This is a genomic window from Candidatus Amarolinea dominans (assembly GCF_016704685.1).
Classification (GTDB): domain Bacteria; phylum Chloroflexota; class Anaerolineae; order SSC4; family Amarolineaceae; genus Amarolinea; species Amarolinea dominans.
Genome location: NZ_JADIZS010000015.1, coordinates 56,825 through 113,390 on the forward strand (window position 1 = coordinate 56,825; position 56,566 = coordinate 113,390).

Consider the following 56,566-nt stretch of genomic DNA (forward strand, 5'->3'; position numbering starts at 1 on the left):
GCCACCAATGATCGCAAACAGCGACCATAGCCTGAAATCAGGGGTCGATCTCAAATAGATCGTTCCCATCACGACCGCCATCCAAGCGGCTAGGATGAAGGGTGAGACTAACGTCAGACGGCTTATCCTTCCTTCAACGTGAACTTCGTGTCCGTCCCAGGTAATTTGTCCGATGGTGCCGAGGGCCGACAACCCAAAAGGCAATCTAAAACGACACAATTGCTTTTCCTCAAGCCGAAAGACACACCAACGCGCCTTATGGTTCTGCCCCTGTGCTAAATGGTTTTGTTGACCTAGTTCAGGTTCGGTGAAACGAATCCACGGCCACCATTTGTGGTATTGGTCAATCTCCAGGCGCCACCATCTGCGCAAATCCCGAGCTTCCATGAGGATTATTAGGACAAGCGGGGCGAATAGAAAAGTGAGAAGGATAAGATCATTCATGGTGTGGTCCTTTTCGGCATTGCGTGCAGTTGTGACCTCTCCAGTCACCTTATTTACGCGGCAGAGGCCTGGATGCCCTGCGTCATGAGGCACTCGGGTCTAACGGCCCGCGTAAGCTGCGGCTGCGCTCGACATAGTCTGCAATCCGGCAAGCTCTTGCCGGCGCAGCCGTCAGCTTGACACAATGTTAGGCCCGTACCCCAGCCACACCTGCCCAACACGACCTGCTGCCCATGACGGCAAACCAAGCCAACACCTTACAGCGAAGCAGTGTGGTCGCCGTAGGCAGGCTTTACTTGTCATCATAGTTCGTGGGAAACAATAGGCGAACCTTGTCGTCCCACGTTAGATTATTGAAGACCCATTCGGTTTCGGGTTTATAGAAGACAAACATCCAACGAATCGCATGACGCTCGAATTTCTCAAGATAGACGAACTCCGTTAACGACTCACCGACCATATTCTGCTGAATGAACTCCACGCCAATAGGCTCACCATATCTTGCCTTACGTTTATCGAGTTCCTCGACGGTGAGCCGAGCGATGTTCTGCACATCCTCTTTCCCTTGCGGCCAAGTGGCTTTAGAGTCGATGAGGGCGAAAGCACCGTTGACATCGTTTTGAGCGACTTTAGCCATGAAAGCATCTAGCAAAGCCTTCGCTTCGGGCGCAACAGCTTCGATGGTGCCTTTCTGCGGCTTGACCTGTCCACAACCTACCGGGAGCATTCCGACCAGAAGAACGAACAGGAGTGACCATCTTTGCAAGTTCATTGGTTTTCCTTCGCGCTACAGTATTCCAAGTGAGGCCGCGCTAGTTGACCGCCGGACTTCCCTCCGGGAACGTAGCCACGCTCGGGTTAGTTCTGGCCGTGTTCCTCGTCGGCTTCCAGGAGACGGGTGTAGTAATCCGCAAACTCGTTGAGATGAGCGAGCGCGATTTTGCCGGTGAGGATGGGGTCGTTGCCCGTCACGTCGGTGGATGGGTCGCGCCGACCGTGCTCCAATTCGACATCCAAACCCATGCGGAACTGTTCCACATCAAAGCGGCTCCAGTCAATGCCGAGTTTGTCACCAATGTCGCGGGCCTGCTCAGTCGTGAAATGCTGTTTGGCTGACATGTAGGTTCTTCTCCTTTAGTAAGGGCATCCAGGCGATTGCCTGAATTTATCAGGGTAAATTTTCTGTGACGAATGATCGTTGGGGTTGCTTGACTGACAGAAACTGATAGACCGTTTACGTTTCCTCCTTGTGCTTTTCTGCCCTGGGTCAGGCATGGGTTCTACAACACCTGACCCGTAATAGTACAGCGCAACGTGATTCCTATGCGCCGCCGCCCAAGGGTGAGCATGAGCGGCGGGCGGTTGGGCCGCCTTTATCTTATGCACTCCGCAGCTGCTCAGGGTGCGACGATCTGGAATTCATAGTCGCATTTGTCCCGCTGCACCGATAGGCAATGCGACCCCGGCGTGATGGCGGTGGATAGCGTGATCGCTCCCTCGCAGAGATTGACGTAGCGCTGCAACTCGCCGATGTATTCATTTTACAACGAGCCGCCCAACGCCAACCGTCAGCCGCCGGGGCCGCCAACACCGCCAACCGACCCAGATCCTCCCCGGTCAGTGTACGGAATGTTGGGCAGCGGTGCCACCAGTAGAGCCTGACCGGACGAGCCTGGGCAAACCAGCGGGCCATTCCAACCACCTGCCCGTGGACGGCCATCGAAGCTCCGCCCAACGCCAACCGGTCTCCGGTCTCCGGCAGAGTCGCCCAACGGCTCGCGTCAGCCGCTCGTCGAGGCGCCGCCGAATGCGAGTCGGCTGGACGCGGTGTTAGCCCCGCACCGATGCCAAAGGCGGGTGCGATGCGAACACGCGCCAGGTTTGTGCCTAGGCGGTTTTCGCCGGCCGTAATGCCAAACTGGTCCAAATAGCTCCCAGCAAATCCACGACCCCAAACAGAATGAGGGGTGGCTCGGCGAAGCCTGCCAGAACAAAGGCGGCGAAAAAGAGAATGACCGTCGCCCGGACATAGACCGTCCAACGGAAGAAGTCGGTTAGTTCCTTGCGCGCCGATTGGGTGTAGTAAAAGCCCAAAAAGAGCAGCAGCATACCGACGACACGAATCCACACGTCAGTGGTTGCGGGGAGAGCGAACATCCCCAGTAGGAAATTGGGTGCTACCAGCAGGACAATGCCGAGCAGCGCGAGATACAGACCAAACACAAAGATACTACGCGCACTGTTGCTCATCTTTGGCTCCTTTCAACTCTGAGTGGACACGCATGGGTCGTTGCCCGCCGTCTGTCACTTGACTCGTCCTTGAATGACAAAGGCAAGAAGGCCCACACGCCTTTTGTGCTGATGATTAGCAGGCTAACAGCTAGGTTCAACTGCGCCTGCGGCTGGCGAACCTCACGCGACCCCTGACCTTACCGGCGCAGCCGTCAACTGCACGCTGGTGTTAGACGAAAACAGAGAAACCGACGGCCCTATGAAGCCGTCTGTGATGTCTGATGCGCCTCCATGTACGCTCGTAGTAGCGAGTTGATCCGCACCTGATACCCTTCGCCTTGAGCACGAAACCACCCCAAAACATCCTCGTCCAGACGGATTGTGATTTGCTGCTTGCTGGGCGGCGGCTTGAGCCCGCGCCGCACCACCGCCTTGGCGAACAACTCCGGCGTGATTTCAGGAGCATCACTCAGGTCGATGTCCTCATCTTGCAGAGCGTCAAACCGCTCCCAGTCAGTCAGTGATTCCTTGGAAATAGATACGTTGTTCATACTTGGTCGCCCTACGGGCCGAGATAATGCGCGTTACACTGCCTTCCTCCGCGTGTACCACGACTATCACCCGTCCTTGAAGTAGTCCAAGTGAGACGAAACGGCGTTCCCCGTAGTCGAAACGGTCATCTTCCATCAGCACCGTGTCACCCGCAAAGACCTCGACGGCGTCGCGAAAGTCAATGCCGTGCTTGCGGGCGTTGCTGAGGCGTTTGTACTCGTCCCACTCGTATTGCATGGCCCAAGTATAACTACAGGATGTAGTTACTGCAAATCGGCCGCTCAGGGACATTGGTTGCGCCCAACGCCAACCGTCAGCCGCCGGGGCCGCCAACATCGTCAACCGGCCCAGATCCTCCCGGTCGGTGTACGGAATGTTGGGCAGCGGCCCCCCAAGCACCACCTGACCCGACCAGCCTGGCCGAACCAGCGACCTCTTCCTACTTCCTCATTCCTCATTCAGCAGAGCCGCCCAACGGCCTCGAGCTAAGCTGCCCGGCGGAAGCAGGCAGACTCCACCTGATTGTCGCGCATGCCAGCGGGCCAGGCACCCTACCCTGTCCGCCAGCCCGCCGGGTCAGCTTCAGCGAGTTGTTATGCGGCGACCTCGCGATGAGACCCTTCTAGACGGTGGGTGTCATGTCATAGTTGAGAAATTCTTGTAGCCAGCCCGGCACGGCATCGGCATACTCGGATTTGAACGGCTCCCCCTCACCTGCGGTGACCCGGCGCCACGTCAGCGCGCGGCAGACCATCCCCACCCGATACGCCAGCTTGAGGGCCGCGTTCAGGCTCTCAAGCGATGCGAAACACGTCCACGGCTCAAGGTAGACGTCGTAGAGCCGCACAAGCTCGGGGGCGTTTTCCTCCAACTCGAGTCGCCACGCGATCACGCGTGACGTCACCAGCAATGTGCAGAACGGATGCGCCACGCCGCTCTCACCCCAATCAGCGAGTGTATAGTGATTGTTGCGGACAAAGATGTTGGCGTCGTGGAAATCCTCGTGGTGAAGTGTCTCGGGAATGCCATAGCCAGCCAACTGCTCGCACATGCCACGGAACTGTGGTGCGAACTGGCGCAGGCGCTGATACGCCTCCATGCTGAGGCCTTTCGGATGGCCGATGAGCAAGGCGTCGGTGTCGGTCAGCAATTGCTCATAATAGTCTGGCAGCATTGTGAGGCGTCGATCGAGCACGCCGAGTTCCAGTAGCTCGTTGACGCGGCTAGTCAGGTCGATCTGCACCTCAGCGTAGATCCGCAGCACTCGCTCCCAATGCCCCAGATCGCGCGTGGATTGGACGAGGCTGCGGAGCGTCACCCCCAGGTTGGGCATCAACATCCAGCCGCGTGCGAGATCGACTGCCAGCACCGGCGGCATACAATCGGGGCGCCATCGCCACAGCGCCTGCGTGAGTGCTGGCTCGTGTGCCAGGGTCGGACTGGTCGCTTTGAAATAGATGTCACCCGCGGTTGATGGCACGCGTAGGACCGTCGAATGCACCTGAGGTTGCTCGATGGTACCGGTCACGTTAATACCCTGATGTCCTAGCGCAGCGTGAATCCAGGTGCTGGCCTGCTCAAACCAGCCCGGTTGCAACCAAGGTAGTTGTATCGCCTGATTCGGCATCATTACTTCTATCCAATCAATGTGGAGAGTTAGTGAGAAGGATGTCGGGTCACATCCAGCTTTCGAAGACAAAGGCTGCTACGCTGATCGAAGCCGCATAACGGCCAAGTTCAGCGGCGGGCCGGTGACGCCTGACCTTACATAACGGGCAGCGCGGCCCGTCCGCTGGAACCAATGTTAGGCCCCGCCCAAGCACCACGCCCCAAAACGAGACCCGCTGCTCATGACGGCAAACCGTACTGACCACTCGCAGCATAACCACAGACCTGTCGTGAGTATCCGTCAAGGCATCAGCCCGCGGGCATGACGTGAGGTGATGTGTGCGTGCGCGCTATCGTAGACGGGCGTGCCTTTGGCGGACGTTTGACAAACGCAGGCGAGGCAGCCTGAATCTGGCCCAACGCCTCACGGTCAAAGACCCGTTCGCCACACACGGGACACTCGTAGAAGGTCAGTGCAGGCACGACATAGGTCTGGCCGCGGTATGCGCCTGTCCAATCACGGCAAACTTGTTTGATTTGGTCGCTACCACACGTTGGGCAGTGCGTAATGTGCAGTTTCATGGGCTTCACAAGGCTTTCTTGGATGAGATCAGAAAATAGTACCGCTCGATACCCGCTTCCTCAACCAACTTGCCTTTGCTGTAGATCATCAGGCCATCGAGATTGGTGCTTTGAATGATATGCAAGTACTCGGTGCGTTGCTGTCGCCAGGGGCTTTGCGAACGGAGCGTCTTGTAGATGGCGACGGCATTCAGAATGGATTCAGCGATGTCCAACTCGGTCAGGCCATCGGCCTCCATTTCGAGGAGCGCCTTTTCGCTGAAGGCATAGTTGCCAGCCAACACCGCACGTTTGATCCGGCGGAGAATGTCGCTGCTCATAAATGACACCCCATCCTACGGCCATCGCTTCACGACTAACAACTTCTTGAACGTACGTCGTGTGATAAGCTTATTATATCACAGCTTGGGGTGAAGCTGTGCATCGATTTAGAGAGCGTCACAGGCTGGGGACAAGGGGAGCCTCCTGGGTCTGCACCGGCCAGACGATGCTGAGGCCGGCGGTGATGGTCGTCATGGGCAACTGGCTGGTATCGTAGCCAGCCAGTTGCAGGGGGGACTTTCCACGGACGCTGGGTTGGGCGTCTTGAGAGAAGGGGGTGAAGCGATAGAGTTTTTCGAAGACAGCGAGATAGCATTGGGCGTCAGCGATAGACTCGAAACCGCAGAAGTTTTGGTAGTGTTGGTCGAAGCGGCCAATGACGCGTTCGACGGTGTTATTGGTGGAGGGGATAAGGGGAGAGTCAAAGCTATTGGCGAGTTTGGGCCAATGATGTTGCAGGAAGTCGAAGATGACAGCAGCTTCGGGGCGTGCCTGGACATAGTCTTGACGAAGGTCTAAGACGGCTGCGTAACGTTCGGCAGCGAGGGTGAAGGAATCTGCGTCGAAAATGTGATAGATGGGCATGGTTCACTTTGAGGCATCAACCGGGCCTCAGCACCTTTACAAATTGCTCGCGACCGACCTTGTGCAGGACAGCCGGTCAGAACCGCAGCCGCGCCGTACAAAGGCGCGCCGCGGTGTCGTGTCGTGTCGTGTCGGGGCCGATCGCCCTCAGGCGGCAGGATAGCCGAGCAGGGTTAGCCAGTCGTCGGTGCCAGGGGTGATATTCGCCCACTGGAAGGGACTATGGCCGGCGCGCTTGCCGCGCTGAAAGCTGCGCATGTTGTGCCAGAGCACGAGCAAATTGAGATAGGCCTGGGCCGTCTCCGGATTGCGAAAGGCCTGGCGCGCCTGTAAGTAAGTCTTCACGATGCCGTTGATGGTCTCGATCAAGCTGCTGGCATGCGGGGTGCCGTCCAGGAGCGCCGTCAGGTCCGCGGCCAGTTGGCGATAGGCGGGCTGGTCGGCGACCAGCAGTGCGACCAAGTCGGTCGCCTCGTGCGCCAGGCGCTGCCAGTGTTGGCCATTGATCACGCCTTGTCGTAAGCGCCAGGCTCGGGCGACGGTGCGCTCGAAGCAGACTTGCGCCGCCGGTGTCGGCACGTTGGCGGCCAGGCGTTGCCGCCAGGGATCCAGCCCGACGGCCAGCCAGTCGAGGTAGGTCAGCAACTGGGCGCGGTAGCTGCGCAGCGACCTGACGAACTTGCGCACGCTGGGATGCGTCAACGCCGCCAGCGCCTGGAGCGTCTCGTCCAAGAGCCAGGCATTGGTCGCCGGGTCGCGGATCTCACCGGCCCGCCAGTCGACCATTTCCAGGGCATCGCCGAGATGCGCTTGCCAGCACAGAAAGGTGTCGTGTTGGGTGATCAGGCATTCGCACTTGGCGACCGCCGGCACATAGGTAGTGTCAAAGCACGAGCTGTCCCACGTCTGGGCCAATTGGTCTTCCAGGCGGTAGACGCTCGCCAGGGCCGTGAGCGCCGCCCGCTCCAAGTCGCGGCGCACGCGTTTGGCCCAATCCAGGATATGCCAGGGGTCTTTCTGTACTGCCAGGGACATGCCAGCGGCCTTGAGCGACTGGGGAAAGGTGCGCCCCATGTCTTCGACCAACCCCGCCAGCTCAACACCCGTGTCTTGCGCCACCAACAGGGCGGTCCCCCAGGTCTCGGCCGAGCGATCTTTGCCAACGTGGCCCAACAAGATCACGCCGGAGCGCGGCTCGACCAGGAACAAGATCGGCCAGCCCTGGAAAAACGTTTCGTCGCGCAGCGCAATCACGCGCCCCAGGGGCCGATAATCCAGGCTGGCTAACACGCGACCCGCCTGCTGACCGGCGCTCGTCAGCAATTCGCTGATGAAGCCAACCGAACGGCTTTCGTCAAAGGCGGCCTGCAACACAGCCTGCATCGGCCGCAAGGCCGCGTTGCCGGGCAAAGCCAGCGTCAGTAACGTCCGTTTGATCCGACGTTCGCTGACCGGCGTGCGTGTGGCTTTCTGGGTTGCCGCCGCCGGTGCTGCGGGCTCGGCTACCCCGTCTACCGGCTCAAGCCATTGCTGGCGCGCCTGGGCGGCAATCTGATACACGGTGGGCCGACTGACGTCAAACACCGTGCTGAGCCAGGTCATGCTGCCCCAGGGCCGCGTATCCGGCGGCAGGTTACCGACCGCAGCGATGTACATCCGGGCTGACAAGCCCAACTCCCGGCGCTTGAAACGCGCAGGTAACGCCGGCTCGGCACCCAGCATCTGGTAGATCGTCTCCATCGGCTCCGGCCAAGCCATAGACGATTGCGGCATAGACGAGTATAATGACGACATAAGGTAGCCTCCTTGGTCACAGGGTGAAGTAACCTGTATTGTGCAAGAAAAGGCTACCTTTGTCCATTCAATTGTAAAGGTGCTTCAAGTCAGCGGTGAACCATGCCAATATCCGTATCTTGTGGTACCTTGCATCTGAGCCAACCTTTCTCTGGTGTGTTTTTGCAAGGTATTTTAAATATTACCAACTATCGGCAGGTTGGCTTATTCTGTTCTTGTCCCCAACGTGTTACGCTCACAACCTTCTGTCAAAACCCTGTCAACTTTGCGCACTCCCCACTGCCTCACATCAACTGCTCAAGGGGAAGACAGCATCTCGAATTGCTGACGGCAGCGAACAGGTTTTGCGAGGACAGCAACTTGTGCCAAACCGGACACACGGTCTGCGTTCAGCCCAGTCTAAGCTGAAACATCTCTCGCACCAACTGGCTGCGTTTTGACCCCACCGGCTCGATTGCAATTGCTGGCAAATTTCGATATACCAGTCCCTGGACTTCCTGGAACCTGGGAGTGCGATACATCTGCCGGCCCATTCCAAAGCTGGCTCATCCCACAAAGAGAATATTTCGGCTGGCGCATAGTCAATGTAGCTCTTCTCCGCCCAATTGTCGCCATGCCATATCTCAAGCCAGTCTTGCTTCAGGCCGAGTAGGGCAGGGAGCAGATAGAGATTATGCAACATGGTTCGAAGCAGTTTTCGGGAAGCGGCTTCTGTGTCGCCCGCCCGATACAAGGCCAATGACCAGCACAAGTGATCAAAAGGCTCTCCCATGTCGTCTGGAAGGACTTGTTCGAGCCACTTGCATGATTGGACTGCTCCTTAGCATCGCCCAGTATCAAATAGAGTGCCCCAAGCAGGTATCGCTTGCCAGCGCCATCCTCAATGAAGCCAAAGGTCCTTGATATCCTTTCGCAGCGCGCTCGTAGCGCCGGATCCGCTCCATGATTTTCTTCGGCTCTGTTGGGAATGCATTTCATCGTTGTTGCGGTTCATCATTCAATGGAATCATCAGGCTCTGACAGCTCAGCACTTGCGTAGCAAATCGTTCAGGAAACCACCGGTCCCGCCAGGCGCGGAACCCTCATGGCGCTGTCATTGAATGCAGTATACCCCCGACACCTTCTCTGTCAACGGGTGTTTTTGCCTGCAGCAGCTATTCCAACCGGGCGCACATCCAAACACAAGGAGCGCGGCGACGCATCGAGGCCCGTCGCAAGGCGCAATTCGGCTGCGACCTCCGCGGTGAATACGCCTGGAAATGCTATCTGTAGCCATTCCTACTTGCCACCCGGCGCAGGTATGCTATAATCCTTTCTGCTGTTGACCACTGCGGTGGCGGCAAGCAGATGTGGATCGCAAACATCATAGAGTTCGATGTCGCTTGGATCGCACGACGACCGAGACGGCGAGGTAGACTGGGGCTGACTAAGCAACCTCTCGCACGTCTGTGCGAGAGGTTTTTTGTTTTGTATACTGTAAGCGGGAATAGACCTCGCTTTTCTGCCTACGGAAACAGGCACAATTCGTGCCCGCTTGCAGTATTACCATTGCGGAGGGTGAAGCGAATGTTGGTACGCACGATGTTCAAGAGTAAGATTCATCGGGCCACGGTGACGGGCGCGAATGTGCAGTATATCGGCAGCATTACGATTGACGCCGACCTGCTGGCTGCGGCCGATTTGGTTGAATACGAAAAGGTGCAGGTGGTGGACGTGGACAACGGCCAGCGCCTGGAAACGTATGTCATTGCCGGTACGCCCGGCAGCGGCGAGGTCTGCTTGAACGGCGCCGCTGCCCGCCTGGTCTCGCCGGGCGACAAGGTCATCATCATGTCCTACGCGCAGGTGCAGGAGCCGATCCCCCAACCCTGGACGCCAACGGTGGTCTTCGTGGATGCGGACAATCGCATCGTGCAGGTGACGGGCGAAGAGAAGGCCAACACCCGCTTCGCCGATTATGTGCCGGACACCGATTGAAATCGCTGAAAAAAACGCTCAAGACCGGCAAGCGCAGCTCACTTCTTGAGCAGGTTTCCGGTCAGGCGCCCGACGCAGGCGATTCCAGGGCGGACCATGATGAAAACCCCCAGAACCCTCTCCCCCCCCGCGGCGGGGGGCGGGGCCCCGGGGCCGGGGGGGGGGGGGGGTGGGCAGCGCTGGCCCTGCTGCTCGCCGGGCGCGGCTGGACCATCGCGGCGTCTGGAGCCGTTCACCGGACTCGGCCGCCCGCCTGGCACAGCAGGTCGGCGCAGCCGCGTGGACTGATCCGGCCCGCCTGGCCGAGGCGCAGTTGGTGCTGCTGACCGTACCCGATGGCGCCATCGCAGCCTGCTGCCAGGCGGTGGCGCAGGCCGGCGGCTGGCGCAGCGGGCAGGGCGTGGTGCATTGCTCCGGCGCGGTGGAGGTGAGCGCGCTGGCGCCCGCGCAGGTCGCAGGCGCGGTCATCGGCGGGTTCCATCCGCTGCAGGCGTTTGCCACCGTCGAGGCCGCTGGCGGTGCTGCCCGGCAGTTTCTTCGCCCTGGAAGGCGCAGGCCCGCTGTGTGACTGGCTGCCGGCCCTGGCTGCCGCCCTGGATGGCGCCTGGCAATGGCTCAAGCCAGGCGCACGCCCGCTCTATCACGCCGGCGCAGTCTTTGCCAGCAACTACGTGGTGACCCTGTTCAGCGTGGGCGTGCGCCTGCTGACCCAGGCCGGCCTGACGCCGACCCAGGCCTCCGCCGCGCTGCTCAGCCTGACCCAGGGCGCGGTGCGCAACCTGGCAACCGTCGGCCTGCCCGCCGCGTTGACCGGCCCCATCCGCCGCGGCGATGCCGAAACCGTCGTCCGCCATCTGGCCGCACTGGACGCCACGCCCCCGACCTGTCATCCCTTTATCGCGCCCTGGCCCGCCAAACCCTCCCCCTGGCCCAATCGCTCAATCTTGACCCCCAGGCGCTGGACGCCGTAACGCACGCTGTGAGGACAGAAATCCCAACCCGATGAATTCTGAATGTTGAGCTTGCACTCCCGACGTGCGCACGAAAAATTCCCTGGCGTTGCCTATTCAGCATTCCGAATTCATCATTCAGCATTGATGCCCCCGCCACTTTGTACTCTGCACTCTGCACTTTGCACTTTGCACTTTGCACTTTGCACTAAAAGGAGCCTGTTATGCGCAAGACCATTCGTCATTTTCAGCAGATGAAGGACCGCGGGGAGCGCATCCCCATGGTCACGGCCTATGATTACACGAGCGCCCGCCTGGCGGAGGCCGCGGGTTTGCCGATTCTCCTGGTCGGCGATTCGCTCGGCATGGTCATGCTGGGCTATGAATCCACCGTACCGGTAACGCTGGAGGAGATGATCCATCATGCCAAAGCCGTGGTGCGCGGCACGCAGGTCGCGCTGGTAGTGGTGGACATGCCGTTCATGACCTATCACCTCAGCCCTGAGCAGGCGCTTGCCAACTGCGGTCGCGTGATGCAGCAGACGGGCGCGCAGGCGGTGAAGATCGAAGGCGGGGCGCGCATGGCGGATACGGTGCGCCGCCTGACCGACAATGGCATTCCGGTGATGGGCCACATCGGCCTGACACCGCAGTCGGTCAACCAGTTTGGCGGCTACCGGGTGCAGGGTCGCAGCCTGGACGCCGCGCGCCAGTTGCTGGCCGACGCCATCGCGCTGGAAGAAGCGGGCGCGTTTGCCATTGTGCTGGAACTGGTGCCGGCCGAACTGGCCGCGCTGGTCAGCAAGCGCGTGCATGTGCCCACGATTGGCATCGGCGGCCCCGGCTGCGACGGCCAGGTGCAGGTGTGGCACGACATGCTGGGGCTGTTCGAGGACTTCGTGCCCAAGCACGCGCGGCGCTTCGGCGAACTGGGCAAGGCGGCCCGTGAGGCGCTGACCGCGTATGCGGCCGAGGTGCAGGCCGGCAGCTTCCCCACCGAGGCGCACAGCGTCAGCATGGACGCCGCCACCTGGTCGGCCCTGCTCGCCGCGACCGATGCAGGCCCGGCCGGCGAAGGGATGATCGCCGGCGCGGATGCGGCCAGCAGCGAGGCGACGGTCGCCATCTACGGGGGCAACGGTAAGCGCCGATCATGAAACAGATCAGCACAACCGCAGAAATGCACGCGGTGCGGCGCAGCCTGAGCGGAACCGTGGGCCTGGCGCCGACGATGGGCTATCTGCACGCCGGGCATGTGGCCCTGGTGAAGGCCGCCCGCGCCGAAAATGAGCATGTCATCGCGACCATCTTCGTCAACCCGACTCAGTTTGGCCCCAACGAGGACCTGGCGGCCTATCCGCGCGATTTCCCGCGGATTTTGCCCTGTTGGCCGAGGCCGGCTGTGACATCGTCTTCACGCCATCCCCCGATGCCATCTATCCGCCCGGCTTTCAGACTTATGTCACGGTGGAGGAGGTGGCGCAGCCGCTGGAAGGCGCCCGCCGGCCAGGGCATTTTCGCGGCGTCGCCACGGTGGTCGCCAAGCTGTTCAACCTGACCCGCCCCACGCGCGCGTACTTTGGGCAAAAGGACGCGCAGCAGGTGCGTGTCATTCAAACGATGGCGCTCGATCTGAACTTCGACCTGGAGATCGTGGTCTGCCCCACGGTGCGCGAGCCGGACGGGCTGGCGATGAGCAGCCGCAACGCCTATCTGACGCCGGAGCAGCGCCGCGCGGCGCCGGCGCTCTACCGGGCGCTGACGGCCGGCCAGGAGGCGTGGAACCACGGCGAACGCGACCCGGAGCGGCTGCGCGGCCGGATGGCCGAGGTGCTGGCCGCGGAGCCGCTGGCGCTGGTGGAGTACATCAGCGCGGCCGATGCCCGCAGCCTGGCCGAACTGCACGAATCGGCGAGCGGAAATGTGCTATTGTCGCTGGCGGTGCGCATCGGCCGCACGCGGCTGATTGACAACCTGGTGTTGTGAATGTAGACGGGCGACTGCAAGTCGCTGCAACGATTGCAAAGTCCACCTGCGTGGACTAGCATCGGTGATGGCAGAAACGGAGAGGATATGCTACTGGCCGTTGATATTGGTAATACGAACATTGTGTTGGGCCTGTACGCGGGCGAGACGCTCAAGGCCCATTGGCGCTTGAACACCGTTCAAGGTAAAACGGCCGACGAGTATGCGGTGACGGTGCTCAGCCTGATGGAGCGCGCCGGCTTCGAGGCGCCCGGCAGCGTGACCGGCACGATCATCGCCAGCGTGGTGCCGGCGGTGACGCAGCCGTTCGTGGAGTTAGGCGAAAACTATCTGCACAGCAAGGTGCTGGTGGTCGGCGCCGGGGTGCGCACAGGGGTGCGCGTGCGCGTGGACAATCCGCGCGAGGTGGGCGCAGACCGGGTGGTCAACACCGCGGCCGCGCACAAGCTGTACGGCGGGCCGGCCTGCGTAGTGGACTTTGGCACCGCCACGACGTTCGACGCGGTCAGCGCGGAGGGCGATTACCTGGGCGGGGCCATTGCGCCGGGCCTGGCCATCGCGGCCGATGCGCTGGGCCAGCGCGCCGCGCAGCTCTTCCGCGTGGAGTTGACCGCGCCGCCCGATGTGATCGGCAAGAGCACGGTGCAGGCCATGCAGTCGGGCCTTTTCCTGGGCTATGTTTCGCTCGTCGAGGGCCTGGTCGCCCGCTTTCGCGCCCGCCTGGGGCCGGAGATGAAGGTCATCGCCACCGGCGGCCTGGGCGAAGTGATCGCCCGCCACACCGATGTGCTGGAGATTGTGGACCCCTGGCTCACCCTCGCGGGTCTGCGCCTGATCTGGGAGTTGAATCAGGCGGGCTGATTCGGGGGTGCAATCCTGTTTGAAACTGCGCGGGGCGGCGCTGGAGCATGGCCTGCACGCCTTCGCCAAAGTCCTGCGTGGCGATCAGTTGACTCTGCGCCCAGCCTTCCAGGGCCAGGCCGCGTGGGGTGTCGAACATGCCGTTCAACAGACGCTTGGCCATGCCCACGGCCAGCGGCGCGCACTGCGTGATCTCCGCCAGCAGCCCATCGAGCGCGGCGTCGAGTTGATCGGCCGGCGCCACCTGGTTGACCAGGCCCCAGCGTTCGGCCAGCGCGGCGTCAATCTGGCGGCCGGTGAAGATCAGCTCTTTCGCGCGCACCAGGCCGACCGCCTGCGCCAGCCGCGTGGAGCCGCCGACATCGGGCACGATGCCCAGCCGGGCTTCGGGCAAGCCCAGGAGGGCGCCTTCGGCCGCGAGGCGCAGATCACAGGCCAGGGCCAACTCCAGCCCCAATCCCAGGGCGAAGCCATGCAGCACCGCAATCGTCGGCAGTTCCACCTGCGCCAGGCTGTTCAGCAGCGCCTGGAACTCCTCAGTAATCTCGCGCATGTGACGCTGCCAGTCCGGGCCATACGCGGCGGGCAGCTCGAAGAAGGCGTTCAGATCAATGCCGGCCGAAAAGCCCTTGCCGTTGCCACGCACGACGATGGCGCACCCCCGCCGCACGTCGCGCTTGCGCCACGGCGCCGGGCAACGCCCGCAGCATGGGCCAGTTCAGCGCGTTGCGCTTGTCCGGCCGGTTCAAGATGATCTCGAAGACATTGTCGCGTTGCTGGGTCAAAATGAGTTCTTCTGTCATACAATCTCTGATCTCCGATCTCCGATCTCTCTCATCCCCGCGTCACGTGCCTGACGCCATGCGCGCCGGCCACGATGAGGTCTGTGGTCAGGCCGATGAACAGGCCATGCTCCACGATGCCGGCGCGGCCGGCCAGCCGGTCCGCCAGGGCCGCCGGGTCGTCCAGCGGGCCAAAGGCGCAATCCAGAATCAGGTTGCCCTGATCGGTGTGAAACAAGTCGCCGTGGCTATCGCGGCGCCATGTCACCTGCGCGCCGAGCGATTGCAGAAAGCGCGCCTGCGCGCCCGCGCCGAACGGCGTCACCTCCACCGGCAGGGCAAAGCGGGTGCAGAGCGCGGGCGAGAGTTTGCTTTCATCCACCACGATGATTTCACGACGGCTGGCCTGCGCCACGATCTTTTCGCGCAAGAGCGCGCCGCCGCCGCCTTTGATCAAATTCAGCGCCGGGTCCACCTCATCGGCGCCATCAATCGTCACATCCACCACGGGATGCTCGTCCAGCGTGGTCAGCGGAATGCCCAACTGCTGCGCCGCGTCGGCGGTTGCGATGGAGCAGGGAACGCCGACGATGTCGCGCAGGTCGCCCTGGCGCAGGCGTTCGGCCAGGCGATAGACGGCAAAAATGGCTGTGCTGCCAACCCCCAGGCCAACGACCGTGCCTGATTCCACCAAATCGGCGGCGAGTTCGGCCGCCTGTCGTTTCAATGTCGTGCTATCCATGAATTTGCTCACTTGCCGGCGCCGCAGACGGAGCGCCACACCCGTTCGTCGCGGGCCATGAACATGTCGGCCTCAGGTGGCCCCCAGGTGCCCGCCTCATAGAAGCTGAGCGGCGGCGCCTGTGGCGTGACCCAGGCGGCCATGATCGGATCAATCAGGCGCCAGGCCTGCTCGATCTCATCGCTGCGTGTGAAAAGAGAGGCGTCGCCCGCCAGGGCATCGAGCAAAAGGCGCTCATAGGCGTCGGGCAGCGGACCGTCGCCAAAAGAGGAGCGAAAGTAGAATTCCATGTCCACAGAGCGTGTGTCCTGCACAGAATCGGGCACCTTGGCCTCGAAGCGCAGGTGTATGCCTTCGTTGGGCTGCAGGCAGATGGAGAGCAGGTTCGAATGCAGCAGCCGCTCCGGTGGGAAGTTGAACATGACGTGCGGCGGGCGCCGGAACTGGATGATGATCTCTGACATCTTGGCGGGCATGACCTTGCCGGAGCGCAGATAGAAGGGCACGCCTTGCCAGCGCCAGTTGTCAATGTACAACTGCAACGCGGCGTAGGTCGCGGTCTGCGAACCGCGCGCCACGCCGGGCGCGTCGCGGTAGGTGCGATACTGCCCGCGCACCGTACGGCCGGCCACGTTTGCGGGTGTAATTGGGCGCACCGCGGCCAACACCTTGACCTTTTCGTTGCGCACGGAATCGGCATTGAACGAAGCGGGCGGTTCCATGGCAATCAGCGTCAACAGTTGCAGCAGGTGATTCTGGAACATGTCGCGCAACACACCGGTCTCGTCATAATAACCGGCGCGATGCCCCACGTCCACGCTTTCGGCCACGGTGACCTGCACGTTATAAATGTAGTTGCGGTTCCAGAGCGGCTCGAAGATGGTGTTGGCGAAGCGGAAGAAGAGCAGATTCTGCGCTGTTTCCTTGCCCAGGTAATGGTCAATGCGGTAGACCTGCGATTCCTGGAAGACGGCGTGCAGCACCTCATTGAGGTGTTTGGCGGAGGCAAGATCATGCCCGAACGGCTTTTCGATGACGATGCGCCGCCAGGCTTCATCCTCGTCAGCCATTTGATTGGCGCCGAGATGCGTGACCGCGGGAATGTAGTATTCGGGCGCCGTCGCCAGGTAGTACAGGCGATTGGCCGGCCCGCTCTCCAGGTCATTCAAGGCCTGGTGCAGCGTGGCGTAGTCGGCTCCCGTGCTCAGATCGCCCCGCACGTAGAACACGTTGGCGCCAAAGCTCTGCCAGGCCTGCTCATCGTACGTCTCGGCCGCGTAAGCCTGCATGCCGTGCAGCAGATGCGCGCGGAAATCATCCGGGTTCCAGGGACGGCGCGCAAAACCGACGATGCGAACATGAGCCGGCAGCCGCCCTTTGCGGTACTGGCTGAAGATGGCCGGAATCAGCTTGCGTTCGGTCAGGTCACCAGACGCGCCAAAAATGACAATGGTGATTGGCAGAGAGTTGTTCATCACGCGGCCGTTTTGACAGCATGACCACCGAATTGATTGCGCATGGCGGCCAGCAGCTTAGCGGCGTAGCTCTCGTCCTGGCGGCTGACAAAGCGCATCAGCAACGACAAGGTGATGACCGGCGCCGCCACATCGAGGTCAATGGCCTCGGCCACCGTCCAGCGTCCCTCGCCGCTATCCGCGACCCAACCGGCAATGTCGCTCAGACTGGCATCCTGCGCCAGCGCGGCCGCGGTCAGGTCCAGCAGCCAGGAGCGCACCACGCTGCCGTTGCGCCAGATTTGGGCAATCTGCGCCACATCCAGGCCCAGCTCCTGCTTGCTGCGCATGATCTCGAAGCCCTCGGCAAACGCCTGCATCATGCCGTACTCGATGCCGTTGTGTACCATCTTGACAAAATGACCGGCGCCATGCGGCCCCACATGACCCCAGCCCTTGTCAGCCCCAGGCGCCAGCGTCTGGAAGATGGGGGTCAGACGCTCAACCACTTCCTTGTCGCCGCCGATCATCAGGCTGTAGCCTTCGGTCAATCCCCACACGCCGCCGCTGGTGCCCACATCCACAAAGTGAAAGCCGCGCCCTTTGACTTTGCCGGCGCGGCGCTGCGTGTCGTGGTAGTTGGAGTTGCCGCCATCAATGATGATGTCACCAGGCGTCAGCAAATCCAGCAAGGTGTCAATCATCTGCTCGGTGGCGTCGCCAGCGGGCACCATCACCCAGGCTGCGCGCGGCGCGGTCAATTGCGCCACCAACTCCGCCAGCGCTGTCACAGGCTCGACGTTTGGCTCGGTCTGCGCCAATTCCAGCGCCTTGTCCGGCGTGCGATTATAAGCGACGATGCGATGGCCGCCACGTGCCAATCGCCGCGCCATGTTGCCGCCCATGCGGCCCAGGCCGATCATAGCTAGTTCCATGATGTCATGTCCCTCTGTGTCATTTCCCTTTTGATGACGTCCCGCCATTTGAATGAGTGCGCGCGGCGCCGTTGACGGGCGGCGCCTGCCGGTGCTTCCAGGTACGAAAAAGCTGCAAAAGATCACGTCTGGCCTGCGCATCCAACGAGGCCTCCGTCAGCCTGCCCAGCGTCTGAATCGTGCGCCGCATCTGCGCGAGATATTCCGCGCAGTGATGGCACATCGCCAGGTGCGCCTCGAAGCGCGCCCGTTCGGGTGCAGACAGCGCGCCTTCCAGGTAGTCGGTGACCAATTCTACCAACTGCTGACAGGTCAATTCTTGGGCAGGCATGGCTGTTCTGTTCAAGTGCGATCTCCCCCCGCTCGCTCCAGGTACTGCTCCAGGGCTTTACGGGCTTTGGCGCGGGCGCGATGGAGCAGAACACGCTGGTTAGTCTCGCTGAGATGCAGGGTGTTACAGACCTCTTGGGCGCTCCAGCCATCCAGGTCGCGCAGTGAAATCACCGCACGCTGCTGAGGAGGCAGTTGTTCGATGGCCTGCAGCAATGCAGCGTGCAGCTCGGCAGACAGATAGAGCTCTTCGGGTATGCCCTGCCAGGAGCGAGGCGGTTGCGTCCAGTGGCCGGGCCACTGCGGATGGGTGGCAGATAAGAAGCGATCTGGTTCCACGGTTGGCTCATCGGCGTCCGCAGAGTCAGGAGCAAGAGCGGAGAAGGGGATGGTGCGACCCTCGCGCTGACCGCGGGTCTGCGCGCGATTCATCAGGATACGAAAGAGCCAGGTCTTCAAGGATGAGCGCCCTTCGAAGCGCTGAATGCCTTGCAGCACGGCCAGCCAGGTTTCTTGCACCACCTCCTCCGCCACCGCGCGGCCGGAAACGTAAAGCAGCGCGGTGCGGATGAGCGCCTGGTGGTAGCGGTCGAGCAAGAAGCTGAAGGCCGCCTCATCGCCGCCAGCCAGCGCCTCGACCAACTGCCGGTCATCGGAAAAATCAGGCATTGAAACATCAACTCTGGGGGGGCGAAACAGCAGGAGCACGATAAAAATGAGACCTCACCTCAACCCCCGGCCCCTTCTCCTCTCCGCGGTGCGGAGAGGAGAAGGGGGGAAGAGAAGGGGGGAGGAGAGCCGGGGGGAGGAGAAGGGGGAGGAGAGCGGCAGTCCCCGCAGATCCGGCCGTCCTGGCCGGGCGGCGCTGTCACGCCGTAGCGCAAGCCGCCGGCTTGCAAGCCTTCGGCCCAGGGCCGCTGTGGGAAGCCAGCCTCCCGGCCGTCACGCCGTAGCGCAAGCCGGCGGCTTGCGCGCCTGGCGCAAACTTGCAGCCCGGCCGTAAACGGTTGGACGGGTTTGGAGAAAGTTATTTCTAGCGGCGAGCAGCCATGCGTCCCATGACCCACTTGGCGGCCAGGACGAAGACGAGCGAGCCGATGAACGTCTCAATGACATAGACGCCGGCGAGGGTTGGCCCCCTCTGGCCCAGGACGAACTGACCAAGGACGCCGCCGATGAAGCCGACTACGATGTTGCCCACCCAGCCGTAAGGCAGGTTGGTCTTGGAAACCATTTCAACGGCAGCCACGATGACGATGGTGACGAGCAAAGCAGCGATCCAACCACACAACATAAGGATTCCTCCTCTCGCGCACAAGCCTACGGGGGTTTTAGCGCAGCCAGGCCACCAGGCCCGCCACCGCCAGCAGCAGGGGAGCGGCGAGCGCCATCCCGCCGCAGCCAATACAGCCCTTCTTGGCCATCACTTCCGAAGGCGTGTAGTAGCGCTTCTTGGGGCCATCATCTTCGGCTGGAGTTTGCGTCGTCAGCGGCGGTTCGGCCGCTGGCCGGGCTGCGGGTACGGCCACGGGCTGCTGCGGTTGAACATCATCCTCGCTGCGCGAGCCAAACGCGCCTCCCAGATCACCGAAATCCTTGCCCTCTTGCGCTGACGATTTCTCATGCGAGCCAAACTGCCCGCGCAGACTGCTGTTGTCAGCCATGAACACCTGCCTCCTTCCTCTTATCTCATTCCTCGTATCTCATTCGTTCCCACTGCCTGTTACCGGGTTCCGGCGCTGAGCGGGAGTCAATCTTCGGCCGGGCGCCGCAGCCAACAGGAATGTTGATTCACGCTGCTTGCGAGCACTGTGGGAACGGACAATGCTCACGCAGCCTGATTGAATTATAGAACTTGTCCACGAAAAGCGCAAGCAAACTCATCCTGGCGCAATGCAGGCCGGGCTGTCGTTGGCCGGCGCGTTGACCGTGCGCGACACCGGGTAGAGCGCCATTTCGCCGGCCGGATAAGAAACCAGCAGCGGGGCCAAATCAGTCGGGGCCAACGGCGCAGGGTCGAGCCAGGCCGCGTACGCCGCGGGCGGCAGGATGACCGGCATGCGGTCGTGCAACGCCGCGATCAGGCTGTTTGGCCCGGTGGTGATGATGGTGCAGGTGGGAAGCGCGGACGCCGTCCGGGGTTTGCCAAACCTCCCACAGGCCGGCCAGGGCAAACGGCCGCCGCGAGACGAGATGAATGAAGAAGGGGGTCTTGCTGCCGTTGTCCTTGCGCCATTCGTAAAAGCCATCGGCCAGGATCAGGCAGCGCCGCTTGCGCAGGGCGGTGCGGAACGACGGCTTCTCGGCCAGGGTCTCGGCGCGCGCGTTGATCATGCGGCTGCCGATGCTGGGGTCCCTGGCCCAGGAGGGAATCAGGCCCCACTGAAAAAGCTCAACCCGGCGCGCCGCCGCGTGGTTGGCGATGACCGCCACCGGCTGCGTGGGCGCAATGTTGTAGCGCGGCGCCAGGTTTGCCGGCGGCTCGGCCAGGTCGAACTCAGCCTGAATCGTTTCAGGCGAAGCAAAAAGGGTGAAACGCCCGCACATGATCGTTCCTCCTCAGCGCCCTCAGAGATAGCACGCCACGGCCCTACATCCGCGGCAGCATGCTGATCCCTTGCTCCAGTTTGACGATGGTGTCGGCCGGGTAATAGCCCTTACGCAGGCTGACATTGGCGTAGATGAGCGTGCGCGGGCCGATGATGCAGCCGGGGTTGAGGACCGAGTTACAGCCGGTCTGGCTGTCATCGCCCATGATCGCGCCCATCTTGGCCAGGCCGGTATCCACCATCTGGCCGTTGACCTCCAGCCGGATGGTGCTGCGCTGGCGGGTGGTCGGGTCTTTCTGGCTGGTCAACGCCAGATTGCTCAGCTTGGTGCCTGCGCCCAGGTTGACGCGATTGCCCAGGATCGAATCACCCACGTAGGCAAAGTGCGGCGCATGTGCGCCATTCAGGAAGATCGAATTCTTGACCTCGCTGGCATGGCCGATGATGCTATCATCGCCAAGAATGACATCGCCGCGCACGTACGCGCCGTGGCGAATCTCACAGTGCCGGCCGATGATGCAGGGGCCGGCCACGTAAGCGCCTGGCTCGATGATGCTCCCCTCGCCCAGGTAGATCAACTCCGGGTTGACAAGATAGGCGCCGGTCGCGACGGTGCCGAGCAGCGCCGGCTGATAGGCCGTAGCCAACTGCGCCCGTGCATAGGCGCCAATCGCCGGCAGTGCCTGCCAGACGAACGCCAGGTCATCGAACAAGGCCGCATGAGCAAAGGCAGATAGATCGAAGAACAAACGTGGTTGTAACATGCACATACCCTCGCACAAAAAGTGGTTTCAAGAAAACTAACGCCACAACTCAACCGCCGGCCATTTCAACGACGCCGGTCAGGATACTTGGGCCAATCTGGCAACACCCAGCGAATTTGATAAGTTGGGGGGGGCGGCCACAACAGATAGACATCACTCCACCAGTGCCACGATTGGTACTCGCCCTCGGAAAAGCCGAGGTCAACGAACTTACCCTTGACCCCGCCACCGGTGTCGCCGGCCAGGCCCTTGCCGTAGTCGGGGACATACACCCATGAACGCAGCGGAATCACGGTGGGGTCCACCGCGACGATTCCGGTGCTGAGCGGCAAGCCGATGCGGGTGCGGCCGTAGGAGGGGCTGCTGCGCGGCACGCCCGCACTGGAAGCGGTGTAGGACGTGGTGTATGCACGCAGCTTGCGCCAATAGATGATCGGACCCTCTGGCGTATCCAGCGTTTTCTGGGTAATCTGGCGACCGTACGCCAGCACCCGTGTGATCGGCTCTTGCGCCACCCAACTTTCCTGCAGCGTCCGCGCCACCACCTGGTTGTCCTCGTAGCGCATACGGTAGCGCTGGCGCTGGATGCCATCCTGGCCGGCCACACTGACCCGGCTGCGATCAATCTCCAGTTTATCGTCACCCACCCAGATGGAAATGAACGGCACCACCTGCTGCTCAATTTCCAGGACTTCACGCACGCGAATGACCCGAATGGCCAGGTTGGGCACCAGGGGCGTCGTCAAGGCCGGCTCCACCTGATCCAGCCCGACCACCACGATCCCCTGCTCGGCCAGGGCGTCACCCACCGTGTACTGGCGGGTGCGCGTTTTCAAGGTCTCGCCATCGGCAAAGAACACCACGGGCGTCGAGCGCTGGATGAAGACCCGTCCGCCGGCGCGTACCGGGCTGCCCAGACTGGGCTGCACAACATCCCCCAGGTAGAGGACGAACTGCTCGCGGCGCAGCGCTTCCCCGACTGTGGGCGCCGTGGTCATGAAGGTCAACGGCAGCCCCTCGTCCAGCACCGTCAGCGGCACCGCGCGGCGCAGCGTGAGCGTGAGCGGCGCCGGCTGCTTGCCCACCCACGGCCGCCCGGCCCGGTAGCGCGGGGCCACGCCAGGCTCGATCACAGGGACAGGCAGCGCGGTTTGATCGGTCACGGGAACCCCATCCAGAAAGCGCTCGTCCATCCCCGCAGGCGTGATGCCCGCGGCCGGCCAAATGTCACCCACCCGCTGGCTGTGCGTGCGCACCAGGATTTCACGGCCGTCCGCAACGACCAGCAGTGGCCGCGCCCGCGTCACCTGGACATGCAGTCCAGGCGCAATCGCCTGCTCCAGCGCCGGCGTCATGTGATCCCCGGGCGCCAGGGCCAGGTTCAGCTCAGCCAACAGCTCGCGCACGGTGCGCTGATGGGTGAAGACGCGGTCGGCGTAGCCGTCCACCTGCACGGTGACGGGGGCCAACGTGGCAACAAAGCGCCAGACCAGGCCGGCCATCAACAGCACGACGGCCAAGCGCGCCAGAACCGTCTGCGGCCTGACCGCGACGGCGCCAGTTTCCAGGGCGTGGGCAGGGAAAACGCGATCGCTCATAGGTTCATTATAACCTGACGCGCCTGCAAGAGCCAAACGCGGGCCTGATTCTGGTATTTGCCCATCCTGGTGTATAATAGCTGCACCCGTCGTGCTCGGGCACAAAAAACTCAGTGGCTTGATTTTCGGAGGAAAAGAAATGGCCGGTCAACTTCGTCGTCGAACTTTCGTCGTGGTCGTTGTATGCGTCGCCTTGCTGACCCTGGCGCTCAGCAGCATGAGCGCGGCTGCATCAACGACACCCAACGGCGGTCAGTGCAGCCAGATCGTAACGCCGCGAGCTGGCGATGGCTGGAGCAGCGTGGCGCAGCGCTACGGCGTCAGCGTGGCCGCGCTCAAGGCCGCCAACGCGCGCTACATCCGGCGCAACAACCAGCTCTGGCTCACCGACCGACTCTGCATCCCGGGCGACGGCAGCAGCGGCCCGGCAACCACAGTCACCCCGCAGCCAACCACCGGCGCCACCTACACGGTACGCCCAGGCGACACCTGGTATGGCATTGCGGCGCGGACCGGGGTGCCCTTTGCCGCCCTGTGGAACGCCAACCCCAAGCTGCAGCGCCGCGGCAAGGTACTGTTCATCGGCGATCGCATGGTCATTCCGGGCGCCAGCGCGTCCACCCCCGGCAGCAGCACGGTAACACCAGTGCCACCGGGTGGCAGCGCAACCAAACCGCCTATCGTCGGCATGCCTGCCTGCCCCACGCAGTTTGCTGACTACACCACCGGTATCCATGACGCGCTCAACGCCAATCCTGTGCAACTGTTGGATTGGTTGCGAACCTGTGGCGCAGTGACCAGCGCGCACGGCGGCGTCACCATCCAGGACATCAACGGCGACAAGCTCGATGACTACATCATCGTCATCACCGACCCCATCTCCGCGGCCGCGGTGCCCACCGGCGACCTGTTGATCTTCCATGCCGGGCGCGACAGCAAGGAACTGGCCTACCAGGCCGGCGCAGCCGGTGACGTCGCCCTGCTCGACACCAGCGACATCAACGCGGACGGCAAGATTGACATCTCCTGGACCGATACCACTTGCGGCGCGCACACCTGCTTCGGCACGGTTCACATCATCTCCTGGGACCCGGCCAGCAGTTCGTTCCAAAACTGGATTGACGGCAACGCGACCATGGCCTATCCCACGGTCAGCTTCAAGGACATCAACGATGGTTCAGGCCAGGAGCTGCTGCTGCACGGCGGCATCATCGCCTCGGTGGGCGCCGGGCCACAGCGTTCATGGAACGAGACCTGGTCATCGCTTGCGGGCGCGCCGTACAGACTGACCGATCTCATGTATGATCCGTCCACCTGTCTGTATCATCATCTGCTGGATGCGAATCAACTGATGCTCACAGGGAAGTATGCCGAGGCGGCCATCGCCTACGATGCCCTGCTGAACGACAGCGCCCTGGAGAAGTGCGGCACCCGCGATAACGAACTCGACGAACTGCGCAGTTTCGCCCGCTATCGCCTGGCGCTTGCCTACGCGTACAGCGGAGAAATGGAAAAGGCGGAGGTCACCGTCGTCGAGTTCCTGGCGGCCGAGCCGGTCAACCTGTATGCCCAGGTGGCCGATCTCTGGTGGCAGGCATACGAAAAACCCCAAGATGCGGTGGCTGCCTGCGCCGCAGTGACCGCCTTTGCCAAAGACAACCCGGACACATGGCTGATTCTGTTCGATTTCGGCTACGCCAACCCAACCTTCAGCGAGAGCGAGGTCTGCGTCGCACCGGCGGCGTAGAAACCAGGCGTCAAAAAGACATCCGATTTCTCTCAGAAATCGGATGTCTTTTTTTGTCCGGTGGCGAGCGATTGAAATCGCGCCTGATGGGCCTGGCGGCCGGGCGGCCACCTGCGTGGACGCGATGCCAGTCGGCGCAGGCCGACTTTGCGGCGGAACGCCCCTTCGCCCCGAATTCATTCGGCGGCCTGGCGCACACCAGCCATCATCAGCCCCAGCTCCTCAGCGTTCGTCTCATCGCGCTGGACGACGCCCATCACCTCGCCCTCGTACAGCACCGCAATGCGGTCGGAAAGGGCCAAAATCTCGTCCAGGTCTTCGGAAATGAGCAGAATGGCCGTGCCCTGGCTGCGCTGATCGAGCAGGCGCTGATGAATATATTCGGTCGCGCCAATGTCCACCCACGCGTGGGCTGCGCGGCAATCAGCACCTTGGGGTTGTTGGACAACTCACGGGCCAGGATCACCTTCTGGATGTTGCCGCCGCTCAGGTTCTTGATCGGCGTGTCAATGCCCGGTGTCTTGATACGGAACTCCCGCACCAGGTCCTGACTGCGCCGGGCAATGGCCTTGAAATCGAGGAAACTGCTCTTGCTGAAGGGCGGCCGCACATGGTCCTGCAAAATTATGTTCTCAGCCACGGAGAATTCCTGAATGACGCCATCGTGCATGCGCTCCTCAGGAATGTAGCGCAGACCCGCCTCGATGCGTTGCCCCACTGACCAGGCGGTGATGTCGGCGCCCAGGAGGGTGATGTGACCATCGCGCAGGTCGCGCAGGCCGGCGATGACCTCGGCCAGGGTACGCTGCCCGTTGCCGCTGACGCCGGCGATGCCCAGGATCTCACCGCCGCGCAGCGTTTGCGTCAGGTGATACAGCGCGCGCGTGCCCGTGATCCGGTAGGCTTCCACATCGTTGAGCGAGAGCAGCGTCTCGCCCACCTGCACCGGCACGCGCTTGCGTTCCAACAGCAATTCCCGGCCCACCATCATGCGCGCCAACTGCTGCCGCGTGACGCCTTCGTTGGGCACGGTGCCCACCAGCGCGCCGCCGCGCAGCACGCTGATGCGGTCGCTGAGCGCCAGCACCTCACGCAGCTTGTGGCTGATGAACACCAGGCTGTGACCGTCGCGGGTCATCTGGCGCAGGGTGACAAACAGGTCGTCCACCTCCTGCGGCGTCAGCACAGCCGTCGGCTCGTCCAGAATGAGCAGCGCCGCGCCGCGATAGAGCGCCTTGATGATCTCCACGCGCTGACGCACCCCCACCGGCAGCGTCCACACAGGGGACTTGGGGTCAACCTGCAGGCCATAGGCGGCGGACAGCACACGGATGCGCGCTTCCACCTTGTCAAGATCGAGCAGCGGGCCGCGGCTGGATGGCAGGCCCAGGGCGACATTTTCGGCCACGGTCAGCGTGTCCACCAGCATGAAGTGCTGATGCACCATGCCGATGCCCTGACGCAGGGCGTCGGTGGGAGTGTGAATTTCCACCGGCCGGCCATTGACGCGAATCTCACCGCCGTCCTTGTGATAGAGGCCGTACAGCACCTTCATCAGGGTGGACTTACCGGCCCCGTTTTCGCCCAGCAGCGCATGCACCTCGCCGGCCTTCACATCGAAGTCAATGCGGTCACAGGCCAGCACACCAGGGAAGCGCTTGACGATGCCGCGCATCTCCAGCAAGTCAATGCGCGGCAACCCGGTTGGCAGCAGCGCGGGAGAAGAAAGTGAAACCGGGGCGGTCGAGTTCGTCATAAAATACCCTGACACAAAAATAAGACTCCCCACGTAGGTCACGCCTCCGGCGTGACAACACCGTCTGCGGAAAGGGGAGAGGCGGCTCTCCCCCCTTCTCCTCTCCGCCACGCGGAGAGGAGAAGGGGCCGGGGGATGAGGTGAGGCCGCTCAAGGCAGCGGCTTGATCTTCCCGTCCTTGATCGCCTGGATCGCCTGCTCGGCCGCCTTCTTGACATCGTCAGGCACCGGAGAGCCGGCGTTGAAGACAATCTTCAGGCCACCGTTGGACAGGGTCAGGGTGTAGGCCTTGCCGCCCATCGTGCCCTTCTGGTGCAGATCAATCATGTCCTTGACCACCGCGGTCCAGTCGAAGACCTGGGTTGCCACGACTACATCAGGCGCCAACGAACTTTGATCGCTCTGCGTGCCCAGCCACTTGACGCCCTTGCTCTTGGCCACACCGATCGCGCCCACCACCTGCTGCGCGGAACCGGTGAGCACGTCAGCGCCGGCCGCGATATGGGTGTTGGCCGCTTCGGCTGCCAGGGCGGTATCGCCGAAGGAGCCGGTGTAGCTGATATTGACCTTGATGTCCGCCTTGGTGGCCGTGGCTCCGGCCACAAAACCGTCAATGTACAGCTTGGCATCGCCGGCTTCCACCGGGCCAACGACGCCCAGGACGCCCGATTTGCTCAGCATGGCCGCGATCACGCCGTTGACGTAGCCGCCTTCTTGCGCGTTGGCCTCGTAGGCAAACACATTCTTCAGGTTCTTGCTGGCGCCGGTGTCGGTGGCCGTGCCCCAGGCAAAACTGGTGCCGGGGAAGTCCTTGGCCACATCGAACATCGAGTTGCCATACTGGGTGCCGTGCGCAATGACCAGGTTGTAACCCTCGGTGGCGTAGTCACGCAGGGCCGCCGCTGCATCGGCCACCTGGAACATGTTGTCGGAATAGGCAAGCTGCAGCTTATCCTCGCCCATTTCCTTTTGCACGGCCTTCAAGACACCGTACATGGCCTGGCCCCAGGCCATGTCTGTGATCGGGCTGGGCAGCACGATCGCAATCTTGAAGGGGCCTTTGCTGACGGCTGCCGTCGGCTGGGCAGCCTGGCAACCTGTCAACAACACGCTGATGACCAACAACAGCACGAGCACAGTGGTAATTGAACGACGCATACGATTCTCCTTTGACTTTCTGCTGACTCACAAAAAACTCAACAATCCGCCGAACAAGTTCGACGCCTGATGGCACTCGATTTTTCGAGTGCCTTTCTCAAGTGATTTCATATCTGCCATCAACCGCTGCGCTCGAACGGCTTATCGAGCGCAGCCGGCTGTTTGATCTGGTTGGTGGCAAAGATCAGAACAATAATCGTCAACAGGTACGGCAGCATCACGGCCAGATCAGACGGGATGGGGATGCCCTTGACCTGCACCCATAGCTGCAGCGAGTTGACGGTGGCAAAGAGCAGCGAACCGAGCAGCACGCCCACGGGCCGCCAGCCGCCAAAGTAGACCAACGCCACGGCGATGAAGCCCAAGCCATTGGTCATGTTCTCCTGAAAAACGTTCAGGGTGCCGATGCTCAGGGACGCGCCGGCCACGCCCGCCAGCGCGGCGCCAAAAATCACCCCGAAGTAGCGCACACGGTTGACGCTGACGCCGAGCGAATCGGCCGCCTCTGGATTCTGGCCGACGGCCCGCACCTTCAGGCCCAGCGTGGTCTTGTCGAACAGGAACCAGATCGCCGGCACCATGAGATAGGCCAGGTAGACCAGGATGTTATGGTTGAAGAAGATGTCGCCCACGACCGGGATGCTACTCAGGACAGGGATCTTGATCTCCTCGAAACCGCTGACCCCCACGACTGAACCGATCAGGACACGGAAGAGCAGGCTGCTAAGCCCCAGGCCGAACAGATAGAGACCGATGCCGCTGATGCCCTGTTCGGCCTGAAACGTCACGCTGATGACCGCCATCAACAGGCCCATCAACGCGCCCACCACAAGCGCCGCGCCGACGCCCAACCACAGGTTGCCGGTTTGGAAAACCGTGAAGAACGCGGCAAACGCCCCCATCAGCATGATGCCGTCCACGCCCAGATCAAGCACCCCGGACCGCTGGGAGACCGCCTCACCGAGTGCGGCCAGCAGATAGGGCGTGGCCAGGCGGATGCCGCTGTGCAGGATGCCGATCAACACCGCGGTTGTGAGCAGATCACTAATCACCGGCCGCCTCCTGTGGAGCGATGACAGGGGAAATCTCGGCGGTCGGGGCCACGGGCGCCACGCGGCGCAGGGCGCGCCGTCGCACAAAATAGTCGCTGGCCACCACAAAGAGCACAATCAGGCCGTTGATGGCCACCACCAGCGAACTGGGCACCTGCACCGTGCGCTGCATCTTGTCGGCGCCCACCAACAGGCCGCCAAAGATGATCGAGGCCGGGATCGCCCCCAGCGGGTGCAGCTTGCCAAAGAGCGCGGCCACAATGCCGCTGAAGCCATAGCCGCCCGACAACCCTTCGATCATGCGATGATGAACCCCCGTCACTTCGACGGCGCCGGCCAGGCCGGCAAACGCGCCGCTGAGGATCAGCGCCAGGGCCATGTAGCGCCGCACCGGGATGCCTGCGTAGCGCGCGGCTGAGGGGTTGAGGCCGACTGCGCGGATACGGAAACCGATGGTGGTGCGCCACAGAAAGATGAAAACCACCACCGCCAAAATCACCGCCAGCACCAACCCGGCATGCAACAGGGTGCGCGGCACCAGGCGCAAGAGCCACACCTGATCCGGCAGCGTGGCGCTCTGGGGAATGTTCGTGCCGGCGGCAATTTGCTCCGGATCAAGCATGGGGCCACGCAGCAGAAAATTCATCAACTGCAGCGCGATGGCGTTGAGCATGACGGTGCTCAGAATCTCATTGACCCCAAAGCGGGCCTTGAGCACGCCGGCGATGCCGCCCCACACGGCCCCACCTGCCACCCCCGCCCCCAGGGTCAGCGGCACCAGCAGCACACCGGGCAGAGTGGGCAAGGCCAGAGCGACGGCCGCGGCCGCCACGGCGCCGATGATGATCTGTCCCTCGCCGCCGATGTTGATGACCCCGCCGCGAAAGGCAATACAGATACCGAGCGCCACCAGCAGCAGCGGCGTGGACTTGGCCAGGGTCTGGGTAAAGCCGCTGACCGTGCCAAACGCCCCGCGCAACAGTGAGCCGTAGGCGGTCAGCGGGTTGACGCCCAAGATCGTCAGCAGAACGGCCCCGACGACCAGGGCCAGGATCGTGGCAAAGAACGGCAGGAGCGCATCGAAGAGCCGGCTGCTGTTCAGCCGCCTCGCCAAGCCACTCTGCTCACCTGGTTCGCTCATGAAAAGCCACCCCTATCATCATTAGGAACAGTCCCCGACAAGTCGGGGACTTCGGATCGGGAGCGCCGACATGGTTCGGCGCATGGGCAGATCAACGCGCCCGCTTGGGCAGCGCCATCGGCAGCCGCGTGCGGCGCACGCCATCGAACTGACACAGCGCATTGGCCACCGCGCCGGCCGTCGGCACCAGGCCGATCTCGCCCACCCCCTTGGCGCCGTAAGGCCCGTAGGGGTCGGCCACCTCGACGCCGATCACCTCGATCTCCGGCATTTCTTTGGCGCGCAGGATGCCGCACTGGCGCAGGCGCGTGCTCTTGAAATAGCCGCCTTCCATCGGCAGATCCTCGCTGATCGCATAGCCCAGCCCCATGTGCAACGAGCCTTCCACCTGGCCCTCGAAAAGCGTCGGGTTGAAGATCTTGCCCGCGTCATGCGCCGCCACGATCTTGGCAATCTGCCCGTCATCGTCCAAAATGACAAGTTGCGTGGCGTAGCTATACGAATAGTGGGTGGCGATACGCTCCGGGGCTTCGGAAGTCGTCGTCGCCGCCTTGACCGGCGTTGTCCATTCCACGCGCCAACTGCCCTCGTAGGCGCGGCCCACCAGGGAATCCAGGCGGCCGCCGGTCTGATCCAAATCGGCGCGCAGTTTGCGCGCCGCGTCAATCATCGCATTGCCCACCAGCGATGTCGCGCGCGACGCGGTGGTCATGCCGGCCTCTTGCCCGGAAGCCGTGTCTACCCGCATCTCGACAATGCTTGGGTCAACGCCGGTCTCGGTACACAGAGTCTGCAAGGCGACCGTGTGGACGCCCTGCCCCATCTCGGTCCAGCCGTGGTCAACCACGATCCTGTCGGCCGCCAGCACACTGATGCGCACGCGTGAGGCATCGGTCACGCCGTTGCCGATACCGGTATTCTTGATGCCGCAGGCCAGCCCGGCAAACCTGGCCGCACGAAACTCGTCTTCGACGGCCAGGAGCGTGGCGCGCAATCCGGCTCCGCCCTCAATCACCTGCCCCGTCGCCGTCATGCTGCCCTCGGTAATCGCGTTGTCATAGCGGAACTGCCAGCGGTCGAAGCCCCCCTGCTGGCACAGGTCGTCAATGCAACCCTCGATGGCAAAGGCCGCTTGATTGACGCCAAACCCGCGCATGGCGCCGCACGGCACGTTATTGGTGTACACCGCCACCGCCTCGATGTCCGCGACCGGCACATGATACGCGCCCGTGGCGTGACCGGCGGCCCGCTCCAACACCTTGGCGCCGACCGACGCGTAGGCCCCGGAATCGCCAATGATGCGCGCCTGCACAAAAGTCAGCTTGCCGGCCGCATCGCAGCCCACGCGATAATCCAGCACCATGGGATGGCGCTTTGGGTGCATCCGAATGGACTCATCCCGCGTCAGCTTCACCTTCACCGGCCGGCGCAGCAGATAGGCGATCAGCGCCGCGTGTCCCTGCACCGACAGATCCTCCTTGCCGCCAAATCCGCCGCCGTTGGGCACCAAAATCACCCGAATTTGTTCTTCCGGCAGGCCCATCAGCGCCGCAATCTGCGTGCGGTCTTCGTAGACGCCCTGGCTCTGCGAGAGCACGGTGAGTCCGTCCTCCTCCGGGTAGGCGATGGCCGCTTCCGGCTCCATATAGCCATGCTCGATGCGCTGGGTTTGATAGCGATCCGAGGAAATGAAGGCCGATGCCCGCTGCGCCGCCTGCAGATCACCACGCTTGATGATCGTGCTGTCCAACACGTTGCCGGCGGGGTGCAACTGCGGTGCATCGGGCCGCAGCGCCTCGAAGGGATCGGTCAGCGGCGCCAACACTTCGTAGTCAACCTCGATCTTGGTCGCCGCCAGGCGGGCCGCCTGCTCTGTCTCTGCCACGACCTCCGCCAGCACATCGCCGATGTAACGCGTCTCTTCGCCCACCGCCACCATCAACGGCCAGTCCTGCTGGATCAACCCCACATGCCGGCGCCCCGGCACATCGGCCGCGGTGACGATGCGCAGCACGCCCGGCACCTGGCTGGCGGCCGTGGTGTCCAGGCGCCGGACGCGGGCGCGTGGATAGTCACTGAAACGCAGCGCCCCATGCAGCATGCCTTCGATCTGGATGTCATCCACGTAAGGACGTTGACCAAGCACGGCGCTGTAGGAATCGTATTTGGGATGGCGGTCGCCCACATGCCCTGGTGTGACGGGCTGTGGAACCTCTTCCTCGTGCCAAATGGCGCCCGCGGCCACTTCAATCGCATCTACAATCTTCTTATACCCCGTGCAGCGGCACAGGTGCGGCGTCAGCGCCCTGGTGATCTCGTCGCGGTTGGGCTGCGGCTGGCGATTGATGAGCGCATTGGCCTGCATGACCATGCCAGGAATGCAGAAGCCGCATTGAATGCCGCCAGTGGCCACAAAGGCGTGCGCAAAGACCCGCTGGCGATACTCGCCCAGGCCCTCTGTGGTGGTGACCTGCCCGCCGTCCGCCTTCTTCATGGGCGTGACGCAGGAGAGCACCGCCTTACCGTTGAGGTCTACCGCGCAGCAGCCGCAGGCCGCCTGGGGTGAGCAGCCATCCTTGGGCGAGATGATCCCTTCATGCTGGCGCAGGTAGGTCAGCAGCGGCAGATCAGGGTCACCCTCGAAGTGCTTGAGTTGACCGTTCAGAACGAAGTTCATAGCGCTTTCCCTTGTTTCGGTGAAAAGTCGTCAGCGTTTCAGATCGGCATGTCAGGCCGGTCGGGGCATTCACAACCGAGGAATCAAACTCCAATTATCTTACCCCAAAGGCGTATCAAATGTCAAACTGGCCGCCCAAAATAGTGAGAGGAAGCGCCTGAAAACAAAAAGTCACGCCGTCAGCAGTTTGTTCTGCTGGCGGCGTGGCTTGCCTGCGGGGGAAACTGACGATCGGACTTCTATTCGTAGCGCAGCGCGTCGATCGGATTCAGACTGGCGGCGCGGTTGGCCGGGTAGAGGCCGAAGAAGACTCCGATCGCCAGCGAGACGGCCAGGGCCAGCACCACACTTTGGCTGGTCACTACGGCCTGGCTGCTGCCCAGCAATGGCGTGATGATCTGGGCGCCGACGACACCGAGCGCCACGCCGACCACACCACCCAGGGCACTCATGACAATCGCCTCCGTCAGGAATTGCACCAGGATGTCCCCGCGCTTGGCCCCCACGGCCTTGCGCAGACCAATCTCGCGCGTGCGTTCGGTGACGCTGACCAGCATGATGTTCATGATGCCGATACCGCCCACCAGGAGCGAGATGGCCGCAATGCTGCCCAGCAAAGTCGTGAAGGTTCCCGATGTCTCCGCGACGCTGCTCAGGATGTCGGCCTGGTTTTGCACCAGGAAGTCGTTATCCGCGCCGGTTGCCAGGCCATGCAGGGTGCGTAGAATTGCCGTCACCTGCGCCTGCGCCAGGTCCATCTCCTCGGCCGTGCGCACCTGCAGGTTGATCGAGCGCAGGGTGATGGTGCCCGCGCCGCCCAGCTTGAGCTGCGCGGTGCGCAACGGCATGATGATGATGTCATCCTGATTTTGCGGCCCGCTTTGCCCCTTGGACTTCAACACGCCGATCACCTCATAGTTCTGGCGGTTGATGCGCACCGTCTCGCCCACGGCATTCACCTCACTACTGCCAAACAGATCCTCCACCACCGACGTGCCAAGCACGACCACCATCGCCACGTTTTCATTGTCTCCCTGCGTCAGGAATCGTCCGCGTGTGACGGTTGTGTTGCGCACGGTGGCATACTCCTCAGTGACACCGTTGATGGTCGTCGAGGTCGTGCTGCCGCCATACGTCACCGTGGCGTTGGCGCTGTACAGCGGCGCCACCTGGCTAACCGACGTAGCCAGACTCTTGATCGCGTTCACGTCGTTCATGGTCAACGTGCGGCTGCTCTGCTGCAGGCCGCTCTGCGAGAAGCCAAAGTTCGACATCGCGGTCACAGTGACCAGGTTCGATCCTAACGATTGAAACTGGCTCACCACCTGCGCCTGCGCACCCGTGCCCGCCGCCACCAGCGCGATGACGGCGGCCACACCAATCACAATTCCCAGCATGGTCAGCACGGTTCGCATCGTGTGTGCGGTCAGCGAACTCACGGCCACGCGTAACACCATCATGAGCTTCTTCATCGGTGACTCCTTTTAGCGCCCACCCAACTGCCGGGTGACATTCATCATCATACTGCCGCCGGAGCCGCCTCCGCTGCTGGCGCTGCTCGTGGTGGAGGCCATCTGCACAACAACCTGGTCGCCGGGGTTGAGACCCTTGACGATCTGCGTGTAGATCCCATCGCTCAGCCCCACCTCGACCGGCACCGCCACCGGATCGCCATTCGGATCGGTGGTGTTCGGCACGAGCACCTGGTAAAGGCCGTTGGCTTTGGTCAGGGCCAGAGTGGGCACCAACAGGGCATCGGCAGCCTGACCGACCTGGATTTCGACGTTGGCGGTCATGCCGACGAGGAGGGCCAGGTTGTCGGCGCCGCTGAGAGAGACCGGCACGGCGTAGACCATGACCCCGCCTTGCAGCGAGCCTTGCAGGGGCACGGTGAGCACCTTGCCCTGCAACGACTGGCCGGGGAAGGCGTCGAAGGTGATGGTGGCATCCTGCCCGGCGCTGATCTGGCGGATGGTCGTCTCGTCCACCGAGGCGACGACCTGCAGGGTCCCCAGATTGGCGAGGGTGAGGATGGTCGTGTTGGCGGTCACCTGGTCATCCACGTTGACGTTGGTTTGCAGGATGGCGCCGGCGAAGGGCGCCAGCAACCGGGCGCCGGCGAGGGCGGCTTCGGCATCGCCCAGGGTCAGCCGTTTCTTATCCACGGCGGCCTGGGCAGCGGCGATCTTGGTGGCATCGGCGCCGGCGTCGAGGTCGGTGCGCGCTTCCTGGGCGGCCTGCAGCGCGACTTCGGCCTGGTGCAGGGCGAGTTCGGCCTGCGCCAGCGCCAGCTTGTCGCCGCCGGCCTGCGCCTCGGCCAATGCCTCCTGCGCATCCGCCAGCACGACGTTGGCCTTCGCCAGCTCGGCGGCCCTGGATTGGCGCGCCAGCTCACGCTCAACCTGCACGCGCGCCAGGTCAGCCTGCGCTTCGGCCAGCGAGACCTGGTCGTCGGGAATCTCAGCGATCTGCTCCGCGTTCGGGTTGCTCAGCGCCTGCAGCTCGGCAATGCGGCGCTGATACCAACTCACGGCGTACTGTAAATCGCGTTCGCTCTTGGCCAGCGATTCATGGCCGGCCAGCGTGGCCTGAAGTTGCAAGAGAGCCAGGCTATCCTGCGCGTCTTGCACGGCGCTGCGCAGGCTGGTCAGGTCCGGCGACTTGAAATCGGCCAACTTGTCATTGGCTTGGGCCAACGCCTGCTTCGCCGTGGAGACAGCCACATCGGCCTGGGCAATTGCCAGGGTCGTGGCCGGCGTCTGCAGATCGCTCAAGGCTTCCTCGGCCGCCTGCAGATCGCTCCGGGCCTGATCCCGCGCCTGCTCATACGGCGCCGGGTCAATCGTTGCCAGCACCTGCCCGGTTGTCACCACGTTGCCGGCCTGCACCGCCAGGGTGAGCAGATTGGTTGTCCCGCTCATCTGCTCGAAGGCCAGATTAGCGCTCTGCTTGGCCTCCAACTGCCCCACCACACTCAGGCTCGAGTTGAGAGATCCCTGGGTCACATCCACAATCTGTGTGTAAGTTTGACCGCTTGCGCTGCTGGCCGTGGTCGCGGCCCGGCTCTGATAGAACCAATACCCACCTGCTGTCACGGCAACCAGGACGGCTGCCAATAAGATTCTGATCGTGCGTTTCATGTTTTTTACCTCTTTTACCTCGCTTCGGTTACGGGCGCGTGCCGCCCGCTGATGATGGCGGCGCCGGTGGCGCCCCGCCGTCCATCGCGCCCATGCCGCCTGGCCCGCCCATCATCTGCGGGCTACTGGTGGTGGAGGCAATCTGGACGACGACCTGGTCGCCGGGGTTGAGGCCCTTGACGATCTGAGTGTAGGCGCCATCGCTGAGGCCGATTTCGACCGGCACAGCGACCGGATCGCCATTCGGATCGGTGGTGTTCGGCACGAGCACCTGGTAAAGGCCGTTGGCTTTGGTCAAGGCCAGGGTGGGCACCAGCAGGGCATCGGCAGCCTGACCGACCTGGATTTCGACGTTGGCGGTCATGCCGACGAGGAGGGCCAGGTTGTCGGCGCCGCTGAGAGAGACCGGCACGGCGTAGACCATGACCCCGCCTTGCAGCGAGCCTTGCAGGGGCACGGTGAGCACCTTGCCCTGCAACGACTGGCCGGGGAAGGCGTCGAAGGTGATGGTGGCATCCTGCCCGGCGCTGATCTGGCGGATGGTCGTCTCGTCCACCGAAGCGACGACCTGCAAGGATTTGAGATTGGCAAGGGTGAGGATGGTGGTGTTCGCGGTCACCTGGTTATCCACGTTGACGTTGGTTTGCAGGATGGTGCCGGCGAAGGGCGCCAGCAACTGGGCGCCGGCGAGGGCGGCTTCGGCATCGCCCAGGGTCAGCCGTTTCTTATCCACGGCGGCCTGGGCAGCGGCAATCTTGGTGGCATCGGCGCCGGTGTCGAGATCGGTGCGCGCTTCCTGGGCGGCCTGCAGCGCGACTTCGGCCTGGTGCAGGGCGAGTTCGGCCTGCGCCAGCGCCAGTTTGTCGCCGCCCGCCTGCGCCTCGGCCAATGCCTCCTGCGCATCCGCCAGCGCCTGTTGACTGCGGCGCAGCGTCATCTGCGCCTGCAAGGCGCTCACCTGGCGGCTGATCTGATACGTCACGCGCGTGTCCTGCGCGTCCATCATCTTGTTGTAGGCCACCTGCAGCCGGTCCCGGTAGTAGTCGTCGGTGTACTCTTCCACGGCCAGCCGTTGATAATCAGCCGTTGGGGTTGCCTCGGCCGTTTGCAGCCTTGCCAGCTGCTTCCTGGCTGCGCTGTCCTCTTGCTGTGCCAGCACATCGGCCTGCGCCGTGGCCAGCGCGCTCTGCGCACTCGCCACGGCCGCCTTCAGGCTGGGCAAATCAGGGTTCACCAACGCATCGAGCGTATCTTGCGCTTGCTGCAACTGAACCTGGGCTGCCGCCACGGCCACGTCGGCCTGGGCAATTGCCAGGGCCGTGGCCGGCGTCTGCAAATCGCTCAAGGTCTCCTCGGCTGCCTGCAGATCGCTCCGGGCCTGATCGCGCGCCTGTTCATAGGTCGCCTGGTCAATCGTCGCCAGGACCTGCCCGGCGGTTACCACGTTGCCAGCCTGCACCGCCAGGGTGAGCAGGTTGGTTGTCCCGCTCATCCGCTCGAAGGCCAGGTCGGCGCTCTGCTCGGCCTCCAACTGACCGACAACGCTGAGGGTGGCGTTCAACCTTCCCTGCGTCACCGCCACCACCTGCGTGTAGGTCCGCGCACTCACGCTGCTGGCGGTCGCTGCGCGACCGAAAAAGGTCCAATATCCGCCGCCGGCGACGACCAGCGTGACGATGACAATCCCAATCATCAAACGCCCATTGCGTTTCATACATAGCTCCCTTCGGCTGTTTGGGCGGTTCCCGCACCCTTCACTTCGATGTTGGCATGCCCGTTTGTGCCCGCGCGTCGCGGCGCGCTGACGGGTGTATCGCTCACGATCAGGCCGTCCTGCAGGCGCACGATACGCCGCGTGTGGCTGGCGATGTCTGGCTCGTGGGTGATAAACATGATCGTGATGCCCTTCTGTTCGTTCAACTCCTGGAAAATGCGCATCACCTCTTCGCCGGCCTTCGAATCGAGGTTGCCGGTCGGCTCATCGGCCAGGATCAGGCTGGGGTGATTGACCAGGGCACGGGCAATGGCCACGCGCTGCTGCTGGCCGCCGGAGAGTTCGTTGGGCTTGTGATGCAGGCGATCGCCCAGCCCGACCATCTCCAGGGCCGCGACGCAGCGGTCGCGGCCCTGGCTGATACCGGCGTAGATCAAGGGCAATTCCACATTGGCCAGGGCCGAGGTGCGCGGCAGCAAATTGAAACTCTGAAAGACAAAGCCGATCTTCTGGTTGCGAATTTCCGATAATGCGTTGGGGGCCATCCGACTGACATTCTGCCCGGCAAGCAGATAGGTGCCACCGGTCGGCACATCGAGCGCGCCCAGGATGTTCATCAAGGTGGTTTTGCCCGAACCGGATGGCCCCATGATCGCCATCATCTCACCGGGGCGAACTTCCAGCGAGACCCCGCGCAGCGCCTGCACGGTGACCTCGCCCATCTGATAGGTTTTCGTCACGTTTTCGATTGAAATCAGAGCCTGGTCTTGACTCATCGCGTGTTCTCCTCTCGTTTCATGTCGGTTACGGAAAGCGCACCTGGCCTTCCTTACACGACCATTGTCACGCCGGGGCCTGAGACACGGCTAAGCGAGAACTGAGGAGAGACTGAGAAGAGACTGAGAAGAGACTGAAAAATGGAGAATCCATGTCAGAGTAGGGGCGCACCCTTGCGGTCGCCCACGCGGGCAGGTCGCGGGCAGGTCGCCCACACGGGCAGGCGCAAGGCCATGCCCCTGCCCCGGATTATTGAGTCTGAGAGGGTCGTTGTTGCGATCCGACAAAAGTCGGAGAACCAGGGTGACTGACATGCTATCCTGAGAATCTGTCAACCGACAAACTCCCGTTCGTCTATTGTGTGTATCATGTGCAGGAGGTTCAAGATGCAGTTCGTCAAGTTTATGACCAGTGGCATGGGGCGCGCAGCACGAATCGTGCTGGGTCTCGTCATTATGAGCGTTGGGCTGTTCGTGGTGAAGGGCACGATGGGCACGGTCCTCGCCATTGTGGCGTTGGTGCCCATGTCCGGAGGCCTGTTTGATTTTTGCCTGATCGGGCGAGCCTTGGGTTATCCGCTCAGCGGCGCGTCCGCACGCAAGCAGTTGGCCGGTAAGTAGTCGGCCTCCCCCTTGCGCAGGCTGGCTGCACCACGGCGTCGGCCGAAAACCTGCCCAAGCGGTTGCCATTAGGCGGGCCTGCGCAAGGTTGGACGATTTCTCGGCAGGCGGCGCGTCCCCTTGCGCAGGCTGGCTGCTCCACGCAACGTCGGGCAAGCCCCGTGAATGAATTCACGGTCTGATACACCAAAACCTGCTAAAGCAGGTTGGTATTGGGTGCGACGACTCAATTCGTGGCAATTCGTGGCAGCGGCCCGGCGCGGATGCCGTGCGCCTCTGAGCCCCGTGAATGAATTCACGGTCTGATACACCAAAACCTGCTCAAGCAGGTTGGTATTGGGTGCGACGACTCAATTCGTGGCAATTCGTGGCAGCGGCCCGGCGCGGATGCCGTGCGCCTCTGAGCCCCGTGAATGAATTCACGGTCTGATACACCAAAACCTGCTAAAGCAGGTTGGTATTGGGTGCGACGACTCAATTCGTGGCAATTCGTGGCAGCGGCCCGGCGCGGATGCCGTGCGCCTCTGAGCCCCGTGAATGAATTCACGGTCTGATACACCAAAACCTGCTAAAGCAGGTTGGTATTGGGTGCGACGGAGGCGACACTCAGTTCGTGGCAATTCGTGGCAGCGGCCCGGCGCGGATGCCCCTCTGAGCCCCGTGAATGAATTCACGGTCTGATACACCAAAACCTGCTAAAGCAGGTTGGTATTGGGTGCGACGACTCAAATTCGTGGCAGCGGCCCGGCGCGGATGCCGTGCGCCTCTGAGCCTGTCCTCTTGCTGCAGCCCTGCGAGGGGGACGTGCGGTTACGCCTGGAAAAACTGCGGCAGATAGGCCCGGTTCGTCTCCAGCAGATCATCCAACAGCGCCTGCACCTGGTCGGCCTGCGGTCCGAGCGGATGAACGAGCAGGGCTTCGTAGAGGGCTTGGCGGTCGCCATGCACTGCGGCTGCGGCGGTGAGTAGTTCGACCATTTTGATGGCGGCCAGCAGGCCAAAGCAGACCGGCGGCAGGGGGGCTGCGGGCAGCGGATGAATCCCCTGTGCATCCACCCTGGCGGGCAGCTCCAGCACCCAATCGGCCGGCCAGCCACTCACCGCGCCGTTGTGACGGGTGTTGAGCACATGGATCTGGCCGAGATCGTTGTAATGGCTGACAATGACCTGCGTGGCGAGGGTGGAATACCAGGCGCCGCCGCGCTGCATCAAGCCGGCCGGTGGCGCCGTGAGGGATGGGTCGGCGTACTGGCGCAGCAGGTCGCCTTCGATGCGCATGACCTCTTCGGCGCGCGAGGGCGGCCATTGATCTTGCGCGGCGAGCTTGCGCTGGCGGTAGTAGAAGTATTGCAGGTAATAGTTCGGAATCATGCCCAGCGTCTGCAGGGTGCGAATGTCCCATTCCGGGTGCGCCTGCGCCTTGAGTTCGTCCAGGTAGGCGGCAAAAAACTGCGGCCAGACCTGTTCGCCTGCAACGAACAGGCCGCGATGCCAGGTGAGGTGATTCAGCCCCAGCGTGTCGAGCTGCACGCTGTCAGGGTCAACGGTGCGGCCCGCGATTCTTTGATACAGACCCAGAAATTGCATCTTGGCCGTGATGCCTGAGTTGCACACGCCCACGGCCGTCACGGCGGGGGCGTAGCGCGTCAACGCCTCGGTCACCAGGCCCGATGGGTTGGTGAAGTTGAGCAGGAGGGCATTGGGCGCGACCTCCGCCAGGGTCGCGGCGATGTGCAGCACGACCGGAATGGTGCGCAGAGCCTTGGCGATGCCGCCTACGCCGGTCGTTTCTTGTCCGATCAGGCCGTGGCGCTGACCCAGGTATTCGTCGGCGCGACGCGCGGCCATCATGCCTACACGAAATTGGGTGATGACGTAGGAGGCGCCGGCGATGGCCTGGCGCAAGTCCTGGCTGAGCACGACCCGAAAGGGCGAGCCGTGGGCCTGCGCGATGCGCTGGGCAAAGCCGCCGACGATTTCCAGCCGCTGCGGGTCAATGTCCATCAGGCAGAGTTCGGTCAGGGGCAGGCTGGTGAGCCGGGTCAGGAAACCTACGACAAGCTCAGGAGTGTAGGTGGAACCGGCGCCGATCACGGTAATCTTGAGCATTCTGTCAACTCCTGGCAGCCGCCGAATGAATTCGGGGCGAAGGGGCGTTCCGCCGCAAGGTCGGCCTGCGCCGACCGGCATCGCGTCCACGCAGGTGGACGCCCGGCGGAACGCCCATCAGGCGCGATTTCAATCGCTCTAAAAGGTCACAGGGGCCTGCGTCTGCAGGGCGAGCAGGGCCTGGCGAATGGCGTGCGCGGGGCGTCGGGCGCGCTCCATCGCCAGGATGACCGCGCCGATCACCGGCGGGGCCTGCATGGACACAAAGGTGACGCCGGGCATCTGCGGCCGCACGCTGGCTTCCACCAGGTCTTGCAGCGACGGTGTACCCTTGAACAGACCACCGATCAACACCACGTCGGGCGCGGCCTGCTGCACGCCGATTTGCCGGGCGACGGTGATGACCATGACGCCCAGTTCGTCGCCTGCCCAGTGCAGCAGCTCCAGCGCGGCCGCGTCGCCCTGCGCCGCGCAGTCGAAGATCAACGGCGCGTGGCTGGCGTCCAGCACGTAACGATTGATGGTCAGCCCTGCGACGAGGTCCTCCAGGTCTTGCGCGCCGGCGGCCGCGATGAAGGCGTCGCTCAACGCGGTCGGCCCCTCGCGTCCGGTCCAGGCATAGGCCACCCGGTGCAGCGCACGGGCGATCAACTCGCTGCCGCCCGCGTACTCGCCCAGGATGTTGCCGGCGCCCGTCATGTGCCCCATCTGCCCGTGCTGGTTGCGCCCCCAACAGTTGCAGCCGGTGCCGGCCACGAGCGAGATGCCCCAGCCGCGCCGCGCATTCGCCAGCAGGCCCAACACCGCGTCGTTGACCAGATCACAGGGCGCGGTCAATTCCAGTAGATCCAGCGCGGCCAGGGTGAGGCCGCGCTGCGAGGGCCAGTCGTAGCCGGCCACGCCGAAGCCGGCCGCGCTGATCTGCGGCATGGTGATGCGTGCCTGCGCCAGCGCCTGCCAGGTAGCGGCAGCGACGACCCTGCCGAACAGCTCGTAACTGGTCATCGTGGGGTTGCCGCCGCCGGCCGTGCCTTTGCCGAGCAGATTTCCCTCTGCATCTGTGATCAGCGCGTGGGTCTTGGTGGCGCCCACGTCCACGCCCAGGAAGTAATCGGTCATCGCGCCAATGCCTGCATCTGGGCAAAGGTCAGGCGCACGATGCCGTTGGCCTGGATTTTTTCGACCATCAGCGGGTGTGTGAGCAGCGCCAACTCCGCGACGCGGCCGCTGTGGTAGCTGGAAATCTGCGGCAGCGCGCCGTCGGCCACGGCTGGATGGCACATCACCTCGGTCACGCCGTCGGGGAGGGTGTCCAGCACGTCGGTGAGCACGGCCAGCGTGGCCCGGTCGCCGTAGAAATCATCCACGAAGCGGTCAGGCGCGGCCACGCCCATCTGCCGGGCGCGTGCCTGTGGCGAAAAGCCGGCCGGAAAATCGGCCGGCAGCACGCTCGCAGCGCCGGGGCGGGGCGCCCCGAACGGCAGTCGGATCGCGCAGCCGTAGTCGGTGGCCAGGGCCAGCATGGCCTGGAAGAGCGGATAGGTGACGTAGGATGAATTGTGGTGGCTGTCCAGGTGATCGGGCGCTTTGCCCGTCAGGTGGATGAAGCGCTCGATCTGGCCGCGCCATTCGGCTGCCACCTCGTTGATGGGCAGGTGCGCCGCGGCGGCCCGCAGCGCAGGTTCACGCGGGAAGCGGCCGCCGTCTCCCAGGCGCAGCAGCCCAGGCAGTTGCGACGGCGGCAAGAGCGGCGTCCCGGCCGTCAGGTTGAGATGGACGCCCAGGCCCAGGTTGGGGCACAGCTCCGCCGCCAGGCGCAAGGCCGGCTCCGTATCGGGCATGTTCATCATGACCGTGGTGGAGGTCACGATGCCTTGCAGGTGGGCCTGGCGAATGCCGGCCGAGACCGACGCAGCCAGGCCATAGTCATCGGCATTGACGATCAGGTATTTCATGCGAATCTCCCGGCGAGCGCTCTCATTGCGCTTGCGTTCAGCGCCCGCCCAAAAACTGCCGGGCCGCCCAGCAGGCCACGATCCATGTCACACGGACGGCGTGCTGACCTCGGCCTGCGGCGGCGCGGCCAGCGCGGCTGGCAGGGCCAACAGGGCCACCGCCAGGGCGCCGATCTGCTCGGCGCGGAAGCCGCCGGCCAGGATCAGGCTATCGCCGCGGAAGGCGTCGAATAGCAAACGGCTGAGCGCATAGAGGAAGAGGGTCAGCCCTGCGTTTTCTCCGAAAACGCACGGTTGACCCGGCCAGGTTGCCGGTCGGCGCAGCACCAGGAAAAGCGCCGCGAGTTGGGCGCCCAGTTGATAGAGCTGCACCGGATGGCGGCGGGCGCCCCACAACTCCACGGCCCACGGCAGCGTGGTGGGCGTGCCATAGGCGTCACCGGCCAGGAAATCAGCCAGACTCAGGATCGCCAGCCCAAGCAGGGCGCCCGGCGCGAGCGCGTCCAGCACCGTCGTCAGCGGCAAATGCAGGCGTCGGACGTAGAGCAACCCTGCCAACAGGCCGATGAGTAGGCCAGGCATCCAGGCCAGGGTGCCCGGCCGCACGGAAAAAATGGCGAGCGGGTCTTGCTGATAGGCCGGCCAGAATTGCAGCACATAGGCCACGCGGCCGCCGACCAGCGCCGCAATGGCGCTGACGAAGCCCAGGTTCCAGAGGTGATCGCCGTCCAGGCCGCGGCGGCGCGCCAGGCGTGCGGCCAGCCATAGCGCCGCGTAGAGGGCGGCCAGCGCCAGCAGAGGCTTGAGCGGCAGGCTGACACCGGCAATCAGAATGGTTCGCAGCATGGTCTACGTTTTCTCCGAAAACGCACAGTTGTCCCTACTTCAGCAGGCTTTCTATCTTACTTGCCAACAGGGCCTGGCTCATGGGGCCGCCGATGACGATCTCGCGGATCACGCCATCGCGATCCACGAAGAAGGTGGTGGGCAGCGAGCGCACGCGGTAGAGCTGACTGACCGCCGCGTCGCGGTCGAGCAGCACGGGGAAATCCAAACCGAGGGTCTGCATGAACCCGGTGACCTGGGCGGCATCTTCGGCCTGGTTGATGCCTACCACGCGCACACCGCGCGACGCCGTGCTGAGCGCTATGCTCTGCAAGGCGGGCATTTCGGCGCGGCAGGGCGGACACCAGGTGGCCCAGAAGTTGAGCACCAGCGGCTGCCCGCGCAGGTCCGCCAGGCGCACGGTCTGGCCTGCCAAATCGCTGAGGGCAAAGTCAGGGGCAGGGAAACCGATCTGCGGGCTGGGTGGGCGCTGCCCTGGCAGGCCGAACTGGGCGGAGTCGCGGACCCGCGCCGCATTGATCCAGATCAGGCCGCCAATCAGCAGGAGCATCCAGGCCAGGCGGGGCAGGCGGGGCAGCAGCAGTGGAGATTTCATCCGCACTCACCGGCGGGTTTTTGGGGCGCCAGCGGCAGGGCCAGGCAGAAGGATGCGCCGGGGCCAGGCCGCGCCTCGAGCCACAGGCGGCCGCCCTGCGTTTGCACCATGCGCCGCGCCAGGCTCAGCCCCAACCCCATACCGCCGTGACTGCGCCGCAGGGATGATCCAACCTGGTAGAATGGCGCAAAGATGCGCTCGCGTTCTTCGGAAGGCACGCCTGGGCCGGTATCCTGCACGCGCAGGAAGGCTTCGCCTCCTTCGGCGATCACGTTGATCTGCACCTGGCCCCCGGCCGGGGTGAACTTCAGCGCGTTGTCGAGCAGATGGCGCAAGATGCGGCGCAGGCTTGGCAGATCACCCAGAACCCAGACCGGCTCAGGCGTGGTCAGTGCCAGTTGCAGGTTGCGCACCTCCGCGACCGCCTGCGCTTCACGGACGGCAAAGCGGGCGCAGTCAGCCAGATCGAGGGTTTTGATATCAACGCCGGGGTCGAATTCTTTGAGCGATTTCAGGTAGTCGAGGTGGAAGAGATCATCTACGATGCGCTCCAACTGCCGCGCCTGGCTGTGCAGGGGATCAATCAGGTCTTGCATCTCCGGGGGCGCCATCTCGGCGAGCAGGCTGGCATAGCCAAGCACAATGCTCACCGGGGAGCGCAGTTCATGCGCGGCGATGTTGATGAATTCGGTCTTCAGGTGTTCCAGGCGCGACAGCTCTTCGTAGGCGGCTTCCATCTGCTTGATGAGGCGCGCGTTGACGATGGCAACCGCAGCCTGCCCCACCAGTACCGAGAGCAGCTCGGCATCGCCCAGGACAAACGGCGCTTCCAGGGTGGTCTTGGTCAGGTTGATGACGCCGATGACCTGGCCTTTGGCCGTGAGAGGCAAGGACAACGCGGAGCGTAGAACGCCACCGAGCATACTCTGGCGCAGGAATTCGGGCAGGTCATCGGGGCCGTTGACCACCAGCGGCTGGCCGGTCTTGGCGACCCAGCCGGCGATGCCTTCGCCGAGGCGCACCTGGGTCTGTGAGATGACATCGGTTGAAATCCCGACCGCAGCCTGAATGGTGAGATACAGGCGATTCTCGTCAATCAGCATGAGGGAGGCACGTTGCGCGCCGGTCTCGTTGACGGCGGTCTCCAGCACGCGGTGCAGCAGTTCGTCCAGGTCGGTCTGCAGCATGAACATGCGGCTCATCTCGTACAGTGGCACCAGGGCACGCAAGCGCGCCAGCTCGCGGCTGGAACGTCGCCGTTGCATGGCGCGCGCCACGGCGTCGCGCAGGGCTGCAGCGCTGACCGGCAGCAGCACGATCTCCGATAGTTCGTACTGGGTCAGTGGTACGACGGCCGGCAGTTGTTCGGGCGTTGCCAGCAGAAGTAAGACGGCCTCGGCCTGTGCTGCGCGCAGGCCCTTGAACCAGTCTGGTTCGCGCGCGGGGATTGTCACCTCAACCAGGAGAACGGCCACCGAACGGTTGCGCGCCAGGCTGAGTGTCACCTCATCAGGATCGCTACGCACGACCAGGCGACCGAAGTCCTGCAAGGCTTCTTCGGTTGTCTGGATCAGGCGGGCATCGTCGGCAATGAGCAGAATATCCGGGCCAGTCATCCCTACCCCTCCGCATTGCTTTATGCGTTTTCTCCGAAAACGCACTGGGCCACGACAAACGCCACCGCGTAGGCGGCCGTGTGTGACAAACTAATGGCCCACTGTCGTAATCCCATCTGTTCGGCCAGGGTGCGGGCGGCGCCATGCAAGGAGACGAGCGGTTGGCCGTGAGGGGTGCGCACGATCTCGATCTCCGTCCACTGGATGCCATCCCAACCACAGCCGAGCGCCTTGCTCACAGCTTCTTTGGCGGCCCAGCGTGCGGCCAGGGAGGTTGCCTGTCCCTGGCAGTCGGCCACTTCCTGGGGCGTGTAAACACGCGTCAGGAAGCGCGCCTGATGCCGATCGAGGATGGCCTGCACGCGAGATACGTCAATAATATCCACACCAACCGCCAGCGTCATCGAGCCTGTAGTCCTGTTTGGGGGCAGTGCGATCCCGGAGCGCCGAACAAGTGCGGCGCATTTCCAATTCAGATCAATCGGCCGTTGGTGGGCCGGCAATCGCGAGGGCGTACTGGGCGGGGTCAAGGAACCGCCGCACGGCCGCCTGCAACTGCGCGGCGGTTAGTTGATTGATGAACGTGGGGTAGTGCTTGAGAAAGTCCAACCCCAGGTTGAAGTGCTCCATGTCAGAAATGGTATCGGCCACGCCCTGGTTTGTTTCCAAGCGTAGGGGCACGATGCCGGTCATGAAGGCTTGGGAATCGGCCAGCTCTTCCTGCGGGATCGGCTCGTCGCGCAGGCGCACGATTTCTTCCAGCACGCTGCTGATGGTGCGCTCCACATTGGCCGGGTTGACGCCGGCCGCCGCCATCCACGCGCCGGGGCCTTCGCCGCTTTCCACCGCGCTGTACGCGTAGTAAGCCAGCCCTTGTTTCTCGCGCACATTCTCACCCAGGCGCCCCATCATGCCAAAGCGCCCCAGGATGGTGTTGGCCAGGGACACGGCGTAGTAATCGGGGTCGTCGCGTTGTGGTCCCAGCCAGCCCAGCACAATGTCGGTCTGTGTTTTGCCGGCAATGGGCACGCTGCGCCGGACGATGTCATTGGGCGCGGTGACCGGCGGCAAGCTGGCCGTGACCGGCGGGTGATGCCAGCCGCCCAGCAACTGCTCCAGTTGCGCCAGCAACTGGTCCGTTTGCACATCACCTACGACGACCAGCACGCCTCCGACCGGACCGTAGGTGCGGCGGTAGAAATCCACCATGTCCAGTCGCGTGATGCCGGTCACCGTCTCACGTTCGCCGGCCAGGCTGCGGCCATAGGGGTGATCGGCGCCGTACAGCAGTTGGTGGAAGGTCAGCGAGGCCATGCTGCGCGTGTCATTGTCACGTTCCTGCAGGCCCGTCAGCACCTGCCCGCGCACCTTGTCCACGTGCTCCTCCGGGAAGATGGGGTTGGTCAGCACATCGGTCATGATGTCGAGCAGCAGCGGCAGGTCTTCGCTCAGGCACTTGCCGCCGAAGTCGGTAATGTGACGACCGCTGCCCACGCCAAAGGATGCGCCCACGGCTTCCAGGCTCTCGTTGATGTCCGCAAAAGAGCGGTTGATGGTGCCCCGGCGCAGCATCGAGGCGGTGAAGCTGGCCAGGCCGCTCTGGGCCGGCGTTTCCAGCAGCGAGCCGCCGCGCAGATAGCCGCTGAGGACCAGCGATGGGTTGGTATGATTTTCATGCACCAGCACTACCAGTCCATTGCTGATCTGCTGCCGGACGATGGATGTTGAGTCAGGGACGGCTAGTTTGTTCATAAGCGTTGTTTTGGTTTCCTCATGTCGGCAGCGCATCTGGAATGAAAATGCCGATCGTGCGCTGGTCCGCCTGCAAATAGGTGGCCGCGACCCGCTGCACAGCGGCCGGGGTGACAGCCGCCAGGCGCGCCAGGTAGCCTTCGAGCCAGTCCTGGGAAGCGACCACTTCGCTGAAGCCGAGCCAGTAAGCCTGGTCGGTGACGCTTTCGACGCCATAGACGAACTCGGCCTGCGTCTGCTTGATCGCTTTGGCCACCTCGGCCTGGCTGACCGGTCCGTCCACCATGCGTTGCACCTCGGCCAGCAGCGCCGCTTCGACCTCCGCGGGGGCGGTTGGCGCCTGCACCGTGGCGCTCACACTGTAAAGGAACGGCGCGACGGTGGGAATCAACTGCGAGCCGGCAGCAGCCGCCAGGCCCGTTTCCACCAGGGCGCGGTAGAGGCGCGAACTGCGACTCGGTTCGTCTTCGGCAAACATGCTCATGGCATGGGCGCCCCCCAGAATGGTGTCCATGACCACCAGCGGGAAATGGTCAGGATGCATGGCGCCCGGCACATGGTAAGCAATCTCGATGTAGACGGTGTCGCCCGGCCCGCGGCGGATCACGCGGCGCTCACCGGCCTGGGGTGGCTCCTGACTGCGCTCCGGTGGCAGCGCCGGCCCGGCTTCGATCTGACCGAAACAGGCGGCGATCCGTTCCGCAACCTCTGGGGCGTCGAAGGGGCCGACCACGACGACCACGGCATTGCGCGGCGTGTAGTGGCGCCGGTAGTGGTCGTAGAGGTCAGCGCGTGTCATCTGCTCCAGATCACATTGCCAGCCAATGGTGCCATGATGATAGCCATGCACCTTGAACGCGGCCGCCCTGATCTCCTCATCCAGCAGGAACTGCGGCTCGTTCTCCGCGCCCTGCCGTTCAGAGATGATGACGGTGCGTTCGCTGTCAACCTCTGCCGGCTCGAAACGGCTGTTGCACAGGCGGTCGGCTTCGATCTGCAGGGCCAGCTCGAAATGTTCCGCCGGCACGGTCTGGTAGTAGGTGGTGAAGTCAATCCAGGTCATTGCGTTGCGCACACCGCCGACGCGCGCGACCTGGCGATCGGCTTCAGCGGGCGGGAAGGCCTCGGTGCCCTTGAAGAGCATGTGCTCCACCCAATGTGAGGCGCCGGTGATGCCAGGCACTTCCAGCCGGCTGCCCACGCGATACCACAACCAGACACTGGCCACCGGTGCGGTATGCACCGGCTTGACCAGGATCGTCAGCCCGTTACTCAGCGTAGTTCTGAACAGGTCTTGGGTAAACATCAGTGGGCCGCCTGACGTGGCAGGTAGTGTCCTGCCGTACACTGGTCACGCCGCAAATAGTGCGCCGCCACACGGCGCACCTCCTCCACCGTCACCCGGCTGACCTGGTCAAGGTAGGTGCTGAGCCAGGCGGACGAAGCGACCACCGCGCTGAAGCCCAGCCAGTAGGCCTGCTGGGTGATGCTCTCGCTGCCATAAGCGAACTGCGCCCGCGCCTGCTTGATCGCCTTCTCCACTTCACTGGTGGTGAAATGACCCGCGGCCGCCTCGTCTACCAGCGCCCACAGCGCATCTTCCACCGCGGCAACGGCTTGCCCGGCGCGCACCGTGGCATAGAAACTGAACAGATGCGGGTCGAGGCTGGGCCGTATGTAGGAACCGGCGCCAGCGGCCAGCCCGGAATCTACCAGGCGGCGATAGATGCGGGCGCTGCGCCCCAGCGGCTCACCGCCGAAGGCCGAGGGCGACTTGGCGCCGCTGAGAATGGCATCGAGCACGGTCAGCGCGAAGAAATCGGGGTGCAGGGCCGTGGGCGCGCGGAAGGCGAGTTCGACATAGGCGACCGGGCTATCGCCCTCCACCGTGACGCGACGCATCCCGGTCTGCGCTGGCTCCTGGATGTCCATCAGCGGCACGGGCGCGGGCGCGGCCGGCGCAGGGCTGAACAATTCCGTGATGCGCGCCAGTTGTGCATCGCTGTCTACATCACCGACGACGACGGCGATGGCGTTGTTGGGCGCGTAGAAGGTGCGGTAGTGCTGCCAGAGATCGTCGCGGGTCATGCTGGTCAGGTCGGCACGCGAGCCGAGGACGGTGTGGCCGTAGGGGTGGGCGGAAAAGGCGGCCGCGTTCATGGCTTCATCGAGCAGAAAGCCCGGGCTGTTTTCGTGGCCGGCCCGTTCGGAGATGATGATCGTGCGCTCGGCTTCGACATCCTCAGGCGCAAAGCGCGCGTTGAGCATGCGATCGGACTCCAGTTGCAGCGCCAGTTCGATGCGATCCGCAGGCAGGGTTTCAAAATAGGCGGTGAAATCGAGAGAGGTGAAGCCGTTACGCGTGCCGCCCTCGCGGGCCACCAACTTGTGGACCGCGCCGCTGGGGAAGCGTTCGGTGCCGCGAAAGAGCATGTGCTCCACCCAATGTGAGGCGCCGGTCAGGCCGGGGCGCTCGTTACGGCTGCCCACGCGGTACCAGACCCAAAGCGACGCCACGGGGGCGTGGTGCATTTCCTGGATCAGAATCTGTAACCCGTTGGCGAGGGTGTGACTGCTAAAATGATTTGTGGTCATGCCATATTTCCGGTTGTATCATGAAGCCGAACTTGTCTCCCGCAACTGGGCGGCCGCGCCAAAATCGCGCCACGTGATCTGTTCGCGCCACATGAAGAAGGCGCCCAGGGCTGTGATGGGGAACCACAGCGCCACGTGCAGCACCAGGGTGTACGCGGCGGCAATCTCGCTAGGTACGTTGAAGGCACGCAGAACCGCGATGCCGGATGCGTCGAAGGTGCCAACATAGCCTGGTGCGGCCGGTAGTGTCGTAGCCAGGTTTACAATGCCGTTCATCAACATCAAAACGATGAAGGAAACCGAGAAGTTGAACGCGTGCATGACGAACCAGTATTTGACTGTTTCGGCCAGCCAGATGACGATGGAGGTGGCGAAGATCATGAACACGTCGCGGCCGCGGCGCAATGACGACAGACCGAGCATGAAGCGGTCGAATAACTCGCTGACGCGAGGGCGCAGGCGTTCGGGCAGGAACCGGTTGGCCACGAAATCATACAGCCGCCGCGTGCGTGTGGGCGACGCGGCCAGGACCATGAACACGGCCAGGGCCACGAAGAAGATGGCGCTGAAGAAGATGACGGGCTGCCGGAAGTCCTGCAGCATGGGCGCAAAGGGGAGTGAAATGAAGACAAAGAGCAGCATCACCAGGCCATCGAACACGCGCTCGACGATGACCGTGGCCAGCGAGGCGCTCATGCTGATGCCCTCTTTGCGCTTGAGCACATACGAACGGATGATCTCGCCGGCGCGTGCGGGGTAGATGTTGTTACCCATGTAGCCGATGCAGACGATTGGGAACAGGCGCCCAAGCGGCACCGGTTTGAGCGGGCCGAGCATGTAGTGCCAGCGCCAGGTGCGCGCCCACACAGCCAAGAAATAGACCAGCACACCCGGAATCAACCAAACGTAACGCGCGGCCCGAATGTCCTGCCAGGCTTCGGCCATGTCCAGCCCGCGCAGTGCCAGATAGAGAGAGACAACGCTTATCAAGACACCCAACCAGAACTGCCAGCGCTTCAAGGTTTTCTCCAGAATGTTGTTTCAAGCGATGTTTCGCGACAACGAAACGGGCGGGTCAAGACCACCTGTCCCAACCCGCCCGTCATGAGCGAAGGACACAAGAGAGACGATCGCTTGTGCTGTGCGGTCGCCGATTGCCAGAGTAGATGCAGCGCGGCGCCGCTTGATTACATGCCGGCGCTGACGGGCCGGCGATGGCGGAACATAAGCCGGGGGTGAGGAGAACCCGCGCTCAGGCGGTCACCGGCTCACCGGCCGGGGTCGGCAGCGGCGCCGGCATCAGGTACCCGGTGAAGATGGTTTCCAGCGCAATGACGTGACTACACAAACCCCAGTGCTGGAACGAACCGCAGTCACAGTTCCATGCCCCTTCGTTGTACCCCACCTGGTGTTCGCTGTGCTCACCGTGAAAATTCACGCGCAGTAAGGCCACGTGTACGCGATCAGCCTCCTGTGCATACCGTTTGCCTTTTTCGATCTTACCGATCAAGCCTGAATCCATCAAAGAGCCTCCTTGTCAAAGTGGTTTCGATAACTTCTGTATCTAAGCAAAAAAGGCGCCAGAGCGCAGACGCGCCCCAGTGCCTTCACAGGGTTTACGAGTACGGCTGATTGCCGCGGCCAGGAATTTCATAGCAGCGTCGTCCATCCTTCATCTGCACGGGGGGCCACGGTCTCTGCACGGGGGGCCTTATCGTCTCGACTCAAGTATACCTGTGCCCATGACATTTGTCAAGCAAATCCGCAGGCGCAGGCGACTGCAAGTCGCTGCAACGACTGCAAAGCCCACCGGCGTGGGCTGTTGCTTGACATCTCCGGGGAGCCGTGCTATAATCGCTTATGACGCGATGCGTTATAAATTAACCACCGTCGCGATGAAACTAAGCGTCTGCACGAACATAGAGGCAGGCGCGTGACTATGATAAGGAGAAACAAAATGGCACAGAAGAAAATTGCTGAACAAGCTGAACAGGCCGTGGAAGTGGTCAAGACCGAAATCGCCGAAACCGCCGAGAAGGCGACACCGCTGTTTGAAACCGTACACCGTGTCCTACTGGCAGGCGTGGGCGCCGTGGCGCTGACGACCGATGAGATTCAGGATTTTGTAGATCGCCTGGTCGAGCGCGGCGAAATCGCTGAGCGCGATGGCCGCAAGCTGGTCAAGGACGTCATTTCCCGTCGCAACGGCGCGGAGAAACAGGTTGAGAAGAGCGTGGAGAACGCGTCCAACATGGTGGAAGATCAGATCGAGAAGATCCTCAACCGGCTGAATGTGCCCACCAAGCACGACATCGAAGAACTGGGCAAGAAGATCGCTCACCTCACCAAGAAGGTGGACGACCTGAAGAAGAGCACCGCGTAAATGGCACCCCCCCCGGTGTGCGTCATCGCTCACGATTGACAACCAGGTCTCCGGCCGCTCTCAGAAAGCGCCGTGAGGCCTGGTTGCTTTTTGGGTGATTTGTTTGACACATCGCGGCAAGAACGTTATAATGCTATCAAGGGCTGTGATAAGGGAGTCAGGCAATGCTCGTAATCAAACGTTATCCAAACCGTAAGTTGTACGATACAGAAGCCAAACGCTATATCACACTCGACGGCATTACGGAACTGATCCATCGCGGCGAAGATCTGCATGTGGTGGATCATGAGACCGGTGAAGACCTGACCACGGTTACCCTCTCGCAAATCATCTTCGAACAAGAAAAAAAACGTTCCGGCTTTTTGCCCAAGTCCATCCTCTCCAATCTCATCCGCACCGGCAGCGACACGCTGGACTATCTGTGGCGTTCGCTGCAGGCCTCGACCAGCGCCGTTCGTTTGCTGGAACAAGAGATAAACCGCCGGCTGGACGCCCTGGTAGAACGCGGCGAATTGGCCGTGCCCGAGGCGAATCGCCTGCGCGCCGAGTTGGCGCGCTTTGCCCCGCCACACGCGGGCAGCAGGACAGCAGGCGAAACAGACGAGAGCATTCTTGGTCGCTTGAATATCCCGACGCGAGCGGACATCCTCGCCCTGCAGGCCCAACTGGAAGCCCTGACCACCGAGCTGGATGCCCTCATGTCTGCACGCCGGGATCGGCCCAACGCACCAGCAACGGACGCCGCCGCGGCGCCCAATCCGCGTACGCCAAAGGAGAGCAGCACATGACAGCCGAGCGCACCAGTAAAACCGCTCTGGTTCTGGCAGGCGGTGGCCTGACGGGCGCCGTGTACGAAATTGGCGCCTTGCGCGCGATTGATGATCTCCTGCAGGACCGGACCGTCAACGACTTCGATATTTTTGTCGGCACCAGCGCCGGCGCCATTGTGGGCAGCCTGTTAGCCAATGGCACATCGCCGGCAGCGGCCGGGGATGCCCTGGCCGGTCGCCATGCAGAGATACGCGCCCTCTGGGCCGGTGACCTGTTCCGGCCCAACTACCGGGAATTTATCGGGCGCCTGCTCCGGCTGCCCGCCACGGTGCAAAACGCCCTGCGTCACTACAGCCGCAACGTCAATGATATGAACCTGTGGGACTTCATCTGGACCCTGATGGAAGTCCTGCCCTCGGGCCTGTACGATGGCATGGCCCTGGAAGAATACATGGCCAGCGCGCTCAATCGCACCGGCTCCAGCAACGATTTTCGTGCCCTGACACGCGAACTGTACATCATTGCCACCGACCTTGACACCGGGCAGCGCTCCGTCTTTGGCACCGACCAAAACAGTCACGTTCCCATTTCGCTGGCGGTAGCCGCGTCATCGGCCGTGCCGCTCATGTACAAACCGGTGCGCGTCGGCCAGCGCGAATACATTGACGGTGGCATGCGCGGCAACGCCAGCATTGACCTGGCCATCGAGCACGGCGCCAAGCTGATCGTCTGCATCAATCCGTTGGTGCCGCTCAACAATCAACGCAAGCGCGGCGTGCCCTTGCTCGGCCCTGACGGCACCTTCATCAGCGAGAGGGGCATGCAGGCCATCGGTTCGCAGGTCATCCGCATCATGATGCGTTCCGGGCTGAATTACCACATCAAGACGCTGCGACGTCGTCATCCTGACGTGGACATCATCCTCATCGAGCCGCGGGCCGATGACTACCAGATGTTTTTCTACAACATCATGCGCTATTCTGCCCGCTTGTTGGTGGCTGAGCACGGCTACCAGTCGGTTACACTCGATCTGGCCGACCGCTACCACGAGTTCAAAGAGATTCTGTCACGCCATGACCTGCACATCTCACGGCGCCGGGTGATCCAACACCTGGAGAGTGTGAGCCAGGGCGAAGATGCCGAGCACCTGGTCCTGCCAGCACCGCCCAGCACGCCGGCCGCGTCGTTCAACCCAAACCCGGTGCTGAGCCAACTGGACCAAGCGCTCAGTTCGCTCGATGATACACTGATCACCCTGCACAGCAGCGGCAATCGGGACACGGGGAGAAATGGGGAGCTAAATGGGGACAGCTAAATGGGGACAGCTAATGGAGACAGCGATTGGTGACTGACGCATCTCCTGGTGATGTGCTGACCACGGCATCGCAGCGGTCAGTTCCAGCGACGGCGGGCCAGGGTGCCCGCCGTTGTGTTTGCCGGCGGCAGTGCGGCGCGACGTTGGCGCTGCTGCTCCTGTTGGCGGGCCTGCTCAGCGGCTGCCTCCCCGGCGAGCTGTTGACACCGCCCCCCACGCCGGAGCCTTTGGTCCCCACCGCGCCGCCACCGGTCGCTTTTTTTGCCCCCACCTCCACGCTGACGCCTTCAGCGCAGCCCACCACCACGCCGTTCGTCACCCCCGCGACCGGCGTCATCAGTCCCACGTTGACCGTGCCAGTCGGCGCGACGGCAACAGTCACCGTCAGCGTCCCGGCTCCGGCCCCTGCCCTGCCGGCTGACTGGCGCCAGCGCATCGGCATTGGCGTCACCAACGGCAGCTTCGAGCAATACACGTGGGGCGAGGCGCTGCCAGGTTGGTACCTGGATTGGAAAATTCACCTGACGCCCGCGCACGCGCCGGGCGTGGAATTTGCCCAGATGGTGCGACTGAAGCAGGGCGAGCCGCTCGACGCCCTGGCCGACGTGAAGCGCGTGGCCCAGGCCAACCCCGGCTCGCTCTGGCTGATTGGCAATGAGCCGGATGTCGCCTGGCAGGACAACTCCACGCCGGCGCAGTATGTGGCGGCCTATCATGATCTGTATCGCCTGCTCAAGACGAGCGATCCCACCGCGCGCGTGGCAATCGGCGGTATCAGCCAAGTGACGCCGCTGCGACTGCGTTATCTGCAGGAAATTTGGGACCTCTACCGGGCGCGCTATGGCGAGGAGATGCCCGTTGATGTGTGGAACGTGCATACGTTTGTACTGCGCGAAGAAAAAGGGTCATGGGGCGTTGGGCTGCCGCCCGGCTTCGAAGCTGCCACCGACGGGACGCTGTGGGACATCAGCGAGCACAACCGGCTTGACCTGGTGCATCAGCAGGTCGTCACCTTCCGGCAATGGATGGCGGCCCACGGCCAACGCGAGAAACCGCTGGTGGTCAGCGAATACGGCATCCTGATGCCGGCCGATTACGGCTTTCCGCCAGAGGTGGTGGCAGCCTACCTGACCGCAAGCTTCACCTACTTCGCCACCACCAGCGATGCGCAGATTGGCTACGCGGCCGATGACAATCGCCTGGTGCAGCGCTGGTGCTGGTACAGCACGTCCGATGACATCTACCCGACCGGCAACCTCTTCGCTCTCCCCAACCTGACGCCAACGGCGATCTTCCGCGCGTACAAAGCCTACCTGGCCGAGGCGCGGTGAGGGAGACGGAAAGGTGAAGGGGAAAATCCCCCCTTTCCCGCGGGCGGGGGTCCGGGCCCCCGCCCTCCCTGACTGTTCTTAGACCGGAGATCAGCGCAGGCCCATCTCTAGCAGGACTTGGGGATACTGGCGTTCGGCTTCCTGAAAGAGTTCGCCCAGTTGCATCGCCTTGAAGACGTAGCCTTTGGTGGCAATCTGGCCGCCGAAGAAGGCGTCGCGCAGGCGCACTTCACCAAGCCAGATGCGATGCAGGGTATCCGCCTCCAGGTTCAGTTCCAGGTCCGCCTTGCCCACCTGGGGGCCGAACAGCGCCTCCACCGGCCGGCCACGGCCGTCGAGCAGAATCTGCGCGTTGGGCTGCCGCGTGTTGAGCCGAATCACCATGTTGGAGCGGGCAAACTGATTCGTCGCTTTGGCGTCCTTCATCAAACGGCCAAAGAGCCGGTCCATGACCGCGTAAAACTGTTTCT

General features: G+C 63.0%; 53 protein-coding genes and 3 pseudogenes (2 of these 56 cut by a window edge). 12 read left to right on the top strand and 44 right to left on the bottom strand.

The window, feature by feature from the left end; all coding sequences use genetic code 11:
• The 10 genes from IPF85_RS11130 to IPF85_RS11175 form a co-directional block, all read right to left on the bottom strand.
• A protein-coding gene (locus IPF85_RS11130) for a hypothetical protein (protein ID WP_343408158.1) crosses the window boundary here: on the bottom strand, positions 1–444 show its 5' portion. It extends 126 nt beyond the left edge of the window; 444 of the gene's 570 nt are visible here — the first part of the coding sequence; it begins with the start codon at positions 442–444; the stop codon falls past the left edge of the window.
• 292 nt (positions 445–736) lie between these two features.
• Positions 737–1,216, bottom strand: a complete 480-nt coding sequence (locus IPF85_RS11135) for a hypothetical protein (RefSeq protein ID WP_343408159.1) — start codon at positions 1,214–1,216, stop codon at positions 737–739.
• Positions 1,217–1,302: 86 nt separating this feature from the next.
• On the bottom strand, positions 1,303–1,563 hold the full coding sequence (locus IPF85_RS11140; protein ID WP_343408160.1) for a DUF5661 family protein: 261 nt from the start codon (positions 1,561–1,563) through the stop codon (positions 1,303–1,305).
• A gap of 768 nt (positions 1,564–2,331) precedes the next feature.
• The gene (locus tag IPF85_RS11145) at positions 2,332–2,694 is read right to left on the bottom strand and encodes a hypothetical protein (protein WP_343408161.1); all 363 of its coding nucleotides are present in this window, start codon (positions 2,692–2,694) and stop codon (positions 2,332–2,334) included.
• Positions 2,695–2,933: 239 nt separating this feature from the next.
• A complete protein-coding gene (locus IPF85_RS11150) occupies positions 2,934–3,227 on the bottom strand; it encodes a BrnA antitoxin family protein (protein ID WP_343408162.1) in 294 nt (97 codons plus the stop codon).
• The gene (locus tag IPF85_RS11155; protein WP_343408163.1) at positions 3,190–3,465 is read right to left on the bottom strand and encodes a BrnT family toxin; all 276 of its coding nucleotides are present in this window, start codon (positions 3,463–3,465) and stop codon (positions 3,190–3,192) included. The genes IPF85_RS11150 and IPF85_RS11155 overlap by 38 nt, the downstream gene beginning before the upstream one ends.
• A 385-nt stretch (positions 3,466–3,850) precedes the next feature.
• Positions 3,851–4,858, bottom strand: a complete 1,008-nt coding sequence (locus IPF85_RS11160) for an aminoglycoside phosphotransferase family protein (protein ID WP_343408164.1) — start codon at positions 4,856–4,858, stop codon at positions 3,851–3,853.
• 565 nt (positions 4,859–5,423) lie between these two features.
• On the bottom strand, positions 5,424–5,738 hold the full coding sequence (locus IPF85_RS11165; RefSeq protein ID WP_343408165.1) for a hypothetical protein: 315 nt from the start codon (positions 5,736–5,738) through the stop codon (positions 5,424–5,426).
• A 118-nt stretch (positions 5,739–5,856) separates the two neighbouring features.
• Complete coding sequence (locus IPF85_RS11170; protein ID WP_343408166.1) at positions 5,857–6,324, bottom strand: hypothetical protein; 468 nt, start codon at positions 6,322–6,324, stop codon at positions 5,857–5,859.
• 147 nt (positions 6,325–6,471) lie between these two features.
• Positions 6,472–8,118 carry a hypothetical protein gene (locus IPF85_RS11175; protein ID WP_343408167.1) on the bottom strand — a complete coding sequence of 549 codons (1,647 nt, stop codon included), beginning with the start codon at positions 8,116–8,118 and terminating at the stop codon, positions 6,472–6,474.
• 1,569 nt (positions 8,119–9,687) lie between these two features.
• Here IPF85_RS11175 and panD point away from each other — a divergent pair.
• The 6 genes and pseudogenes from panD (at position 9,688) to IPF85_RS11205 (ending at position 13,892) form a co-directional block, all read left to right on the top strand.
• A complete protein-coding gene (panD, locus tag IPF85_RS11180; RefSeq protein WP_343408256.1) occupies positions 9,688–10,095 on the top strand; it encodes an aspartate 1-decarboxylase in 408 nt (135 codons plus the stop codon).
• A gap of 169 nt (positions 10,096–10,264) precedes the next feature.
• Complete coding sequence (locus tag IPF85_RS11185; RefSeq protein ID WP_343408168.1) at positions 10,265–10,663, top strand: hypothetical protein; 399 nt, start codon at positions 10,265–10,267, stop codon at positions 10,661–10,663.
• Entirely contained in the window at positions 10,614–11,066 is a 453-nt protein-coding gene (locus tag IPF85_RS11190; RefSeq protein ID WP_343408169.1) for a DUF2520 domain-containing protein, read from the top strand. The genes IPF85_RS11185 and IPF85_RS11190 overlap by 50 nt, the downstream gene beginning before the upstream one ends.
• A 203-nt stretch (positions 11,067–11,269) precedes the next feature.
• A pseudogene (gene panB, locus IPF85_RS11195) lies at positions 11,270–12,103 on the top strand (3-methyl-2-oxobutanoate hydroxymethyltransferase); the annotation flags it as partial.
• 95 nt (positions 12,104–12,198) lie between these two features.
• A pseudogene (panC, locus tag IPF85_RS11200) lies at positions 12,199–13,031 on the top strand (pantoate--beta-alanine ligase).
• Positions 13,032–13,118: 87 nt separating this feature from the next.
• Positions 13,119–13,892: a type III pantothenate kinase gene (locus IPF85_RS11205; protein ID WP_343408170.1), complete on the top strand. Its 774-nt coding sequence runs from the start codon at positions 13,119–13,121 to the stop codon at positions 13,890–13,892.
• On the opposite strand, the gene IPF85_RS11210 is transcribed toward IPF85_RS11205, so the two are convergent.
• The 12 genes and pseudogenes from IPF85_RS11210 to IPF85_RS11265 form a co-directional block, all read right to left on the bottom strand.
• Positions 13,843–14,538: an enoyl-CoA hydratase/isomerase family protein gene (locus IPF85_RS11210; RefSeq protein WP_343408171.1), complete on the bottom strand. Its 696-nt coding sequence runs from the start codon at positions 14,536–14,538 to the stop codon at positions 13,843–13,845. The genes IPF85_RS11205 and IPF85_RS11210 overlap by 50 nt on opposite strands.
• On the bottom strand, positions 14,501–14,695 hold the full coding sequence (locus IPF85_RS11215; protein ID WP_343408172.1) for a hypothetical protein: 195 nt from the start codon (positions 14,693–14,695) through the stop codon (positions 14,501–14,503). The genes IPF85_RS11210 and IPF85_RS11215 overlap by 38 nt, the downstream gene beginning before the upstream one ends.
• A 31-nt stretch (positions 14,696–14,726) precedes the next feature.
• A complete protein-coding gene (gene rpiA, locus IPF85_RS11220; protein ID WP_343408173.1) occupies positions 14,727–15,416 on the bottom strand; it encodes a ribose-5-phosphate isomerase RpiA in 690 nt (229 codons plus the stop codon).
• An 8-nt stretch (positions 15,417–15,424) separates the two neighbouring features.
• Complete coding sequence (gene zwf, locus IPF85_RS11225; protein ID WP_343408174.1) at positions 15,425–16,891, bottom strand: glucose-6-phosphate dehydrogenase; 1,467 nt, start codon at positions 16,889–16,891, stop codon at positions 15,425–15,427.
• The gene (gene gnd, locus IPF85_RS11230; protein ID WP_343408175.1) at positions 16,891–17,853 is read right to left on the bottom strand and encodes a phosphogluconate dehydrogenase (NAD(+)-dependent, decarboxylating); all 963 of its coding nucleotides are present in this window, start codon (positions 17,851–17,853) and stop codon (positions 16,891–16,893) included. The genes zwf and gnd overlap by 1 nt, the downstream gene beginning before the upstream one ends.
• The gene (locus tag IPF85_RS11235; protein ID WP_343408257.1) at positions 17,825–18,136 is read right to left on the bottom strand and encodes a zf-HC2 domain-containing protein; all 312 of its coding nucleotides are present in this window, start codon (positions 18,134–18,136) and stop codon (positions 17,825–17,827) included. Before IPF85_RS11235 ends, gnd begins: the two co-directional genes overlap by 29 nt.
• A gap of 11 nt (positions 18,137–18,147) precedes the next feature.
• Positions 18,148–18,804 (bottom strand): RNA polymerase sigma factor, encoded by a 657-nt coding sequence (locus IPF85_RS11240; protein ID WP_343408176.1) that lies wholly within the window; start codon positions 18,802–18,804, stop codon positions 18,148–18,150.
• A gap of 364 nt (positions 18,805–19,168) precedes the next feature.
• Positions 19,169–19,429, bottom strand: a complete 261-nt coding sequence (locus tag IPF85_RS11245; RefSeq protein ID WP_343408177.1) for a GlsB/YeaQ/YmgE family stress response membrane protein — start codon at positions 19,427–19,429, stop codon at positions 19,169–19,171.
• 37 nt (positions 19,430–19,466) lie between these two features.
• A complete protein-coding gene (locus IPF85_RS11250; RefSeq protein WP_343408178.1) occupies positions 19,467–19,799 on the bottom strand; it encodes a hypothetical protein in 333 nt (110 codons plus the stop codon).
• A gap of 216 nt (positions 19,800–20,015) precedes the next feature.
• A pseudogene (locus tag IPF85_RS11255) lies at positions 20,016–20,682 on the bottom strand (SOS response-associated peptidase).
• A gap of 43 nt (positions 20,683–20,725) precedes the next feature.
• Positions 20,726–21,448 (bottom strand): glucose-1-phosphate thymidylyltransferase, encoded by a 723-nt coding sequence (locus IPF85_RS11260; RefSeq protein WP_343408179.1) that lies wholly within the window; start codon positions 21,446–21,448, stop codon positions 20,726–20,728.
• Positions 21,449–21,513: 65 nt separating this feature from the next.
• Entirely contained in the window at positions 21,514–23,046 is a 1,533-nt protein-coding gene (locus IPF85_RS11265; protein WP_343408180.1) for a ubiquitin-like domain-containing protein, read from the bottom strand.
• A gap of 139 nt (positions 23,047–23,185) precedes the next feature.
• Between IPF85_RS11265 and IPF85_RS11270 the strand changes: the two genes are divergently transcribed.
• Positions 23,186–24,793 carry a LysM peptidoglycan-binding domain-containing protein gene (locus IPF85_RS11270; protein ID WP_343408181.1) on the top strand — a complete coding sequence of 536 codons (1,608 nt, stop codon included), beginning with the start codon at positions 23,186–23,188 and terminating at the stop codon, positions 24,791–24,793.
• 256 nt (positions 24,794–25,049) lie between these two features.
• Here IPF85_RS11270 and IPF85_RS11275 read toward each other — a convergent pair whose 3' ends face one another.
• The 9 genes from IPF85_RS11275 to IPF85_RS11315 all read right to left on the bottom strand — a co-directional run bounded on the left by IPF85_RS11275 (position 25,050) and on the right by IPF85_RS11315 (position 38,207).
• Entirely contained in the window at positions 25,050–26,549 is a 1,500-nt protein-coding gene (locus IPF85_RS11275) for an ABC transporter ATP-binding protein (protein ID WP_343408182.1), read from the bottom strand.
• Between the two features lie 150 nt (positions 26,550–26,699).
• A complete protein-coding gene (locus IPF85_RS11280) occupies positions 26,700–27,707 on the bottom strand; it encodes a BMP family protein (protein ID WP_343408183.1) in 1,008 nt (335 codons plus the stop codon).
• A 119-nt stretch (positions 27,708–27,826) separates the two neighbouring features.
• Complete coding sequence (locus tag IPF85_RS11285) at positions 27,827–28,759, bottom strand: ABC transporter permease (protein ID WP_343408184.1); 933 nt, start codon at positions 28,757–28,759, stop codon at positions 27,827–27,829.
• Positions 28,752–29,900, bottom strand: a complete 1,149-nt coding sequence (locus IPF85_RS11290) for an ABC transporter permease (protein WP_343408185.1) — start codon at positions 29,898–29,900, stop codon at positions 28,752–28,754. Before IPF85_RS11290 ends, IPF85_RS11285 begins: the two co-directional genes overlap by 8 nt.
• A 91-nt stretch (positions 29,901–29,991) precedes the next feature.
• Positions 29,992–32,577 carry a selenium-dependent xanthine dehydrogenase gene (gene xdh, locus IPF85_RS11295; RefSeq protein ID WP_343408186.1) on the bottom strand — a complete coding sequence of 862 codons (2,586 nt, stop codon included), beginning with the start codon at positions 32,575–32,577 and terminating at the stop codon, positions 29,992–29,994.
• Positions 32,578–32,816: 239 nt separating this feature from the next.
• Positions 32,817–34,049 (bottom strand): ABC transporter permease, encoded by a 1,233-nt coding sequence (locus IPF85_RS11300; RefSeq protein WP_343408187.1) that lies wholly within the window; start codon positions 34,047–34,049, stop codon positions 32,817–32,819.
• A gap of 12 nt (positions 34,050–34,061) precedes the next feature.
• Positions 34,062–35,717, bottom strand: coding sequence for an efflux RND transporter periplasmic adaptor subunit (locus IPF85_RS11305; RefSeq protein ID WP_343408188.1), 1,656 nt, complete (start codon positions 35,715–35,717; stop codon positions 34,062–34,064).
• 28 nt (positions 35,718–35,745) lie between these two features.
• Positions 35,746–37,431, bottom strand: coding sequence for an efflux RND transporter periplasmic adaptor subunit (locus IPF85_RS11310; RefSeq protein ID WP_343408189.1), 1,686 nt, complete (start codon positions 37,429–37,431; stop codon positions 35,746–35,748).
• Positions 37,428–38,207 (bottom strand): ABC transporter ATP-binding protein, encoded by a 780-nt coding sequence (locus tag IPF85_RS11315; protein WP_343408190.1) that lies wholly within the window; start codon positions 38,205–38,207, stop codon positions 37,428–37,430. The genes IPF85_RS11310 and IPF85_RS11315 overlap by 4 nt, the downstream gene beginning before the upstream one ends.
• Positions 38,208–38,594: 387 nt before the next feature.
• Between IPF85_RS11315 and IPF85_RS11320 the strand changes: the two genes are divergently transcribed.
• On the top strand, positions 38,595–38,828 hold the full coding sequence (locus tag IPF85_RS11320; protein ID WP_343408191.1) for a YgaP-like transmembrane domain: 234 nt from the start codon (positions 38,595–38,597) through the stop codon (positions 38,826–38,828).
• A gap of 810 nt (positions 38,829–39,638) precedes the next feature.
• On the opposite strand, the gene IPF85_RS11325 is transcribed toward IPF85_RS11320, so the two are convergent.
• From IPF85_RS11325 to IPF85_RS11380, 12 genes are all read right to left on the bottom strand, one after another.
• Entirely contained in the window at positions 39,639–40,937 is a 1,299-nt protein-coding gene (locus IPF85_RS11325; protein WP_343408192.1) for a 6-phospho-beta-glucosidase, read from the bottom strand.
• A 138-nt stretch (positions 40,938–41,075) separates the two neighbouring features.
• Positions 41,076–42,056, bottom strand: a complete 981-nt coding sequence (locus IPF85_RS11330; protein ID WP_343408193.1) for a BadF/BadG/BcrA/BcrD ATPase family protein — start codon at positions 42,054–42,056, stop codon at positions 41,076–41,078.
• Complete coding sequence (locus tag IPF85_RS11335; protein ID WP_343408194.1) at positions 42,053–42,892, bottom strand: ChbG/HpnK family deacetylase; 840 nt, start codon at positions 42,890–42,892, stop codon at positions 42,053–42,055. Before IPF85_RS11335 ends, IPF85_RS11330 begins: the two co-directional genes overlap by 4 nt.
• A gap of 87 nt (positions 42,893–42,979) precedes the next feature.
• Entirely contained in the window at positions 42,980–43,738 is a 759-nt protein-coding gene (locus tag IPF85_RS11340; protein ID WP_343408195.1) for a prolipoprotein diacylglyceryl transferase family protein, read from the bottom strand.
• A gap of 34 nt (positions 43,739–43,772) precedes the next feature.
• Entirely contained in the window at positions 43,773–44,333 is a 561-nt protein-coding gene (locus IPF85_RS11345) for a TlpA disulfide reductase family protein (RefSeq protein WP_343408196.1), read from the bottom strand.
• Complete coding sequence (locus IPF85_RS11350; protein WP_343408197.1) at positions 44,330–45,949, bottom strand: GAF domain-containing sensor histidine kinase; 1,620 nt, start codon at positions 45,947–45,949, stop codon at positions 44,330–44,332. Before IPF85_RS11350 ends, IPF85_RS11345 begins: the two co-directional genes overlap by 4 nt.
• Positions 45,950–45,969: 20 nt before the next feature.
• Entirely contained in the window at positions 45,970–46,353 is a 384-nt protein-coding gene (locus IPF85_RS11355) for a holo-ACP synthase (protein ID WP_343408198.1), read from the bottom strand.
• A gap of 73 nt (positions 46,354–46,426) precedes the next feature.
• Positions 46,427–47,701 carry a pitrilysin family protein gene (locus tag IPF85_RS11360; protein ID WP_343408199.1) on the bottom strand — a complete coding sequence of 425 codons (1,275 nt, stop codon included), beginning with the start codon at positions 47,699–47,701 and terminating at the stop codon, positions 46,427–46,429.
• 19 nt (positions 47,702–47,720) lie between these two features.
• The gene (locus IPF85_RS11365) at positions 47,721–49,007 is read right to left on the bottom strand and encodes a pitrilysin family protein (RefSeq protein ID WP_343408200.1); all 1,287 of its coding nucleotides are present in this window, start codon (positions 49,005–49,007) and stop codon (positions 47,721–47,723) included.
• Positions 49,007–50,296, bottom strand: coding sequence for a pitrilysin family protein (locus tag IPF85_RS11370; RefSeq protein WP_343408201.1), 1,290 nt, complete (start codon positions 50,294–50,296; stop codon positions 49,007–49,009). Before IPF85_RS11370 ends, IPF85_RS11365 begins: the two co-directional genes overlap by 1 nt.
• Before the next feature lie 18 nt (positions 50,297–50,314).
• The gene (locus tag IPF85_RS11375) at positions 50,315–51,316 is read right to left on the bottom strand and encodes a lysylphosphatidylglycerol synthase transmembrane domain-containing protein (RefSeq protein WP_343408202.1); all 1,002 of its coding nucleotides are present in this window, start codon (positions 51,314–51,316) and stop codon (positions 50,315–50,317) included.
• A gap of 232 nt (positions 51,317–51,548) precedes the next feature.
• Positions 51,549–51,818: an SWIM zinc finger family protein gene (locus IPF85_RS11380; RefSeq protein ID WP_343408203.1), complete on the bottom strand. Its 270-nt coding sequence runs from the start codon at positions 51,816–51,818 to the stop codon at positions 51,549–51,551.
• Positions 51,819–52,253: 435 nt separating this feature from the next.
• Here IPF85_RS11380 and IPF85_RS11385 point away from each other — a divergent pair, with 435 nt between their 5' ends.
• The 4 genes from IPF85_RS11385 (at position 52,254) to IPF85_RS11400 (ending at position 56,096) form a co-directional block, all read left to right on the top strand.
• The gene (locus IPF85_RS11385) at positions 52,254–52,679 is read left to right on the top strand and encodes a phasin family protein (protein WP_343408204.1); all 426 of its coding nucleotides are present in this window, start codon (positions 52,254–52,256) and stop codon (positions 52,677–52,679) included.
• A 164-nt stretch (positions 52,680–52,843) separates the two neighbouring features.
• A complete protein-coding gene (locus IPF85_RS11390) occupies positions 52,844–53,467 on the top strand; it encodes a polyhydroxyalkanoate synthesis regulator DNA-binding domain-containing protein (protein ID WP_343408205.1) in 624 nt (207 codons plus the stop codon).
• Positions 53,464–54,765, top strand: a complete 1,302-nt coding sequence (locus tag IPF85_RS11395) for a patatin-like phospholipase family protein (protein ID WP_343408206.1) — start codon at positions 53,464–53,466, stop codon at positions 54,763–54,765. The genes IPF85_RS11390 and IPF85_RS11395 overlap by 4 nt, the downstream gene beginning before the upstream one ends.
• 29 nt (positions 54,766–54,794) lie before the next feature.
• On the top strand, positions 54,795–56,096 hold the full coding sequence (locus IPF85_RS11400) for a glycosyl hydrolase (RefSeq protein ID WP_343408207.1): 1,302 nt from the start codon (positions 54,795–54,797) through the stop codon (positions 56,094–56,096).
• A gap of 90 nt (positions 56,097–56,186) precedes the next feature.
• Here IPF85_RS11400 and IPF85_RS11405 read toward each other — a convergent pair whose 3' ends face one another.
• A protein-coding gene (locus IPF85_RS11405; RefSeq protein WP_343408208.1) for an SCP2 sterol-binding domain-containing protein crosses the window boundary here: on the bottom strand, positions 56,187–56,566 show its 3' portion. Its footprint extends 19 nt past the window's final position; the window shows 380 of its 399 coding nt (coding positions 20–399); its start codon lies off the right edge, out of view; its stop codon occupies positions 56,187–56,189.

Bases quoted from the DNA above. Each gene is read 5' to 3' on its own strand.
- IPF85_RS11135 (WP_343408159.1), bottom strand. From the start codon at position 1,216: ATGAACTTGCAAAGATGGTCACTCCTGTTCGTTCTTCTGGTCGGAATG.
- IPF85_RS11140 (WP_343408160.1), bottom strand. From the start codon at position 1,563: ATGTCAGCCAAACAGCATTTCACGACTGAGCAGGCCCGCGACATTGGT.
- IPF85_RS11145 (WP_343408161.1), bottom strand. From the start codon at position 2,694: ATGAGCAACAGTGCGCGTAGTATCTTTGTGTTTGGTCTGTATCTCGCG.
- IPF85_RS11150 (WP_343408162.1), bottom strand. From the start codon at position 3,227: ATGAACAACGTATCTATTTCCAAGGAATCACTGACTGACTGGGAGCGG.
- IPF85_RS11155 (WP_343408163.1), bottom strand. From the start codon at position 3,465: ATGCAATACGAGTGGGACGAGTACAAACGCCTCAGCAACGCCCGCAAG.
- IPF85_RS11160 (WP_343408164.1), bottom strand. From the start codon at position 4,858: ATGATGCCGAATCAGGCGATACAACTACCTTGGTTGCAACCGGGCTGG.
- IPF85_RS11165 (WP_343408165.1), bottom strand. From the start codon at position 5,738: ATGAGCAGCGACATTCTCCGCCGGATCAAACGTGCGGTGTTGGCTGGC.
- IPF85_RS11170 (WP_343408166.1), bottom strand. From the start codon at position 6,324: ATGCCCATCTATCACATTTTCGACGCAGATTCCTTCACCCTCGCTGCC.
- IPF85_RS11175 (WP_343408167.1), bottom strand. From the start codon at position 8,118: ATGTCGTCATTATACTCGTCTATGCCGCAATCGTCTATGGCTTGGCCG.
- IPF85_RS11205 (WP_343408170.1), top strand. From the start codon at position 13,119: ATGCTACTGGCCGTTGATATTGGTAATACGAACATTGTGTTGGGCCTG.
- IPF85_RS11215 (WP_343408172.1), bottom strand. From the start codon at position 14,695: ATGACAGAAGAACTCATTTTGACCCAGCAACGCGACAATGTCTTCGAG.
- rpiA (WP_343408173.1), bottom strand. From the start codon at position 15,416: ATGGATAGCACGACATTGAAACGACAGGCGGCCGAACTCGCCGCCGAT.
- zwf (WP_343408174.1), bottom strand. From the start codon at position 16,891: ATGAACAACTCTCTGCCAATCACCATTGTCATTTTTGGCGCGTCTGGT.
- gnd (WP_343408175.1), bottom strand. From the start codon at position 17,853: ATGGCGGGACGTCATCAAAAGGGAAATGACACAGAGGGACATGACATC.
- IPF85_RS11235 (WP_343408257.1), bottom strand. From the start codon at position 18,136: ATGCCTGCCCAAGAATTGACCTGTCAGCAGTTGGTAGAATTGGTCACC.
- IPF85_RS11240 (WP_343408176.1), bottom strand. From the start codon at position 18,804: ATGCCTGATTTTTCCGATGACCGGCAGTTGGTCGAGGCGCTGGCTGGC.
- IPF85_RS11245 (WP_343408177.1), bottom strand. From the start codon at position 19,429: ATGTTGTGTGGTTGGATCGCTGCTTTGCTCGTCACCATCGTCATCGTG.
- IPF85_RS11250 (WP_343408178.1), bottom strand. From the start codon at position 19,799: ATGGCTGACAACAGCAGTCTGCGCGGGCAGTTTGGCTCGCATGAGAAA.
- IPF85_RS11260 (WP_343408179.1), bottom strand. From the start codon at position 21,448: ATGTTACAACCACGTTTGTTCTTCGATCTATCTGCCTTTGCTCATGCG.
- IPF85_RS11265 (WP_343408180.1), bottom strand. From the start codon at position 23,046: ATGAGCGATCGCGTTTTCCCTGCCCACGCCCTGGAAACTGGCGCCGTC.
- IPF85_RS11270 (WP_343408181.1), top strand. From the start codon at position 23,186: ATGGCCGGTCAACTTCGTCGTCGAACTTTCGTCGTGGTCGTTGTATGC.
- IPF85_RS11275 (WP_343408182.1), bottom strand. From the start codon at position 26,549: ATGACGAACTCGACCGCCCCGGTTTCACTTTCTTCTCCCGCGCTGCTG.
- IPF85_RS11280 (WP_343408183.1), bottom strand. From the start codon at position 27,707: ATGCGTCGTTCAATTACCACTGTGCTCGTGCTGTTGTTGGTCATCAGC.
- IPF85_RS11290 (WP_343408185.1), bottom strand. From the start codon at position 29,900: ATGAGCGAACCAGGTGAGCAGAGTGGCTTGGCGAGGCGGCTGAACAGC.
- xdh (WP_343408186.1), bottom strand. From the start codon at position 32,577: ATGAACTTCGTTCTGAACGGTCAACTCAAGCACTTCGAGGGTGACCCT.
- IPF85_RS11300 (WP_343408187.1), bottom strand. From the start codon at position 34,049: ATGAAGAAGCTCATGATGGTGTTACGCGTGGCCGTGAGTTCGCTGACC.
- IPF85_RS11305 (WP_343408188.1), bottom strand. From the start codon at position 35,717: ATGAAACGCACGATCAGAATCTTATTGGCAGCCGTCCTGGTTGCCGTG.
- IPF85_RS11310 (WP_343408189.1), bottom strand. From the start codon at position 37,431: ATGAAACGCAATGGGCGTTTGATGATTGGGATTGTCATCGTCACGCTG.
- IPF85_RS11315 (WP_343408190.1), bottom strand. From the start codon at position 38,207: ATGAGTCAAGACCAGGCTCTGATTTCAATCGAAAACGTGACGAAAACC.
- IPF85_RS11320 (WP_343408191.1), top strand. From the start codon at position 38,595: ATGCAGTTCGTCAAGTTTATGACCAGTGGCATGGGGCGCGCAGCACGA.
- IPF85_RS11325 (WP_343408192.1), bottom strand. From the start codon at position 40,937: ATGCTCAAGATTACCGTGATCGGCGCCGGTTCCACCTACACTCCTGAG.
- IPF85_RS11330 (WP_343408193.1), bottom strand. From the start codon at position 42,056: ATGACCGATTACTTCCTGGGCGTGGACGTGGGCGCCACCAAGACCCAC.
- IPF85_RS11335 (WP_343408194.1), bottom strand. From the start codon at position 42,892: ATGAAATACCTGATCGTCAATGCCGATGACTATGGCCTGGCTGCGTCG.
- IPF85_RS11340 (WP_343408195.1), bottom strand. From the start codon at position 43,738: ATGCTGCGAACCATTCTGATTGCCGGTGTCAGCCTGCCGCTCAAGCCT.
- IPF85_RS11345 (WP_343408196.1), bottom strand. From the start codon at position 44,333: ATGAAATCTCCACTGCTGCTGCCCCGCCTGCCCCGCCTGGCCTGGATG.
- IPF85_RS11350 (WP_343408197.1), bottom strand. From the start codon at position 45,949: ATGACTGGCCCGGATATTCTGCTCATTGCCGACGATGCCCGCCTGATC.
- IPF85_RS11355 (WP_343408198.1), bottom strand. From the start codon at position 46,353: ATGACGCTGGCGGTTGGTGTGGATATTATTGACGTATCTCGCGTGCAG.
- IPF85_RS11360 (WP_343408199.1), bottom strand. From the start codon at position 47,701: ATGAACAAACTAGCCGTCCCTGACTCAACATCCATCGTCCGGCAGCAG.
- IPF85_RS11365 (WP_343408200.1), bottom strand. From the start codon at position 49,007: ATGTTTACCCAAGACCTGTTCAGAACTACGCTGAGTAACGGGCTGACG.
- IPF85_RS11370 (WP_343408201.1), bottom strand. From the start codon at position 50,296: ATGACCACAAATCATTTTAGCAGTCACACCCTCGCCAACGGGTTACAG.
- IPF85_RS11380 (WP_343408203.1), bottom strand. From the start codon at position 51,818: ATGGATTCAGGCTTGATCGGTAAGATCGAAAAAGGCAAACGGTATGCA.
- IPF85_RS11385 (WP_343408204.1), top strand. From the start codon at position 52,254: ATGGCACAGAAGAAAATTGCTGAACAAGCTGAACAGGCCGTGGAAGTG.
- IPF85_RS11390 (WP_343408205.1), top strand. From the start codon at position 52,844: ATGCTCGTAATCAAACGTTATCCAAACCGTAAGTTGTACGATACAGAA.
- IPF85_RS11395 (WP_343408206.1), top strand. From the start codon at position 53,464: ATGACAGCCGAGCGCACCAGTAAAACCGCTCTGGTTCTGGCAGGCGGT.